The sequence below is a fragment of the Luteipulveratus mongoliensis genome (assembly GCF_001190945.1).
Classification (GTDB): Bacteria; Actinomycetota; Actinomycetes; order Actinomycetales; family Dermatophilaceae; genus Luteipulveratus; species Luteipulveratus mongoliensis.
On the sequence record NZ_CP011112.1, the window covers coordinates 1,808,105 to 1,864,660 of the forward strand.

The following is a 56,556-nucleotide window of genomic DNA, read 5'->3' on the forward strand; positions in this document are numbered from 1 at the left end:
AGACGAGGTCGGGGAACGCCTGCCGGGCGGCAACGTCCACGGCGCGTGGCGCGTCGGCGACACGGTCCGGCGTACGACGGGGCCGTGGTCTCCCGCCGTCCACGCCCTGCTGAAGCACCTGGAGCAGTCAGGGCTGCCGTGCGTGCCCCGCTTCCTCGGGCATGACGGTCTCGGGCGCGAGGTGTTGACGTATCTGCCGGGTCGAGTGGTGGACCTCGACACCGAGGAGCTGTCGGACGGGCAGCTGATCGAGGTCGTCGCGTGGACCCGTGGGCTGCATGCGGCCCTGCAGGACTTCGACCATCCCGGACCGTGGCGGTTCCCGGGACCTGAAGGCCCAATCATGTTGGGGCACAACGATATTGCGCCCTACAACGTGTGCTTCGACGGCGACCGGCTGGCGGGGGTCTTCGACTGGGACCTCGCGGGGCCGACCACGCCCCTGCTTGAGCTGGGCCACATCGCCTGGACCGGCGTACCCCTGTTCCGGGAGACGCCCGATGACGTGGTCCTGGATCGACTGCGACTGATCGCTGCCGCGTACGGCGGCGTACGCCCGCGGCAGGTGCTGGAGGCCTGCCTGGAGCGGACGCAGCTGGCGATCGACGGCATCGAGGCTGCTGTCGCCGCCGGGGACGCCGGCATGATCAACCTGGCTGAGACGACGGGCGAGCCGGAACCGACTCGACTGAGGCGGGCTGCGCTGCTGCGTCGGGTGCCCCATCTGCTCGCGCTGCTGGACGCGGGCGTCTGAGAGGATCGCCGCGTGGACACATGGTTGGTGATCGGGCTGGGCAACCCGGGGACGACGTACGCAGGCAATCGCCACAACGTCGGCGCGATGGTCGTCGATGAGCTCGTACGCCGGTCAGGCGCCAACCTGCGCGCCCACAAGTCCCGGGCCCGCGCGGCGGAGATCCGGCTCGGCACTCTCCCCGGCGGCGTACCTGGCCCGAAGGCCGTGGTCGCCGTGCCGTCCACCTACATGAACGAGTCCGGTGGTCCGGTGGCCGGGCTGATGCAGTTCTTCAAGGTCCCGGCGGAGCGGCTCATCGTGGTGCACGACGAGCTCGACATCGACTTCGCCCAGCTGCGGCTCAAGCGTGGTGGCGGCGAGGGCGGTCACAACGGCCTCCGCTCGATCACCCGCTCGACCGGGACCAAGGACTATCTGCGGGTGCGCGTCGGGATCGGCCGGCCGCCCGGTCGCATGGATCCCGCGGCGTACGTCCTCAAGGACTTCTCCTCCAGCGAGCGTCCCGAGCTGGACTTCCTGCTGCCTGATGCCGCGGATGCGGTGGAGCAGCTGGTGCACGTCGGCCTGACCGCGGCACAAAATGTCATTCACGCTCGATGAGTGACTTTACATTTTCTTGACTGAAACTTGGCTAAGCACTTACCAAACGGTGGCGCCGGGCGTACTCTTACGGCCAGTGGAGGGGGCGGATCTGGACGTCGCGTTCATGGGGACGTCGTCGGAGGGGGCGACGGGACGCGGCCCAGGTCCGGCTACAAGAGCGAGCGAGTTGCCGCCCTGTTCTGCACGTTTTACAGCTCGACCCCATCCATCCACGGCGTCGAAGATCGTTCGTCCGCGATCCGCCAACCCTCCATTGTTTGCCCGGCGGACCAGAGGTGCAAAGAAGCCAACGTTGCGGCCCTCGCCGCCATATCGTGGCTAGTACTTGACTAAAACTTTACTCTCGTCGTTGATCATGCGCCGACGCGATGGTCAGGGCGTTCTGAGGGGGGACTGAGGGAAGCGCTGCGTGCGGTTCGCCACTGAGTCGTCCAGTCCCGCCGTTGACGTTCCCCTCCCGCGGCGGGGCTGGGCCCCAGGTCTGGGGCAGTAGCGGTGAATCGTGACCGGATCGTCACCGGATGGTTCACCTGTGAAAGGCCAGTAGCGGCAGTGAGACATCGCCCCCGCTGCTGCCGCGGGACGTACGAAGTCGGCGATCCGCCTTCAGTACGTGGCTACACTCACTGCTCGGAGGGGAGCCGTCCAGACCCTTGGAGTCTCCTTACATGTCACACACAACCCCAAAGCCCGCCCGTAGACGCGTCGTTGTCAAGGCCGGGGCCCTTGTCGCAGGAGCAGCGGCTGTGCCGCTGTTCGCGGCCTGTGTCCCGTTCGCCGGCGGCTCGTCGATCGGAGCAGCGGACTCGGCGGGCCAGTTGTCGACACAGAGCGCCACGGCAACATCGTCGCAGCACATCAAGCCCAACCCCCGTCAGTACCCGAAGTCCACCCCGACCATTCGGTCAACCACTCACAAGCCTGGGACGGGGCACCACCGACCCTCGAGGCATCGCTCATCGACGGCCACGGCGACGAGCCCGGCGCCGAGCTCGAGCAGCTCGGCACCCTCGCCGACCGCGACTGCTACCTCGAAGCCCGCCCCGGGCGGCTGGCCCGGAGAGTCGAACACCGGAGTTCCGGCGGGCACCTCGCTCAGCGCCTACTCGGGTCCGCTGACGATCACCACGCCTGGCACGACCATCGTCGGCAAGCTCGTCAAGGGTGACCTCGAGATCAAGGCGAAGAACGTCACGATCGTCCGGTCCCAGGTCGAGGGCGGCATCATGACTGTCGACGGCTCTGGCGCCTCCGTCACGCTGACGGACTCAGAGGTCCACGTCGGCCCTCGCGAGGTGAAGGCCGTACAGGGCAACAACTTCACGATCACCCGGACTGAGCTGTCCGGTGGCAACAGTGGTGGCCTGTGCAGCACCTGCACGGTGACCGACTCGTGGATGCACGGCCAGGAGATCCCGTCCAACCAGCCGTGGCACGCCTCGGGATTCCGGGCCGACCAGTACACCACCCTGCGGCACAACACGATCGCGTGTGACGCGCGGGACACGTCCGTGGGTGGTGGATGCTCCGCCGGCCTCACGATGTACGGCGACTGGCAGCCGGTCGCGCACGTCACGATCGACAACAACCTGTTTGTCGCGACGGTCGACGGATCCTTCTGCACCTACGGCGGATCCTCCGGTGGCAAGCCCTACAGCGGTGGCGCGAACAACATCGTGTTCACCAACAACGTGTTCCAGCGTGGCGCGAACGGCGACTGTGGCAAGTACGGCCCGGTCGGCGACTTCGACCCGAAGGCTCCAGGGAACGTGTGGAGCGGCAACCACTGGGACGACGGATCGGTCTTCAACTAAAGACCGTCCGCTAAGGCCGCGGAGCCGCCACGGTTGAAGCCGCCGTGGCGGCTACCGTCGCGAGGAGACTCGCGGCAAAGGCCAGCTCGTTCTCTGCGGGCTGGACCGACCCCTCAAGGAGCGACTCGAGCCAGCTGTCGCGGACCACGTGCTGTCCGCGCAGCGGCTCGAGGAGCTCCGGGTGCTGCCGCCACTGCTCGAGCACCTTGTCGCTCAGCACCGATCCGCCCGCGGGCGGCAGCGTGCGGCCGCCCGCGCGTTGCCGCACCTTGGCGACTCCCTTGCGTACCGTCGTTGCGACGTGCCTGACCCGCTGCCCGCCGCTCGGTGACACCGAGGCTGCCGGTGGTGGTCGACCCTCCAGCGGGATGCGACCCAGCTCGGGGTCGAGCTCACAGACGAGCGAGGACAGGAAACGGGCGTTGCTCTTGGCCCGCGGTGGGAGAGCGTTCGCGATGTCGATGAAGCCCGGGTCCAGCATCGGGTTGACGACGGCCCGGTCCAGGCACACCGCGCTGTCCGTGACGCCCGCCCAGCGCTGCATCCGCTCGTACAGATAGAAGTGGTCGGTCGCCGGGAACCACGCCGCGTCGGTCGAACGAAGGCTGCGGTGCACCGCGTTGCGGGCATGATCACGCGCCCACCGGCCGAAGTCCGCGTCCAGCACCGAGTCGGAGACCGACTGGTTGGCGAACATGCGCCATGAGGTGAGCAGACGAGTCTGCATCGGAGTGACGGGCAAGGGGATCTGCGGCCCGAAGTAGTAGAAGCCGCGGGCGACCTCGCCACCCAGCCCCGAGATCCGGTGGCCCTGAGGCATCGTCGCCTCCGTCATGCTGAGCGCCGCGTGCGCCACCGGATCGGCCATGCCGTCGACGCGACTGCCCGCCCACATCACCAGGTCGTGCGCGTCGGAGGGCGCGAGTGCGGTCAAGGACTCCAGGTTGTGGATCAGGTGCTCCATCGAGTCACGGGCGGCGAGCTCGCCGGCGATCACGACGTCGGGATCGTCGGGCGCGGTCGCCAGGGTGAGGACCCGCAGGCCGCGTCGCTGCGCCGGCTCGATCGCCGCGAGCAGGATGCGTGAGTCGAGGCCACCGGTGAGCTGGAGCACCGCGTCGGGGTGCTCCTCCAGATAGGCCGTGAGGTACGACCGAAGCAGCTTGGCGGCTCGCGGCACCGCTTCGGACAGGTCGACCGTTTCGGGAGCGCGGTCCTCCGGCAGGTAGGTGCCCACCTCGACCTGCCCGGACTGCAGCGTGACCCGGCCTCCCGCCGCGAGCTTGGTGACGTCGCGGGTCAGTGTGCTGTTGCCGAGCTGCCAACCCAGCATCGCCTGGACAGCCACTGCCTCGTGATCGAGCTCGGACGGAGCCAGCGCCCCCAGCACGTACGCCGAGGTCGAGAGGGCCGACCAGCCGCGACCTTGGCGGTGGTAGAGGTGCCGGAAGCCGAGGGCATCGGTCACGCCGTAGGCGGTGGTCTCGGTCAGCTGAAGAGCCCCGAAGGCCGGCATCATGCCGCGGACCGCCGCGGTGGACTCGGTCGAGGTCAGGTCGAGAGCGTCCGGGGCGACGTCGTGGAGGCTGTCGCGCGCGATGGCGCTGAGGAAGATCGGCAGGCTGCCGACCGATGGCATCGTGATCGCGCCCCAGACCGCGACATGGAAGTCGCCGAGACGTCGTACGGACGCCCCGGGCACCTGACATCGGGCCAGTGCGGCGAAGACATCCGGGGCAGAGGCGTCACGAGCCCGGGCCGAGACGACGAGGATCCCGCTCAGAGGAAACGGTGCCTGGCCCACTCGCGCATCGTGTCACGGGCGATACCGCGGCGATCCGTCTTTGCCGCGACCTGCTGCCGAACAGCAACCTGGTGATTAGGCTGCCGACAGGCGGACCGTCGGCAGGTCGGTCGGGTCGGGGGAGACCAGTGGATGTCAGCGTGATCGTTCCGGTCTACAACGGCCTTCCCGAGCTCCAGGACCAGCTCGAGGCGCTGTCTCGCCAGACCTTCGATGGTGAGTGGGAGCTCCTCCTCGTCGACAACGCGAGCACGGACGGCACGTTCGACGCGGCGCAGGAGTGGGTCGGAAGGCTCCCGCTGCGCTGCTTGCGCGCGACCGACAGGCAGGGACCGTCGTACGCCCGCAACGTCGGGGCGCGTCACGCCCAGGGTGAGTGGCTCGCCTTCTGCGACGCCGACGATGTCGCGGACCCGGCTTGGCTCGAGCGTCTGTACGCCGCGCGCGAGGGCGCGGACATGGTGTCCGGGGCGATGGGAGTCGCCGAGCTCAACCCACCGTGGACGGTGCTGGCTCGCGGACCGTCGGCGGTGTGGGACGAGCTGCCGGAGGGACCGTGCGACTACCTCCCGTTCGCGCGGTCCTGCAATGTGCTCGTGCGGCGCTCGGCGTTTGAGGCGCTGGATGGATTCGACGAGAGCCTGCCGTTCCTCGAGGACGTCGATCTGTCATGGCGCGGCCAGCTGGCGGGCTGGACACTCGCGGTCGCGCCCACAGCCCTCATCCACTACCGCTACCGCCCGACGCCGATGGGTGTCTACCGGCAGATGGCCAACTACGAAGGCGCGGAAGTCCTTCTGTACCAACGCTTTCGGAGCCAGGGTGCCCAACGCCGGCCCGCGGCAGTCGTCGCTCGCAAGGTCGGGTGGCTTGTGGTCCGAGCGCCCTATCCGCTGCTCGGTCCGCGTCGTCGATACGTCTGGTTCACGATGCTCGGCGGCATGGTCGGGCGTGCGCGGGGGAGTGTCCGCTATCGCACGCTCTATCTGTGACGACGTGGTGTCTCGACCAGGGTGAACGGCGCGCTCGACGAACGGCGGGTCGCCGCCAGCCCGGCTGCCGCCATGAGGTGCTCGACGGTCAGCTGATCGGGATCACAGCTGACCGCCAGATCCCGGCGGGCCAGCTCGTCAGCGATCATCTGCTGATGGTCATCGACATGCTCGTCGTACGCCTGACGCCGGGTCAGGAGCACGGGCACGCGACCGGCGTCGAGCGCCGTCAGCGCCGAACCCACGCCGGCGTGCGCGATGACGAGATCGGCCTCCCGGACCGCGGCGCGCAGCTCCTCGGCGGGCATGCTCTGACGACCGTCGATCGGGAGATCTGACACGTCGGTGTAGCCGACCTGCCACAGCACGTCCGCATTGTCGGCAACGATCTCCGGCAGGAGACGCAGCACCGCCTCCGCAGCCCGGCGGAAGCCGTACGTGCGCATGGTCCCGAAGGTGACGACCACCTTCTTGATGTTGCCTGCGGCCACTCCGGGTGCCGGCACGCTGGTGTAGTCGTCGAAGACGCTGCCTTGGAAGTTCCAGCGACCGGTCGCCCACGAGGGGTACTGGGCGTAGAGCTGCATGCCGGGGAGGCGGGAGGCGAGGCGCCCCGTGAGGCTCGGCCCGGTGGCGCGGGCGGAGCTCTCGATCCAGTGGCACGGGATCCGTCGAGCGCTCGCGGGCAGGAGGACGGACAGCGCCATGGCGGCGCCTGTGGTGACGACCCGTGCGTAGCCTCCGCGACGCAGCAGCCGGTCGGCCGGTGGGACGTTGGCGAGCATGACTTCGCCGTGGCGCGGCGCGACGTAGCGGAGGAAGTGCACGGTCTCGCCCTCGAGGAGGGACCGTGACTGCGGGTCGTCGGCCGTCACCCACTCGACCTCGTCAGCGAGCGGGCGCAGCCGATGGCGCAGCCGCATCAGCTGTTCGAGATGGCCCCCCGTGGAGGCGACCAGCAGTGTCGGGCCGCTCGCCCCATTCGCCCCCGACATATACGTCCCCCGCCGCCCAAGTGATGCCAGGCTCGCCGTGGCTCCATACCAGATACATCGGCTTCCTGGGGTGTTAGCCTATGCGCGCCGTCGCGGCTTCGGATGTCGTTCCGAGATGTTCGTGGCGATAGGGGGAGCTGTCGTGCAGTGCAGGCAACGTCGATGAATGAGCTCGCCGAGCAGGTGCTCGCGGTGCCGCGATCCGATGTGCTGATCGCTGATCGTTCTGGGGGTCTGTCGCTCGCGGAGGCCCGTCAGGATGCGTCCGATCTGGTGACCGAGATCCGAGCCGCGAGCTCCGTCGTACGCCCGACCGTGGCGGTCCGCCTCCCGCTCGGTTCTCGTGCCGCACTCTGCCTGACCACGGCGATCCTGCACGACCTCACGGTGGTGTTCCTCGATCCGGCTTGGCCGGACGAGCGGACCAAGGCCGTACTCACTGCCGTACGCCCGCACGTCGTCATCGATCAGGAAGGCGTCCGAGCCGGTGACAGCGACGGGGCGGCGACGGAGCTGGTGTCCGGCTACCTGGCCATGACCAGCGGGTCGACCGGCGCCGCTCCGAAGGGCGTCCTGGCGCCCTGGGCCAGCGTGTCCCGCTTCGTTGCGGCCGGTGCTGCTGAGCTCGAGCTGGACGCAGCGGCGGTGTGGGCCGAGCCAACGCCGTTGTCATACGACATGGCGATCACCAACGTCCTGCTCGCCCTCGCCTCCGGTGCGCAGCTGCAGCTCGGCTCCACGGCCGACGGCCTTCGGCCCCTGCGTTTTGCCACGCGCGTGGGCGCAACGCACGTCCGGCTCGCGCCGCGAAGCGTGGAACTCGCTGTGGCAGAACGCCGTTCGGCTCCACCATCCCTTCGCGTCTGGGGCAGCGGCGGCGACAGGTTGCGTACGTCGCACGTGCGCGCTGTGCATGAGCTCGGCATCCCAGCCGTGGTCAACACCTACGGCACGAGCGAGACGATCGGCTTCGCGAGCGCGGCTCGACTGCTCACCGGGGCGGACGTACCTGAGCACGAGGGAGTCGTCACGGTCGGCGACGGCCGAGTCGGCGACTGGTCGGTGCAGCTGGACTCCGATCAGCTGCTCGCCATCCACAGCGAGTGGGCGCCCGGGGGCTATCGATTCGGCGGTCAGGACGGTGACGGGTATCCGCGCTGGTCCAGCACGGGTGGTGTCGTCACCGGTGACATCGGTGTGCACGACGGAACGAACTTCTTCTGCCTCGGCCGCTCCGGGCGTCGCGTGAAACGGCACGGGATCTTCATCGACCTCGACTACGTGGACGACCTGCTCGAGCGTGCGCACGGCGTCGCGTCGTTCACGTTCCAGGACCCGTCAGGACGGTTGCTGACGATCGCCGAGATCGACGCCGACCGGGTCACGAACGTCCGGAAGGCGCTCGCCGAGGTGGTCACCTCCGAGCAGCTGCCCGAGTCCTTGATCCCCGTGGCCCGCGTGCCGCGTCTGGCCAACGGCAAGGTGGACCAGCGTCAGGCCCGGGAGCTCGGAGCCAGCGAGGCGTGAGCCTCAGGGGCGGTGCGAGTCGACGTACGCCGTCAGGCTGCCGACCGTCTCGAAGACATCGCCGGTGATGTCCTCGTCGTCGACCTCGAAGCCGAACTGGTTCTCGATCTCCGTGGCGACCTGCACGATGGCGAGCGAGTCGAGCTCCGGCATGCTGCCGAACAGCTCGGTCGACGCCGTGATGCTGTCCCCTTGGATGCCCAGTGTCTCCACGAGCAGGTCGCGCACCTGCGCGAGTGTGTCGGTGGCTGGCGCCGTCGGGCTTTCGTTCATACCAAGACCTCCACGGGAGTCGGGTGACTGAGGAATGCGGTGGGGCTGGCGGTCAGACCGTAGGCGCCGGCCTGGAAGACCACCACGAGGTCGCCGACCTCGGCGTCGGGCAGGGGAACGCGGTCCCCGAGCAGGTCCAGCGGCGTACAGAGACAACCGACCACGTTGGTCTCGACGTCGCCCGCCGACAGGTCGGTCCCGATCACGAGCGGGTAGTTGCGACGGATCACCTGGCCGAAGTTGCCGGATGCGGCGAGCTGGTGGTGCATCCCGCCGTCCACGATCAGGAACCGCTGGCCGCGTGACACCTTGCTGTCGACCACGCGCGTGACGTAGACGCCCGCCTCGCCCACGATGTAGCGGCCGAGCTCGAGCAGCACGCGGGCGTCTGGCAGCTGGGGTCGCAGCCGCTCCGCCATGATCCGTCGCAGGCCGTCGCCAACCTGTGCCAGGTCGAGCGGCGCCTCCTTGGCGTAGTACGGAATCCCAAAGCCACCACCGAGATTCACGTATCGCGCAGGCTGGTCCAGGTGCTCCGACAGTCGGAGGACGAGGTCGACGGTGAGCTCCTGTGCGGTGGTCAGAATCTCCGCGCGAAGGTTTTGCGAGCCGGAGAACACGTGGAAGCCCTCGACGTCGAGATCCGTGTCGCGCAGCTGAGCGAGCAGGGCGGGTACGTCCTCCTCGTCGACTCCGAACTGCTGCGGGCCGCCGCCCATCCGCATGCCCGAGCCCTTGACCTCGAAGGACGGGTTGACGCGTACGGCGACCCGAGGTCGTACGCCGACGCGGTCTCCGGCGTCCAGCGCACGTCGCGCCTCGAGCTCGGACTCGAGCTCGATGAGTACGCCTGCCGCGACGGCCTGGGTCAGCTCATCGACCGTCTTGCCCGGCCCGGCAAAGCTGATGTCGCCAGGATCGATGCCCGTGTCGAGCGCTACCCGCAGCTCGCCGCCCGATGCGACGTCGAGGCAGTCCAAGACCGTGCGCGCGTGCTGCACCAGCGCTGGCATCGGGTTGGCCTTCATCGCATAGGACAGCTCGACATCCGAGGGCAGCGCGGCCCGCAGCTCGGCCACGCGCTGGGTGATCTGAGCGCGGTCGTACGCGAAGAAGGGCGTGCTGCCGACGCGCGCGGCAAGCCGGTCGACCGGGATGCCACCGACCGTGAGCGTGCCGTCGGTTGCGCCGAACCGGTCGACCAGGGTGGCCACACCAGGGTGCGGCGAGCTCGGGGCTGTAGTCACCACGGCAGAGCCTCCAGCTCGGTGTAGAGGTAGTCGATGTCATCTGCGGACAGCGTCGCGCTCTTGAACATCTTCGGTCGCGGCCGCTCGAGCATCACCGACGGTCGGGGCCGCGGGCCGATGACCCGCAGCTCCGCGAGCGTGAACGCCACGCGATGGTGCAGCAGCAGGTGGTTCGTGACGCGGTGGAAGTGACGCGCGAGCAGCTGTGGGTCGCTCGCGTGCAGGATCGACGCGAAGACGGGAAGTCCCTTGCGTCGGTCGTGCCGAAAGATCAAGTAGCACACGCGATCTCGGTCGCGGACGATGACGTGACGCGCTGCCGCAGCGTCCAGATGATCGTCGTAGATCCGCAGCTGGACGTCGTCCAGGTGCTCGCGGACGACCGACGGGTCCGAGCTGACCAGGACGCCGCCGGGTCGGCTGGGCCACGGCAGGTTGGGCACCAGGGCGGTCGCCGTGTCCATGACCGAGAACTTCAGCCGCTTGTTGAGCTCAATCACGTTGCCGCTCGGCGACATGTCGGTGAAGTGGTAGTCGCGCTGGGCGAGAAGTGAGGTGAGCAGCCGAACGCCCGCGAACCGATGCTCCTCCAGGACGCACCACGCGCCGAGGTTGCAGAAGCGCTCTGTCGTGCCGCGGACATCTCGCTCCGAGTAGTAGGCGACGTAGGCGCCGACCACCTGGTCCTCCAGCTTCAGCATGAACCCGTGATTCGGGGCGTCGGTCGCCCACGGCATCCGCAAGGCCCGCTCCCATGCAGCGGCCGGCACGTCGCTGTTGAGGTGCTCGTGCATGAACGCGGACACGTCGGAGACGTCGCTGTCAGTGATCGGCATGACGCGCGCGCGCACTTGAGACGTCCTTCCCCAAAACCCCCACGATGCCGACCGACGCCTACAAGCAGGCAGTCGTGTCGCACATCGTCTCTACGGTACGAGACGACGAGAACTCGCGATGCCCAAATACCGCAGGTGGGGTGTTTGCGCATCTCGCGGCCGAGGGTGCCCGATCCACCTATCGTGTGAGAAGGCATCTCCGGCGGGGACGGAGGTGCGGTTGACCGGCCGACGAGGGGGTTGCGTGGTCTCGGTCCTGATTGCTGCACACAACGAGGGGCACACCATCGGGCCGTGCCTCGATCGCCTGCTGGGCGACGGGCGTGACACGCACCTGGACGTGGTCGTGGCGGCCAACGGGTGCAGCGACGACACCGCCGACCAGGCACGCCGCCGCGGGGTCACCGTGGTGGACCTGCCCAGTCCCGGCAAGGCTGCGGCGCTCAATGCCGCGGAGGCGCGAGCGACCGGCTTTCCGAGGGTTTACCTCGATGCGGACATCTCGCTGAGCAGTGCTGACCTCCGTCTTCTCATCGCCCCTCTCGATCGCGTCGGAGCGCACGGCACGGTCGTCCTTGCCGCCGTTCCGAGGCGGGCGATCGACGCGCACGGGGCGACGCGTCCCGTACGGATGTACTTCGACATCAACGCCCGTCACCCCGCCTACCGGGACGGGCTGTTCGGCCGCGGTGCGATCGCGATCTCGGAGAAGGGCCGCCGTCGGTTCACCGAGTTCCCGCTGCTCGTCGCCGATGACCTGTTCCTGGACTCGCAGTTCTCGGCGGCGGAGAAGGTCGAGGTCGCGCAGGTCGAGAGCGTGGTTGAGACCCCGCGCACGGTCCCTGACCTCCTCCGGCGCCTGGCGCGGGTGCGCCGCGGCAACAGCGAGCTGCGGTCCGCCGAGTCCGAGGGGGACGTACGGCCTCGGTCGTCCCTCAGCTGGCTGTCCGCCGAGGTCCGCCGGCAACCCGGCCTGGCCCCGAGCGCAATGGTGTACGTCGGGCTCACGTTGGCCGCCCAGGTCCAGGCCCGCCTGGCCCGGCCAGGCTGGGGTACGACCCGTACGGCACCTGACTCGGTCGTACCGACATGACCTCGCAGACGCTGCCGCCGGGACGTGAGGTGCAGGTGTGCTTCCACGGGATCGGTCGGCCGGGACGGACCTTGGAGCCGGACGAGGACTGGTACTGGGTGTCGGCAGACCAGTTCCAGCGGCTGCTCGATGAGATCTGCGACTGGCCGCTCACCCGGCTCAGCTTCGACGACGGCAACAGCTCGGACATTGAGCTGGCGCTGCCGGCGCTGGTCGAGCGTGGTCTGCACGCTTCCTTCTTCGTGCTCGCAGGACGCCTCGACCAGCCGGGCAGCCTGGGCAGGGACGACGTCAAGGCGCTGGTCGACGCGGGCATGGAGGTCGGCAACCACGGCTGGACCCACACACCCTGGCCCGACGTGGCGCCGGCCGACCTCGGCCTGGAGATCGATGACGCACGGGTCGCGTTGTCCGAGGCGGCAGGGACGCCGGTACGGAACGCAGCGCTCCCGCTCGGCAGGTACAACCGTCGGGTGCTCGGTCGGGTTCGGGCCAGCGACTATCGCTCGTTGTCGACCAGTGACTGTCGAGTGGCCCGGCCGTCGGCCTGGTTGGTGCCACGGTTCAGCGTTCGAAGCAGTGACACACCTGACGTGCTGCGGGACCGCGTCGAAGCGGCGGCGCGCAATCCCAGACGAACAGCGTTGGCAGCCAACGGGATTCGCAAGCGGTGGCTCTGACGCGTCACACGCGCAATGAGTGCGGGCCGGCGGGCTCACGCATACGACGCCGGCTGAGCAGCATGCGCAGCGCAGCCCGACTCGTGGGGTGGCCGAGCGCTGAACGCGTCGCCTCACGACCCACGACGAAGGCGTAGAACATCGAGGACGACACGGGTCCGTGCCGGCGCCGGTAGAGCAGCACCTTGTTGCGAGACAGCAACGCCCACATGCCCGGGTTGGAGTCCGAGCCGCCCTCAAGGTGGACGGCATGAGCGGTCGGTACGTAGCGGGTGACGAACCCTGCGTCGCGCGCGCGGAGGCCGTACTCCGTCTCCTCGGAGTACAGGAAGAACGACTCGTCCCACGGGCCGCACGCGGCCCAGCACTCAGCGCTGATGAGCTGCGTCGAGCCCTCCGCCCAGTCGGTGATGGCCTCGTTGTCGTAGCGCGTCTCGTCGTAGACGAACTCGCCGACGTCCCACAGGCGGCCGAGCCGGCGCGCGCCGACCGCGGTCTCCGCCAGGGTGCGCAGCGCGCCCGGCTCGCGGCGCATGGAGTGGTTGAGCTCGCCGTGGCGGTTGGTCAGCCGGGGCACCGCGATGCCGGTGCCCGGGACCTCGAGACCCCGAAGCAGCTCGCGTACGCACCCCTCACCGAGCCGTACGTCGGCGTTGAGAATGAGCACGGCGTCCGCGGTGCCGAGCGCTGCTACGCCGGCATTGATCCCGGCCGCGTAGCCCCCATTACGTCCGGTCTCGACGACCTTCGCTGAGGGCAGGAGCCGAGCGGCGGCCTCGGCTGATCCATCGTGAGAGTCGTTGTCCACGAACACGATTCGCGCCTCGACACCCTCGAGGCCAGCGGGGAAGGACGCGACGAGGTCGGGCAAGAGGTCGGCGCTGTTGTAGGTGACGACGACGACCGTCACCTCCGGGCGACTGGTCATGCGTCTCCTCCTGAGCCGGTCGCGCCCTCGCGACGGTAGGTCGATGTTCGCGCTGCGTCGGTGCTGAGCGCGGCGGCCCGCCACGCCACGTAACGGTTGCTCCAGTCGTGCTGCAATCGCCACTGCCACAGCGAGGCTTGGTCGGCAGGCGGCATCTGTGCGGCAGCGAGGATCGCGGCGGCCTGCGGGGCGCCTGGCTCGACCAGCACCATCCGATCGGTGACGCCGCGGATCGACGGCAGGTCGGTGGCGACGATCGGCGTCCCGACCGCGGCGTACTCGTAGAGCTTGAGGGGGCTCATGGCGACGGTCATCTCGGTGCGTCGATGGGGCACCAGGCACACCGACGCGGCCGCGGCCATGGCGAGCACCTCAGCGCGGGGCACTCGCTCATGGATGTGCACGTTGGGGACAGCCGCCAGCTGGTCGAACGGCCGAGGGTCGACCATCGGTCCGACCAGACAGAAGTCCCAGTCGGGCAGATCGCGGGCGGCAGCAGCGATGGCATCGGTGTCCACCCGTTGCTGGAGTGACCCGGAGTAGAAAGCGACGGGTCGGCGCAGCTGGTCGAACCATGCAGGCGGGGCGGGCAGGTCGCGGACCTCCGACACGTCGACACCGTTGGGGATGACGGTGCTGCGCTCGGACCCGATGCGGTCGATGATCGCCGGCGTCACGCCGATGACGTTGGTCCGCTGCGCAGCCATCCTGCTGTAGGCCCAGGCCGTCACCGGACGCCACTGCGTCATGAGCGGGTAGGACAGCCAGTCGTCCCAGGCGTAGTAGACGACGTCGCGCCAGACCGACCGGTCGGCGACGGCTGCATGGACCGGATGACAGGTGACGAGCACCGGAGCCGCCGACCGGCGTCGCCCGAGCGTCGCCAGCCGCCGATCGAGACTGCGGTAGTGGCGTACGACGCGCTCCTGACCCAGCGGGTCTCGGCGGGCCCATCGCAACGGATGGACGATGCGGCGGTCCGGGCCGTGCGGAAAGCCTTCGGCACGTGGTTGACGCCAGTTCTTGGCCCGTCCGAGCCGGCTGCGAAACGCGTCCACAACAGTCACGTCTGCGATGTCGGGATCCTCAAGCAGTGCCCGAGCCATGCGGTCGGGCGAGAAGCCGAAGTCGCGCCGGCGCGCGTCGCCCCACGTGCTGAACCCGAGGGCCATGACGACCTCGCTCGGAGGTCCGTCCACGACGTCAGACGGTTGCATGTGCTCGCCTCGGGCGACCGATCGACCGCCGACGTGCGGTCGGCTTCGGTACGGACCGCTCACCCGAGCTCTCGACCGCCGAGCTCCAGAGGGCGCCGGCGCACCCGACCAGCAGGAAGAGGACGAAGGCGCACTGGAGGAAGCTGAACTCATCGAACGTCAGCGCACTGATGGCCAGACAGGAGATCGCCGCGGCGATGGCCTGCCCGAGGTCGCGCGCAGGGCGGTCCTCCAGGCGCTTTCGGGCCCCTCGGGCGACCCCGCCACCCACGACGAAAATCGCGAGCAGCGCTGCGACGGCAAAGAATCCGCCGTTGAGCAGGCTCATGAGGAACTGGTTGTCCAGATAGAAGTACGCCGCCGGCTGGAAGGTGCCGAATCCTCGACCGAACCACCAGTGCCCGTGCATCAGGGCCGGGATATGGCCGTAGTCCTCGGTGCGTCCCGTGATGCTGTCATCGGAGGAACCCGCCAGGAAGAAGCTCTTCAGCGTGCCGAGCAGACCGGGCACGGCCGCTCGGAACATCCCGAGGCCGAGGACGCCGAGGACGGCCAGGTTGATCCTGGCGCGGGGAGTGAGGGCGACGCAGTAGACCCCCAGCGCGACGAGCAGCCCGACAATGCCTGACCGCGAGACCGGCAACGGGATCGCGGCGAGGATGGCGGCGAGCATGAACCAGAACCGCCGGCGCTCCTTGGGATTGCGAGCGTTGAGCGCGAAGTGCAGCGCGAGTGGCGCCGCAGCCGCGAGGACGACGGAGAACTCGATGGGGTGCGCGGCCGCCCCCTCGACACGGGCGAATCCGCCGCGCTCGCCTGACGTGATCTCGGTGTTCGCGGTCAGCCCGGGTAGGTGCGCCAGCTGGTGGTAGTCGAGACCCGCGGAGTACTCCAGGATGCCGATCGTGGCCTGGACAGCGACCAGGGCGACAAGGCGTCGCAGCACCGTCGTCACCCGTTCGACCGTTTCGAGCCCGTCGACGGCGAGCATCGCGATCCCGACCATGGCCAGGAAAGGGAAGATCGAGCGTACGACCGACCCGCTCTCGTCTGAGGTGAGGTATCGCGTCGTCGCGGTGACGTACGCCGTCACACCGGTCACCAGGTAGAACCACACCACCCAGCGGATCGGGTGGGCCTGCTTGCCGCGGATCGTTCCCATCAGTCGGGCCGCCACCCAGAGCACCAGGCAGAAGAGCCCGAGCATGAGCGACGGGTTGCCCACCGACTTCAGCGGGCCCTTGATGACGTAGTTCTCCGGAACGAGGAACAGCAGCGCCAGCATGACCGTGAGGATGCCGCCCGCGTCACGTTCGGACATCGCGACACCTGCGCCGGCGGCGGCGGCCAGGAGGATGATGGCCAGCAGGATGGGGACGCGCGGATCATCGCTCAGCGCGGCGTAGGCCGCTGCCACCACCGCTCCCGCGGCACAGGCGATGACCAGGCGTAGGGACCACCGCCACCGTCTCGGTCGCTCCGCAAGAGTGCTCACGGCCGGCGGCTTCGTCGTCCCATCAGCAGCTCGTCGTACATGTCGGGGGCGTCATCGTCCGACGTGTCGTCGGATGCTCCGATCACAGGGGCCCCGTTGGCACGCGGTGCGGCCTTCTTTTCTTTCTCTTTGTCTCGTTCTTTGGGCAGTCGCACGCGCGCGGGTGCGAACTTGTCCTCCGGACGCCCGGCCATGGTCTCGTCATTGTCGCTGGCGACAGCAGGCTTGTCGTCGCGGCGACTGCTGACCAGGGTCTGATCGTCCTGGTCCTCAGCGGCCGGCTCGTCCCGCTTGCGACGCGGAGCTCTCGGCACCTTCGGCATCTCCAGGCGACGAGCGACCAGCCGGTCGACGAGCAGCGACAGCGCGGCGCCGGCGATGATGCCGACAGCCATCACCGCGAGGAAGAGCTTGACCTTGGACTGTGGGGGCAGCTCCGTGGCCTGAGGCGGCGAGGTGACGAAGGTCGTGTAGCGCGAACGCTCCGGCGCTCCGGCGCGGGTCTGGATCTGCTCGGCGCGCTTGGGTGCGTTGGCGAGGACGGACTTCACGACCTTCAGGACCTCGGCCTGGCTCTTTCCCCAGGTCTGGACGACGTACGACGCGGTCTGCGGCGGCAGGGTGATCGCGTAGTGGCTGCCGTTGGCCGCCTGTCCGGGCGCGGCGCCTGAGTTCGTGCCGCCCAACGTCGTCTGCGTGGTGACAGAGGTGAGGTCGGCGAGGACTGCCTCGCCCAGCAGCGTCGAGTCGCTGCCGAGCGGGTTGGATGTACGTGGATCCGGCGCGTCGGCCTTGATCTGATCGCTGTGCGGGTAGACAAAGGCATAGCTGCCGAAGCCGGTGTACGTCGGCTCGAGCTGCCTGGCCATCCCCGCCCAGATCCCCCCGGCGAGGATGAGAACTGGCAACATGACGTACCAGCGCCGAAGGCACACCCTCATCACGTCAAGGCTGTCCACAGCCGCCCCCTCATTTTTTTGCCCCCGGGTAAACCTGACAAAGGATATCCCGCGCCGATCCGGGCGGGACAGCGTTCTCCAAAAACGGCGGGCCCTAATATCCCGGACGGGCGGCGGCGTGGTGTATGCGGCGGTACCGTTCGAACGGCTGCGGTGAATGCGTAGCCGTGGGATCAACCGGGGGTGGGGTTATGCGCGTGCTGGTCACTGGCGACCGCGGATATATCGGGGCGGTGCTCGTACCGTTCTTTCAGGCAGCCGGACACGACGTCGTCGGTCTCGATGCCGGGTGGTACGACGGCTGCGACTTCGGCGCGCCGCCGACCGACTACGAGCAGCGGACCGGCGACGTGCGCGACGCGCGGCCGGAGGATCTCGAAGGTTTCGACGCGGTCGTCCACCTCGCCGCCGTCTCGAACGACCCGATCGGCGACCTCATCGCCTCGGCGACGTACTCCGTCAACGCTGACGGCGCCGTACACATGGCGCAGGTGGCCAAGCAGGCCGGCGTCCCTCGCTTCCTGTTCTCCTCCTCGTGCTCTCTCTACGGTGCGGCCGGCGACGGCCCGGTCGCGGAGGACGCGGACTTCCATCCGGTCACCCCTTACGGCGAGAGCAAGGTTCGGGCCGAGGCCGGCATCTCAGCCCTCGCGGACGACACGTTCAGCCCGGTCTACCTGCGCAACGCGACGGCATACGGCTCCTCGCCGCGGCTGCGCGCGGACATCGTGGTCAACAACCTGACCGGCGCCGCGGTGACTCGGGGCGAGGTGCGGCTGCAGAGCGACGGCAGCCCGTGGCGCCCGCTGGTGCACATCGAGGACATCTCGCGTGCGTTCCTGGCCGCGCTCACCGCTGACCGGGACAAGATCCACAACCAGGCGTTCAACGTGGGCTGCGATGCGGACGTCGTGCAGATCCGGACGATCGCCGAGCGGGTCGCAGAGGTGACGAGCTGTCCCGTGACCTTCGCCGAGGGGGCCGGGCCGGACAAGCGTGACTACCAGGTCGACTTCAGCAAGATCACCGCTGTCCTGCCGGACTTCGCGCCGCAGTGGTCGGTCCCGCGCGGCATCGACGAGCTGTACGCCGACATGACCGAACGCGGTCTGTCCTCAGACGAGTTCGAGCGTCGTTTCGTACGCCTGGCCCAGGTCCGCGAGCTGATGGACTCCGGGCGGCTGGACGAACAGCTGCACATGACCGCCGCGCCCGACGTGGTCGCGACGCCATGAGTACGCCCCTCTGCCGCCTCTGCGGCACCGAGCTCGAGGTCACGTTTGTCGACCTCGGGATGTCGCCGCCGTGCGAGAGCTTCCTGGCCGCCGACGAGCTGGACCAGGGCGAGACGTTCTATCCACTGCACGTCCGGATCTGCAGCGAGTGCCTGCTGGTGCAGCTGCCCGCCTACATCCCGGCCGAGGAGATCTTCAGCGACTACGCGTACTTCTCGAGCTATTCCGACTCGTGGGTGGCGCACGCTGGCCGGTTCGTCGAGGACGCGATTGCCCGACGTGGTCTCGATGACTCGTCGTTCGTGGTCGAGGTCGCGAGCAACGACGGTTATCTGTTGCAGCACACCATCGCCAAGGGCATCCGGTCGCTCGGGATCGAGCCGGCGGCCAACATCGCGCAGGTCGCGAACGACAAGGGCATACCGACGGTCTCCAGGTTCTTGGGCGAGGCCGTCGGTAAGACCGTGGCCCAGGAGCACGGGCCGGCCGATCTCGTGGTGGCCAACAACGTGTTCGCGCACGTCCCGGACATCGTCGACTTCGCCAAGGGCCTGCGCGCCCTGGTCGCTGACGACGGCGTCGTCTCGATCGAGATCCCGCACCTGCAGCGGCTGATCGAAGGTCGCCTCTACGACACGATCTACCACGAGCACTTCAGCTATCTGTCCCTGCTCACGACGCAACGAGTGCTGGCCGCGGCTGGCCTCACCGTCGTCGATGTGCAGGAGCTGACGACGCATGGTGGATCGCTGCGCACCTGGTCCGTTCCGACCGAGCGCGCCACCGCGCCGTCCGACGATGTGGCGCGGGTCCTGGCAGCCGAGGAGCGAGCCGGGCTGCACACCGTCGAGGGCCACCAGGGTTTCGCCGACGTGGTCGCGGCGGTGCGTGATGACCTGATCGAGTTCCTCATCGACTGCCGGCGCAAGGGTGCCGTCGTCGCGGGTTACGGAGCGCCGGGCAAGGGCAACACTCTGCTCAACCACTGCGGCATCCGCAGCGATCTGCTCTCGTTCACCGTCGACCGCAACCCGCACAAGCACGGCCATTTCCTGCCGGGCACCCACATCCCGATCCGACCGCCTGAGGCGCTGGACGAGGAACGGCCGGACTACGTGCTGATCCTGCCGTGGAATCTGCGCGAGGAGATCGCGGCGCAGCTGGCTCCGCTGAAGGCGAGCGGTACGCAGCTGGTCGTTCCGCTTCCGGCGCTGGAGGTTCTGCCATGAAGGTCGTGCTGTTCTGCGGTGGCCTGGGCTTGCGGATGCGAGTCGGCGACGACCCGCGGCCCAAGCCGATGATGAGCATCGGTGACCGCCCTGTGCTGTGGCACATCATGCGTTACTACGCGCACTTCGGGCACACCGAGTTCATCCTCTGCCTCGGCTATGGAGCCGAGGTCGTCAAGGACTACTTCCTGCACTACGACGAGACGGCGTCCAACGACTTCGTGCTCAGTGACGGTGGGCGCTCGATCGAGCTGATGAGCACCGACATCAGTGACTGGCGGATCACCTTCGTCGACACCGGCCTGACGACCGAGATCGGTGAGCGGCTGCGTCGAGTCCGCCCGCACCTCGGCGCGGACGACACCTTCCTCGCCCACTACGGTGACGTGCTGACCGACGCTCCGCTCAATGAGTTCATCGACACGTTCGAGCGACACGACGCCGCGGGTTCGCTGATGGCCGTCCCGCCGCCGGGGTCGTTCCACCTCGTGCGCACCGGCGATGACGACCTCCACGTGGCGGGGTTCCAGTCGGCGCGGGATCTGCCCATGCGCATCAACGGTGGCTTCTTCATCCTGCGGCAGGAGATCTTCGACTTCCTCGAAGAAGGCGAGGACCTGGTCACCGACGCCTGCGCCAAGGCGGCCCGCGCGGGACGGATGCTGGCGTTGCCGTACGACGGTTTCTGGGCTCCGATGGACACGCTCAAGGAACGGGCGACTCTGGAGGACCTCTACCGCAGCGGGGAAAGCCCATGGACGCTGTGGCGGTCGGGCACCGAGAGCATCGAGAGCAGGGTGCCAGGCGCGACGGTCGGGCCATGATCGGGCTCGACCTGCCCGCAGGTCCGCTCTCTGTCGTCTGCCTCGCTGCGCACCCCGATGACATCGAAATCGGTTGCGGCGGAACGATTCTCGCGCTTTCCGAACGACGTTCGGTGGCCGCGCACCACCTGGTTCTGACCGGCGGCGAGGCACGCCAGGCGGAGGCCCGCGTCGCCGCCGACCTGTTCTGGGGCGCTTCCGGCCCGGCCTCCGTGGAGACCCTCGGTCTGCGCGACGGCTACCTCCCTGCCCAGTGGGCCGAGACGAAGGACGCGCTCGAGGCCTTCGCCTCGCGGGTGCAGCCAGACGTCCTGCTCGCGCCGCGGCTGGACGACAGCCACCAGGACCACCGCCTCGTCGCCTCCCTGGTGGCGACCGCGTGGCGCGACACGCTCGTACTGAACTATGAGATCCCGAAGTGGGATGGGGACCTGAGACCCGTCACGCACTACGTGCCGCTCACCACCGAGCAGGCCCACCGCAAGGTGGAGCTGCTCGACAAGGCGTTTCCTTCGCAGAGCGACCGCGACTGGTGGGACCCGGAGACCTTCCTCGGGCTGATGCGGCTGCGCGGCATCGAGTGCCGATCGCGCTATGCCGAGGGCTTCGTCACGGCCAAGGCTGTGCTGAGCGTGTGACCATGTCCGACGAGACGACGGGCGCACCGGAGGTCGACGAGGGCCGCCACGTCACGAGCGCCGTCGTCGCGCGGGGCGCGAAGCACACGGCGGCCTCGCAGATCGTCACCCAGACCGTTCGGTTCGGGACCAACATCGTGCTCGCGCGGCTGCTCACCCCGAACGATTTCGGTGTCGTGGCCATCGCGCTCGTCGTGACGGCGCTGCTCGACCAGCTCAAGGACATGGGCACCGGGTCGGCGCTCATCCAGCGGCCCAAGGTCGACGACACGCTGCTCAACGCTGTCTTCTACCTCAACGTCGTGCTCGGACTCGCGCTCGCAGTCGGCCTGTTCGCCGGTGCTGAGCCGCTCGCCGCCACGCTCGGCAACTCCGCCGCGGCCCCCGCGATGCGCGGGTTCGCTTTCGTCACGCTGGTGACGTCGCTCGGGCAGATCCACCACTCCCTCCTGCGACGTGACCTGCGGTTCTTCGAGATCGCCGTCGTGACCTGCGTCGGAGCCGTCGCCACCGCGGCGGTCGCGGTGACGAGCGCTCTTGCGGGACTGACGTTCTGGGCCCTCGTGCTCGGAGCTGCGGCCGGAGCGGTGGTGAGCACGGGCATGGTGTGGCGCTACGACCGGTGGCGCCCGTCGCTCAACGTCGATGTGAGAAGCCTGCGTTCGATCTGGGGCTACAGCTTCAACCTGTTCCTGTCCAACTTGGTCTTCTTCTTCTTCACCCAGGCGGACAAGGTCATCGTGAGCAGCGCGTTCGGCGCCGCTCCACTCGGGGCGTACTCGATGGCGCAGCGGACGATCGCCTCGCCCATGCAGTCCGTGAGCTCGGTGGTCGATGAGGTCACGTTCCCGGCCTTCTCCCGCAGACAGGACGACAATGAGTCGCTGCGCTCGGGGTTCATCCGCTCGTCCCGGGTCATCGCGTTCGCGACCTTCCCGCTGATGGGAGGTCTGGCGGCACTCGCCACCCCGACCGTCCACGTCGTCTTCGGCGCCAAGTGGGACCAGCTGATCCCGCTGATCTGGGTCCTCGGCCCGATCTGTGCGGTGCTGTCGGTGACCTCGACCTCGAGTCAGCTGCTGCTGGCCAAGGGACGCAGCGACTGGTCCTTCCGCTGGGGTCTGGTCTACAGCGTGCTGCTCGTCGGCGCCGAGCTCATCGGTGTCCACTGGGGTCTGGTCGGTGTCGCCGCCGCGTACGCCATCGGCAACATCGTGCTCATCCCGTTCGGCCTGATCATGACGTTCCACCTCATCGGGCTCCGGCTGCGGGACTACCTGCTGGCCCTCGTCTCGCAGCTGTTGATCACGCTGGGCATGGTGGCGTGTGTGCTGGCGGCCGCGTTCGTGATGCGGCGCCTCGGCAGCCCCGAGTGGCTCGAGCTCATCGTCGGGCTGCTGGTCGGAGTCGGCGCCTATGCCGGGCTGGTGCTGTGGCGTAAGCCCCCCGCATGGCGCGAGCTCCGGGTCATCCTCCGCGAGCGTGCGGCGTGACCGCGGTGCCCAAGGTCTCCGTCGGGCTGCCGGTCTACAACGGCGGCCGCTACCTCGAGGAGGCGTTGTCCTCTGTCCTCGCCCAGACCCACCAGGACCTCGAGGTCGTCATCAGCGACAACGGATCCACCGACTACACGCAGAGCATCTGCGAGCGGTTCGCCGCCCTCGACAACCGCGTCCGCTACATCCGTCACGAGACCAACAAGGGAGCAGCGTTCAACCACAACTTCGTGGTGACCGCGGCCAAGGGCCAGTACTTCCGTTGGTACGCCTACGACGACCGGCTCGAGCCGACCTGTCTCGAGAAGTGCGTACGCGTGCTCGACGCTGATCCGACGGTCGTGCTGGCCTGGCCGCAGACCATCGTCATCGACGGCGCGGGTGACGTGGTCGGGCCCTACCGCTCGGACCTGCCTTGGGACAACGCGACGGCGGTCAGCCGGTTGCGCTCGCTCCTCGGCAGGCCGACGGAGGAGACGCTGCTGCACATGTGCTACCCGGTCTACGGGCTCATCCGCCGAGAGGTGATGCTCGGCACGGGGCTGCTAGGCGCGTACAACGGGGCCGACACGGTGCTGCTCACGGAGCTGGCGCTGCGCGGCCGCTGGCAGCAGATTCCTGAGCCGTTGTTCTACAACCGCCGGCACGCCGGGTCCTCCGCGGTGGACAAGTCGCCAGAGACGGTCGCGGCGTGGTTCGACCCGGCGCGGGCCGAGGTCTTTCCGATGCCGTGGAGCCGGCAGTTCGAGGGCTACGTGCGCGCGGTGCGTGCCGCGCCGTTGTCCGCGCGCGAGCGGGCCGCCTGTACGTCCGTCCTGGCTCACTGGTTCGCTCATGACCGCCGGTGGCGAGTCATCGCGGGGGAGCTGCGGATTCGCGCTCGCCAGCGCCGCGTCGGAGTGCGCGGCAGCTAGCCCGGTCGCTGTCCTCGACTACCCCGCCGTTCCTGACACTGGTCCCGGGGAAATGACTCGTCACGTCACCGGGGGCAGTGCACGTTTCGGCGGGGTAGTCGGGGCGGGGGCGTACGGCGCCGGCCAGGTTCTAGGTCAGGTCGACGCCGAGCGCCATGACGTCAGCAGCGATCTCAAGGCTGGCCAGATCCTGGCGGATCTCATCGAGGTAGACCGGGTTCATCACGACGACCAGCTGCGGCGGCTGGGCTGCGAGCGAGCCAGGCGACACGATCGGGTGTCCCGATCCGAGCATGAACCGGCCCTGCTTGTGCGGGTTGACGTCGACGACCCGACTGACGGCATCGGCGTCGGCGCCGATCACGGTGAGGAACGCCGTCGACTTCGACCCGCTGCCCCACAGGACGATGTCGGCGCCAGCCGCCGACCGACGGCGCAGCTCGGCCTGCCAGCTGGCGATCTCCCCGGTCACGGAGGACGCGAATTCGCGTGCCTGGCGCGCCAGTCCGAGGGGCACAGGAACGGCTCCGCCGAGCTCGGCCCGCGGCTCGGCGTGTGCGCTCAGCAGCAGATACTGCTCGTCGAACCCTCGATCGATGGAGTCCACCACGAAGCCGCACGAGGCGAACAGGGTCACCGCGGACTGCTCGACGAAGTAGCCGCAGTGCTCGTAGTAGACGTCCCAGAACGCCGACTCCTCAAGCACCCGCTTGGTGTCCGGCACCTCGACGAGGACAGGCACGTCGGGACGCCCGGCGAGGGCGGCGTACAGATCCCGCAGGAGCGTGCGTGGCTCCGCAACGTGCTCCAGAACGTGACGGAACACCACGGCGTCGCACGGCGGCAGACCGGTCGACGCGTCGAACCGCTCGGCGCGCAGGACGATGCGTCCGTCCATGGTGTCGCCGACCCGCTCGGGCTTGATCGTCGGATCGATGGCGATGACGCTCCCGGCTCCCGCCTCGAGGAGCATCCGGCTGAAATCGCCTCTGCCCGCGCCGATCTCGACGACGGTACGACCGGCGAGGTCATGCTCTTCGACCCAGGTCTTCGCCAGCCCACGGCCGTACTCCGCGAAGGTCCCGGAGAACGCCTGCGAGTCCTCGTAACGCTCGTCGTAGCCCGTCAGGCGCTCATCGAACAAGGCGTTGAACAGGTAGCCGCACTGATGACACAGCATCAGGTCGAGCTCGCCGCGCGGCAGGTTGCGTGCTTCGTCCGCCGTGTCCACGAGCAGGCAGCTGTTGGTCGGCACCGACGGCACGGAGTAGACCGACTCGCAGCGAGTGGACCCGCAGGCTGGGCACGGGGCGGATGGCTCGCTCATGGCGTCCCGACGGCCGGGGCGCCCACCCGCCGTAGCCAGATCTCGCGGAAGAACGTGTAGTCCTGCCGCGGACAGAGCTTGTGGAAGTCGCCGACGCAGACCGCGCCGTCCAGAATGATGCTCACGGTCTTCGGCTCCAGCATCTCGCCGGTCTTCTCGTCCAGCAGCCGCTCGACGCGCTTGAGCACCCGGAACTGACGACCGCAGTACTTCACCATCTCGCGATCAAACCAGAGGTTGCGGTTGCGCTGGTTGACGCTGAGCGTCGCCCTGATCTCCTCGAGGCTCTTGACCTCGACGAGCTCGCCCGGCATCAGGTCGAGCAGCTCGGTCGGAGTCTTCTTGAGCGTTCCGCGTACGTCGGGCAGCTCCTCGCCGCCGCGGATGCGTGCCCAAGCCGGCAGCCGGCCGCGCGAGATCGCTTGGTATCGGTCGAAGGCCGCGTTGCGGAGTCCGCGCCGGAGCACCGGCAGCGGCACGTTGCGTCGGCTGATGTCCTTCACGAAGTGGCCGATGCCTTCCATGGGCCGCGACGCCTCGGGCACCTGGGTGGCCTGGCAGCGATACGTCGTGGGACCGCTCATCGTGTGCGACTCCAGGGTGGCGAGCGCCGCCTCCTGGTCATCCTGTACGCCGGTGTGGGGCTCCCGTTCGTTCTCGCCGTTCGCCGACTCGAGCCACTCCTCCTTGAAGAAGAAGAGGCAGCCGGCGTCGCAGCCGCCGTGGGCCGAGCCGTCACACCGAGCCTCGACGAGGTGCACCGTGTCATCCATCTCGCGGCTGCAGCCGGTGAGGTTGATCGTGTCGCAGGTCTTGTCCGCGCGTGCTGCGACCTCGAACGTCTGACCGCACATCGGCAGCATCTCCGGCATGAACGGCAGTCCACCGTTGTCGCCGTCAGCGTCGAGTGTGGCGAGGACGTCGCCGATCGGCCGTACGCGTACGCGGTCGCCCCGGCGCAAGGACCGCGAGCCTGCGGCCTTCACTGGCTGGGTCTGAGTCATCGGGAAACCCTCATCCTGTTGCATGTGTACGAATTCCATCTGCCCACGCCGCCCTGCTCACGCAGCTCGGCGCACGGTGGCGACCACGGCTCTGTGGTCGGCACCGCTGACCCGCACGGTGTGCAGGTTGGTGATCGCGAGTGCGCGCGAGGCGAGCACGTGGTCGAGCGTGACCAACGGCGGGACCGGGATCCCGAAGGTCCGTCGCTTCGAGCCCGCGGGCCAGGTCGGCTGGTACCAGGCGTTGGTGTCCGCCGCACCGTCGCGGTAGCCGATCCCGACGATGCGGCGGAAGGGTGTGTTGTCGGACGAGGCGTTGAAGTCGCCTGCAATCACGACAGGGCTGCGCGGGTTCGTACCGAACGTCCGACGCAGGTAGGTGCCGATCTCGGCGTAGTCGTCATGCCAGGCCTGTGTCTCGTAGACGGGGTACGGGTGGACGGCCACCACGGACGTCGGCCCCGTCGGCCCACTCACCTTGACGGTCAGTGATCGGCCCGACGTGCTGGACCAGGTTGTGGACAGCGGATAGCGGCTCATGACGATCGTCCCGCCGGTCCCTTCCTCGGTGACCCCCGCGGAGTAGGGGTAGGCCCGAGCGAGCGCCGGCGTGGCACGAATGCTGGCGAGCTGATCAGGTCCGATGTCGCTGAGGCACAAGACATCCACGTCGAGGCGACCGGCAACCTCCTGGACGTGGCTGACGTCGCCGTACTCCAGGTTCTGCGCCATGACGACCATCGCGGGCCCCGTGCCGCTCGGTGACGAAGCCACGTACAAAGGCGCGAGCCACCAGCCATGCAGGCACGTGAGCAAGGCACCGGCTACGACGATCGCGAGACCGGCCCGCCCGAACGAAGGTCGGAGGGCCAGAGCGACCGCGATCACGCCGACGAGTGCCAGCGGCAGCCCCACCGGAGCGAAAGCGGCAAGCTCAGCCAGGCGCGTCGTACCCGGATCCGTGGATCGCAACAAGGCGAGTACGGCCGACCCGACCAGCGCCATGACACCACCGACGATCACGCCAGTGCGCAGCACCGACGTGATCACCTGTGTCGGACCCTCGGTCGACACCTCTGTACGCACCGCCTCCTCAGTAGGCACCGGCACCACGCACGACTGCCCGGGCAGTCCGCCAGAGGATGTGCAGGTCGAGCATCATCGACCAGTTGTCGACGTAGCGCAGGTCGAGACGGACCGACTCGTCCCACGACAGGTTGCTGCGACCGCTCACCTGCCAGAGGCCGGTCAGTCCTGGGCGAACGCGGAGTCGGCGGATCACGTCGCGCTCGTAGCCGTCGACCTCGCTCTGCAGCGGCGGCCGGGGTCCGATGAGCGACATGTCTCCGCGGAGCACGTTGAGCAGCTGTGGCAGCTCGTCGATCGAGTACCGGCGGATGAACTTGCCGACGCGGGTGACCCGCGGGTCCTCGCGCAGCTTGAACAGCGTGCCGTTGCCGTCGTCCTGCACTGCCAGGAGGTGGGCCTTCTGCTGCTCCGCATCCTGGCTCATCGAGCGGAACTTCAGAATCCGGAAGGTGCGACCTTCGATGCCAACCCTGTTCTGAATGAAGAAGATCGGGCCCTTCGACTCAAGGCGGATCGCGATCGCGACCAGGACGAAGACGGGCAGCGCGAGGAACAGCATGAGAGAGGCGATCGTCTTGTCGAAGGCGTACTTGCCGAGCGCCGTCGCTCCACCGAGCCGCGGCCGCTCGACGTGCATGAGGGACAGGTTCGCTGCCGGCCGGATCGACAAGCGCGGCCCGGCGACCTCCATGATGCCCGGCGAGACGATCAGGTCGACGGACCGCTTCTCCAGAGCCCAGGACAGGCGACGCAGGTCCGGAGCGCTCAGCTCCGAAGGACTCGCGACGATCACCACGTCCGCAGATGCCTCGTCGATGACCTCGATCACGTGGTCGAGACCGCTCAGCTCGACGTCGATGCCACCGACCGTGGTCACCTTCGGGTGGGGCTCGCAGGCGGCGACCGCCCTGAGTCCGTGCGTCGGCTCGCGATGCAGATCGCTGATCAGCGCGGCCGTGGCGTGGCTCTCGCCGACCACGACGGCCCGACTGAGCGACAGCCCCTGGTGCCGACGGTGATACAGCACCCGGCGGACGGCGTACCGCAGCGCGAGCGCGCTGACGATGAGGAGCGGGAAGAAGGTCACCACCACGATGCGGGACAGGTACGGACGCTCGTCGTACAGACCGAACGAGATCAGTGCTGTCGCCGCCACGAGGCGGATCGCGGCCCGGGGGATGGCGCGGTACTCCTCGGTCCCCACACCGAGGAAGCGGCGCTCATAACCATGGCTGATCGCGACGGTCCCGATCCACAGAAGTGGCCCGAGAGCGCAGATCCAGAGGTAGCCGGTCGGCACGCCGTCGGAGAGCGGAACCCGGTCTGTCGCAACGACTCCCACGATCTCGGAGAAGATCGCCGCGACCAGATCCGCGATGAGAACGGCTATGAGGTAGGGCCGCGTCCAGTCGTTCGCGCGAGTCGTCGCCTCGCTCTCGGGCATCGTCTCGCGGTCCACCGCGATATCGGGCAGAGCCGACGCCACCGGGACAAGCGCAACGGGTGGGTCGAAGCGAGCTGCGTCGGCTGTATGCGACAGCACACCGCCCGTCGACAACTCCGCTACCATCGCCTCTCGGACGTACTGATCGGTCCGTAAAGGTGCGGCATCGTCTAGCTCCGTCATCCGTGTTCCCCTAATGCGCCGTTCCCCACCGCGCCCCCAGGCGCCTCTGCGCTGAGGTTATGTGCAGGTCAAGGTTTGGCAACGGGATTCCACAGAGTTTAAAAATTTCGTAAAGAATGTATCCGCTGTGCAATGCCCCGCATGAGCCGGGCGGCCGCGGGCGAGAGGGGCGGCGAACCTTCTCCGTAGGCCCACCTGTGAGCGGGATCACGTCGCGTCGCGGGCTGCGGCGGAGCGCTGTCAGTGGCCTCTGGCACCATGGAGGTGCGCCCCCGGTCGAATCCTCGACAGGGGTTATTTGCGTTGCGTTCTGTGCTGCCCGAAGGAGCCCCAAGACCCATGGCGAGCCTCACCCCGCTGCTCGACGTCCTGGTCGCCGATCCAGCCGTACGCCGGGTGCTCGACCTGGTTGGGACGGCGTCCGTGGTGGACGTGGCGGCCTCTTCGGGCATCCGCGGCCCTTTGCTCGCGGCGATCACTGACCGAGCCGACCGCCGTACGCCGGTGCTCGCCATCACCGCGACCGGCCGCGAGTCCCAGGACCTCGCCGCGTCGTTGCGGTGCTTCCTGCCCGCCGAGGCCGTCGTGGAGTTCCCCAGCTGGGAGACGCTTCCGCACGAGCGGCTCAGTCCGCGCAGCGACACGGTCGGCCGCCGGCTCGCGGTTCTGCGCCGGCTGGCGCACCCGGATGCCGACGACGCGGCGTACGGCGAGATCCGAGTGGTCGTCGCCTCCGTCCGCGCGCTGATCCAGCCGATCGCCAAGGGTCTGGGTGAGCTCGTGCCGGTGTCGCTCCGCGTGGGTGACGAGCGGCCGCTCGAGGACATCGTGGAGGCGCTGGCCGCCGCGGCCTACACCCGGACCGACATGGTCGAGCGACGCGGTGAATTCGCGGTTCGCGGAGGGATCCTCGACGTCTTCCCTCCCACGGAGGAGCACCCGTTGCGGATCGAGCTCTGGGGCGACACGGTCGAAGAGGTCCGCTGGTTCAAGGTCGCCGACCAGCGGTCGCTCGAGAACGCCGAGCACGGGCTGTGGGCGCCACCGTGCCGTGAGGTGCTGCTCACCGACACCGTGCGCGCACGTGCGGCCGAGCTGGCCGAAGAGCTTCCCGGCGTCGCCGACCTGCTGCACAAGGTTGCCGAGGGCATCGCGGTCGAGGGCATGGAGTCGCTCGGCCCGGCGCTGCTCGACGACGGCATGGAGACCTTGATCGACGCGCTGCCCAAGGGCACGCACGTCGTGCTGAGTGATCCCGAGCGCGTGCGCACGCGAGCCCACGACCTGGTCGCGACGAGCGCCGAGTTCCTCGAGGCGTCCTGGGCCAATGCCGCTGCAGGCAATGCGATTCCGATCGATCTGCAGGGCACGCTGGGCACGGCGTCCTACTGGTCGCTCGCCGACATCCGCGAGCAGAGCATCGAGCTCGGACACCCGTGGTGGTCGCTGTCGTCCTTCGCTTCTGACGAGGACCTCGCCGAGTTCGTGGACGACGAGCTGCCGGGGGAGCGGGTGACGATTCCCACCGACGAGGTGCCGGCGTACCGCTCCAACACTGACGCTGCGGTCGAGGACCTGCAGAAGTGGGTGCACGACGGCGTGTGCGTCCTCGTGGTGACCGAGGGCCATGGTCTGGCGCAGCGCGTCACAGAGGTGCTGCACGAGCACGACGTGTCCGCCCACAGCCTCGATGCCCTCACGCCGGGAGCCGTCGAGATCACGACCGGTTCGCTGGGGCGCGGATTCGCCCTGCCCTCAAGCAATCTCGTGGTTCTCACCGAGTCCGACCTCACCGGCACCGCCGGCCAGGGCAGCACCAAGGACATGCGCAAGATGCCGTCGCGGCGGCGCAAGGTCGTCGACCCGCTGCAGCTGAGGCCCGGCGACTTCGTGGTCCACGAGCAGCACGGCGTCGGCAAGTTCGTGGAGATGATGCAGCGCACGGTCGCGGGTGCGACGCGCGAATACCTCGTGCTCGAGTACGCCCCATCCAAGCGGGGGCAGCCGGGCGACCGCCTGTTCGTGCCGACCGATCAGCTCGACCAGGTGACTCGTTATGTCGGCGGCGAGATGCCGTCCCTCAACAAGATGGGCGGATCCGACTGGCAGACAACGAAGTCCAGGGCGCGCCGTCACGTCCGGCAGATCGCCGGTGAGCTGATCCAGCTCTACTCCGCACGGATGGCCACGCCGGGCCACGCGTTCGCGAAGGACACCCCGTGGCAGCGCGAGCTCGAGGACGCGTTCGCCTACATCGAGACGCCCGACCAGCTCTCCTCCATCGAGGAGGTCAAGGCCGACATGGAGAAGACCGTCCCGATGGACCGGTTGATCTGTGGCGACGTGGGTTACGGCAAGACCGAGATCGCGGTGCGGGCGGCGTTCAAGGCAATCCAGGACGGCAAGCAGGTCGCGGTGCTCGTGCCGACGACGCTGCTCGTCAAGCAGCACCAGCAGACCTTCTCCGAGCGCTACGCCGGGTTCCCCGTGGTCGTACGCTCCCTGTCCCGTTTTCAGAGCGACCGCGAGGCCCGGGAGGTCGTCGAGGGTCTGGCCGACGGCACCGTGGACCTGGTCATCGGCACCCATCGGCTGCTCTCGAAAGAGGTGAAGTTCAAGGACCTCGGCCTCGTCGTGGTGGACGAGGAGCAGCGCTTCGGCGTGGAGCACAAGGAGCAGCTCAAGCAGCTGCGCACCGCGGTCGACGTGCTCGCGATGTCGGCGACCCCGATCCCGCGCACGCTCGAGATGGCGGTCACAGGGATCCGTGAGATGTCTACTCTCGCAACGCCTCCCGAGGAGCGGCACCCGGTCCTGACGTTCGTCGGTGGCTACGAGGAGAAGCAGATCACGGCCGCGATCAGACGCGAGCTGATGCGCGACGGGCAGGTCTTCTTCATCCACAACAAGGTCCAGAGCATCGAGAAGACGGCCACTCGGCTGCGCGAGCTCGTGCCCGAGGCGCGCATTGTGACGGCCCACGGCAAGATGAGCGAGACGCGCCTCGAGGACGTCGTCGTCGACTTCTGGGAGCGGCGGGCGGATGTGCTCGTCTGCACCACGATCGTGGAGACCGGGCTCGACATCGCCAACGCCAACACCCTGATCGTCGAGCGCTCCGACGTGCTCGGCCTCTCTCAGCTGCACCAGCTGCGTGGCCGAGTCGGCCGTGGCCGGGAGCGCGCGTACGCCTACTTCCTCTTCCCGCCCGAGAAGCCGCTCACCGAGACCGCGCACGACCGGCTCGAGACCATCGCCAGCAACACCGACCTCGGTGCCGGCATGCAGATCGCGATGAAGGACCTCGAGATCCGAGGAGCCGGCAACATGCTCGGCGGTGAGCAGTCCGGCCACATCGCGGGCGTCGGTTTCGACCTCTACGTCCGGATGGTCGGCGAGGCCGTCGCTGACTTCCGGGGCGATGAGTCCGTCGACCAGATGGCCAAAGAGGTCAAGATCGAGCTGCCGGTCGACGCCCACCTGCCCCACGACTACGTGCCGGGGGAGCGGCTGCGGCTGGAGGCGTACAAAAAGCTGGCGACCGTGCAGGACGAGGCCGGGCTGCAGGAGATCATCGACGAGCTCATCGACCGCTACGGGCAGCCGCCGGAGCCGGTGCTGCACCTCATCGAGGTGGCTCGGCTGCGGACCATCGCCCGTCAGGCGGGGGTCTCCGACATCGCGGTGCAGGGCAAGTTCGTCCGGTTCGGTCCGGTCGACCTGCGCGAGAGTCAGACCATGCGGATCCAGCGGATCTACAAGGGCACGCTGGTCAAGGACAACCTGCATCAGGTCCTTGTGCCGGTCCCGATGACGGCACCGGTCGGCGGCAAACCGCTGCGCAACACCGACGTGCTGCAGTGGGCCGGCCAGCTGGTGCGCGCCGTCCTCCTGGACGACGTCGCCTCCGCCGCAGCCGCCGCCACATCCTGACGATCGGGCGGTCATTTCGTGCCCTGTAGGGCACGAAATGACCGGTTGATCCGCTCGATCGATCGGCCGGATCGATCTCGCCAGGTGCGCGGTGGCATCATGTCTCGCGCAGGCTCAAAGGGAGAGGACCCCACGTGTTGCCCACCACTCGGCGTACGCCGCGTCTGGCCGGTCTCGCACTCGTCGCTGTCACCGCTATGGCCGTGACCGGTTGCGGGGTGCTTGAGGACGGCAGTACGGCTGCGACCTACAACGGCAACCGGGTCACCACCGACCAGGTCCAGGACGCCGTCAAGGACATCGCCAAGGCCGAGCCGAATGCGAACTTCGACGCGCAGACCGCCGCGATCTTCCTCGCGCTGCGACCGCGGCTCAACCAGATGGCGACGTCGTACGGCGTGGGCGTCTCGCGGGACCAGGCGGCCCGGACCCTCGGCCTCAGCGGGGCCACCGGGGCCGGCATCGACACCGTGCAGGCCAACCTCGCGTTCGGTGCGCTGAACGAGAATGCCGGCGGCAAGGTCGCCCTCGCCAAGCTGCTGCAGACCGCGGACATCGATCTGAACCCGCGTTATGGCGCCTGGAAGAAGGGCGGTCAGCCCGGTCCGGCCGCCAACAACTGGTTGAAGAAGCCCGCGGCCCCGGCTGCCGCGCCGCCCGCATCCTGATCGTGCGCGCGTGACCGCTCGTCTCACGCTGCTGATCAGCAGCCCCCGGGTGGCGGCCGGACTGCTCACCCGTGACGCCTGGCAGGTGCTGGAGTCAGCCAAGGCCGTGCTCGCGGCCGACGTCGAGGACCCCGCGACCGATGCGGTTGCGACCTCGGGCATCACGGTCACTCCGCTGCCTGACCAAGGCGCCCCTCTCGTACGCCGGCTGGTCGCCGCCACCGCCGACGGTGACGTGGTCTGGATCGGCTCTCCGGACGGAGACCCTGGCTTGACCGATGCCCTCGCCACGGAGCTCTCCCGGCTCGAGGAACCACCCGAGGTCGAGGTCCTGGTCGGCTCCTGGGACGTCCAGGGCGCTCGCCTGCTGGACGCCGTCGCGGTCATGGACCAGCTGCGTGGGCCCGACGGCTGTCCGTGGGATGCCGAGCAGACTCACACGAGCCTGGCGCCCTACCTCATCGAGGAGGCCTACGAGACGGTTGAGGCCATCGAGAGCGGCGACCTGAGCCACCTCGAGGAAGAGCTCGGCGACGTGCTGTTCCAGGTGCTCTTCCATGCGCGTGCGGCGCAGGAGCACGAGCAGGAGCCGTTCGACATCGATGACGTCGCGGCCGGTCTGGTCGACAAGCTCATCCGTCGCCACCCGCACGTCTTCGGCGACGGCGGGGCGTCCACAGCAGGTGAGGTCGAGGCCGAGTGGGAGCGGATCAAGGCGCAGGAGAAGCCCGACCGCGCCGATGACGACCTGCTGGCCGGCATCCCGGCCAACCTCCCGAGCCTGCTCGTCGCACACAAGGTCCTCGCCCGTGCCGAGCGTCGCGACGTCTCCCTGTCGTACGCCGATCGCACCGATCTCGGTGCGCGTCTCCTCGCGTTGGTGGCCGAGGCGCGTGACGCGGGTGAGTCCGCAGATGCGTTGCTACGCCACGAGATTCGACGACTGGCTGCTCCGTCCAACGACTGACGCGGGCAGCTGGGAGATATCGCTAGCGAAGCGCGTTCAGCTCGTCGAGGGCGCGATGGCCGCGCTCGACCACCCCTGGAACGGCATCGTGGTGCTCGTGACGGATGGGGATCTCGAGCAGGTGGAGGACCTGTGACGCTGCGAGCACCGCCGCCGACTCCCAGCCGATCAGGTCGAGGACTCTCGTCCACAGCCGCCCTCGGACACCGTCCAGCAGCGGGTCCCGGAAGGTGTACATCACGAGGGTCGTGAGGTCGGTCGCCCGCGTGCCGCTGCCTGCGTTCCCGATATCCACGACCGCCACCACCGCTCCGTCACGGACCAGGACATTGCCGGGGGTTGAGAGATCGGCATGGACCATGTCAGGTGCCTCTCGTGGTGGCGGGACGTCGGCACACACGAGCCGCAGGCGCTCGACCAAGGCCGAGACCGCGGGGGAGTACCCCGAGAGCCTGGCCACGGACTGCCGGAGATGCGACTGCTCCGGCGTCTCGTTGACGTCCGGCCCGGAGACAGCTGATTCCTGACCTGTGGCGACCCGCCAGGCGTACGACCAGTGGTCGTAGGGCTCGGAGGCTTGGCCAGCCTGGAGCTCGATGATCTCCATCAGCTGCTCAATGACGGACGTGGTCAGCGCAGGCGCGGGAGCCGCGTCAACGAGGTCCGTCAGATGCCATACATGAGTGGCTGTGGCTCCTACTCCGAGCCAGGCCGGGGTGGGATAGCCGCGCCCACGCATGTGCTCGACCACTCTCTGGGCTCGCAACGTCTCGTCCAGGTGGTTGGGGTGTGCCAGGGGCACTGCTTTGAGCACTGCATCTGCCCTTCCGGCCAGCTGGACGCGCATGGCACCCCCATTGACGCCGCCGGGTAGGCGACTGAGAAGAGTGACCTCTGTCCCGACCACGCCGGCCGCGTCGTCCAGGACCTCGGCCGGCAGCTCTTCGGGATGGGTGCCCTGGTTCACGCTCGGCCTACTCGATCCCGCTGATCTGGGTGCAGACCCAGTCGACCAGGGGTGTGAGCAGCCGCCAGTCCTTGGCGACCTTCGCGGTCAGGCCGGCGGTGTGGACCGCCGAGTCGAAGCCGTACGTCTTTCCCAGCGTCAGCGACTTGTGCTTCAGCAGCTCGATCCGCGGGTGATCCGCGTCGTAGCCGCGCGGCGCCGTCTTGAGGACGTCGCCGCCGAGCGTCCAGCCGCTGCGCTTGAGCCGGGTGAGCAGCTTGTCGAGCTCGATGCTCGCCGGGCTGTCGATGGCATGGCGAATCGCCTTGAGCCGCAACGGTGTCGCGTCGTAGAACCCGCCACCGACTCGGAACCCGGCTGCCGAGAGCTCGGCGTACCAGCCCGTTGCCGGCGCCGCCGCGACGTACGCCCCCTGGTGGATCTTGTAGGGCGTCTTGTCCTTGGAGAAGCGCACGTCGCGGTAGGGCCGGAACAGCTTGGCCTCACCGAACTCGGGCTCAAGCTCCTCGAGCAACGCCACCATCGGCGTCTTGACCGACTTCTCGTAGACCGTCTTGTGCGCGTCCCAGAAGGTCTTGGAGTTGTCCATCTCGAGGTCTTCGTAGAAGTCGAAGGCAGCCTCGGGGAATCCAGCAAAAGTCACGCTTGAAGCCTATGGCTGCCGTCCTTCGGGTCGCGATCGACTGTGCATTTCGTCGAGGGGGAACACCTTGCACCAGCCCTGCGAGTGGAGTGCGCGTCCGGCGCGGTCCACTGAGTCGTCATCAGGACTCAGAACGGCTCGCTCATCTAGCCCCATCACGGACGACCCCGTCGACCACCGATGACCGCCTCGATCTGACGCAGGGCGGCGTTGGGCGGATAGAGCGTGAAGGACGACTTCCTTCGGTAGTAGGCAGCCCAGTAGCTGGCGGCGCGTGCATGAGTGAGCTCGATGTACCGAGGATTCCAGATCCAGAAATCCCTGTAGGACGCGATGATCTGGTCGGGCTGCCGAGCAAGGCAGGTGGCGAATTCCTGTACCAGCGCGCCGATCTCGACGACGTACTCGCCACACAGCTGGACGACGAACGGGACGTGCCACGGAGCAGGCGTGGCTAAGAGCGTCGTCAGAGCGTGCTCGCGGACGCGGCCGTCGTGCGATCTCGTCAGCCATGCCTGGCGGACGTGTTCTGCCTGAAGGTCCTCTAGGCATGCGCCGGGTGCTTGGTAGTGCCGATAGGGAATCGCGAGGGTCTCGCCGCCCAGCAGAAGTGAGCCCCAGCTGTGCTGGTAGCTCTCGTGGATCAGGCTGCTCGAGGTCGGATGGTCCTCTGGGCCAAGACCGACCGCTGCCATGCGAACGGATGTCTCCAGCGCCCCTGGGAACGCCTCCAGCATCCGTTGTGTCATGGACAAAGTTTTCCACCCGGTGTCCGTGCTGGCATGGGGTCGCCTCACTCCTCCCGAGCGTAGGTGACTGTCCAGTAGCGGGTCGGTCCGCAGACCCGTGGCGCCCAAGGGCTACGCTCGGCGAGGACGCCCCAGGCGTCCGTGACCGCCCTTTTCACGCACGCAGGAGAACATCTGTGGCCACCATCGAAGCAATCGGCGCTCGCGAGATCCTGGACTCTCGCGGCAACCCCACCGTTGAGGTGGAGGTGGCCCTCGACGACGGCACGGTCGGTCGTGCGGCAGTGCCGAGCGGCGCGTCCACCGGTCAGTTCGAGGCGGTCGAGCGCCGGGACGGCGACAAGAAGCGCTACGGCGGCAAGGGCGTCGAGGACGCCGTCGACGCCGTCATGGAGCAGATCGCCCCTCACCTGCTCGGCTACGAGGCCAGCGAGCAGCGCCTCATCGACGCCGAGATGAACAACATCGACGGCACGGACAACAAGGGCACGCTCGGTGCGAACGCCATCCTCGGCGTCTCGCTCGCCGTCGCCAAGGCAGCCGCGGACTCCGCTGACCTGCCGCTGTTCCGCTACGTCGGCGGACCCAACGCGCATGTGCTCCCGGTGCCGATGCTCAACATCCTCAATGGTGGGGCGCACGCCGACTCCAACGTCGACATCCAGGAGTTCATGATCGCGCCGATCGGCGCGGAGAGCTTCCGTGAGGCGCTGCGCTGGGGCGCTGAGGTCTACCACGCGCTCAAGGGCGTGCTCAAGGAGAAGGGCCTGTCGACCGGCCTTGGCGACGAGGGTGGTTTCGCGCCCAACCTCGAGTCCAACCGCGCGGCGCTCGACCTGATCCTCGAGGCCATCACGAAGGCCGGCTTCACGCCCGGCAAGGATGTCGCGCTCGCGCTCGACGTCGCGGCCAGCGAGTTCCACGACAAGGGCAAATACACCTTCGAGGGCAAGGACATCTCCTCCAAGGAGCTCATTGCCTACTACGCCGACCTCGTCGCGTCCTACCCGCTGGTGTCCATCGAGGACCCGCTGGACGAGGAGGACTGGGACGGCTGGAAGGCCCTGACGGCCGAGCTCGGTGACAAGGTGCAGATCGTCGGCGACGACCTGTTCGTCACCAACCCGACGCGACTGCAGCGCGGCATCGACAACGACACGGCCAACTCGCTGCTGGTCAAGGTCAACCAGATCGGCACGCTGTCCGAGACGCTCGACGCGGTCTCGCTGGCCGCCCGCAACGGCTACACCAGCATGATGTCCCACCGCTCCGGCGAGACCGAGGACACCACGATCGCCGACCTGGCAGTGGCCACCAACTGCGGTCAGATCAAGACCGGCGCACCGGCTCGTTCGGACCGTGTCGCCAAGTACAACCAGCTCCTGCGCATCGAGGAGGAGCTGGATGACGCCGCGGTCTATGCCGGCTCCGGCGCCTTCCCGAGGTTCAAGGCCTGACCATGGCACGCGACCGGCGTCCGGCGAAGGCGACCAAGCCACGTCCCGCTGCGGGGTCCCGCCCCGCAGTGCGAACCGGCCGCGGTCGTACGACGTCGGCGCCGGCCCGGGGGACGTCACGACCATCGGTGCGGTCCGCGTCGGCGGTCCCGCCCAAGCCCGCTGGTCGGCGTCGGCCTCGGTCCATGCGCCGCATGGTGACGCTCGGTTTGATGTTCGTGTTCCTGGCGGTGCTGATCATTCCGACGCTGCGCAACTACCTGCACCAGCGTTCGCAGATCAACGCGCTCAACGACAAGGTCACCGCGCAGCAGCAGTCCGTGACCGGCCTCCAGCGCGACCGTGACCGTTGGGCCAACCCGACCTACGTCCAGCAGCAGGCTCGCCAGCGGCTCGGCTTCGCCAAGCCCGGTGAGCGCGCGTACATCCTGATCGACGACAAGGGCACCGCGCACGAGGCGCCCGCGCAGACCACCGGCGTACCTCATGACAAGGCGCACGACGACCGCCCCTGGTACGGCCAGGTGTGGGAGTCGGTCAAGCGTTCAGGCGGGACAGCTCAGACCAAGTGAACGACCCAACCATCGCGCGCACCGACCTCGACTGGATCGAGCACCAGCTCGGCCGACCCCCACGCGGCATCGTCGCCATCGCCCACCGCTGCGCGTGCGGCTGCCCCACCGTCGTACGCACCCTGCCGCGGCTGCCCGACGGCACGCCGTTCCCGACCTCCTTCTACGCGACCTGCCCTCGGCTCACGGGCGCCATCAGCACACTCGAAGCCTCCGGCATGATGAAGGAGATGTCCGAGCGACTGCAGGCGGATCCCGTTCTGGCAGAAGCTTATCGGGCCGCGCACGAGGACTATCTGAGGCGACGCGGGGAGCTCGGTGAGCCCGTGCCCGAGATCGATGGCATCTCCGCAGGTGGCATGCCGACCCGCGTGAAGTGCCTGCACGTCCTGGTCGCGCACTCGCTCGCGGTCGGCCCCGGCATCAACCCGCTGGGCGACGAGGCTCTGGCGGCGCTTCCGGAGTGGTGGCAGGGAGGGTGCTGCGGCGCTCCCGAGAAGGACGATGCATGAGAGTCGGCGCAATCGACTGCGGTACCAACTCGATTCGGCTGCTGATCGCCGACCGTGAGGACGGCGCCCTGACGGACATCGTCCGCCGGATGGAGATCGTCCGGCTCGGGCAAGGCGTCGACGTCACCGGCCGCATCGCACCGGAAGCCATGGACCGTACGCTCCGGGTCGCCGCCGAGTACGCCGCCCAGTGTCATGAGCACGGCGCCGAGAGGGTCCGTTTCGTGGCGACATCGGCGTCGCGCGACGCGTCCAACGCGGCGGAGTTCGTCGACGGAATCCGTTCTGCCTTCGGCGATCTCGACGTGACGCCCCAGGTCGTGTCGGGTGACGAGGAGGCCTCGCTGAGCTTCACCGGCGCGACCGGTGACCTGCTCGCCTCAGGCGTGCGAGCGCCGTACCTCGTGGTCGATCTCGGTGGCGGTTCGACCGAGCTGGTGCGCGGCACAACGGCTGTTGAGCAGGCGCGGTCGGTTGACATCGGCTGCGTGCGGATGACCGAGCGGCACCTGCGGTCCGACCCGCCGACCTGCACCGAGATCGCCGCTGCACTGGCGGACATCCACGCGGCGCTGGACCTCGCCGAACGGACCGTCGACCTGAGTGGAATCGGCACGCTCGTCGGGCTCGCGGGCTCCGTCACCACGATCACGGCTCACGCGTTGGGTCTGCGCCGCTACGACTCGGCGGCCATTCACGGGACCTCGCTGCCGGTCGATGTCGTGCTCGGCGCCTGCACCGATCTGCTCGAGATGACCCGTGAGCAGCGGGCGTCACTGGGCTTCATGCACGAGGGGCGAGTCGATGTGATCGGTGCGGGCGCCCTGGTCTGGCGCACCGTGATCGAGCGCATGATCGACCGCTCGGCCATCACTGAGGTGACCGCCAGCGAGCACGACATCCTCGACGGCATCGCCCTCTCCGTCCCCTCGCTGGTCGAGTAGCCCGGAGCTCCCGCGGCGTTGGTCGAGTAGCCCGGACCGCTAGCGGAGGGCGTATCGAGACCAGGCGAGATCGAGGGAGACTCGGCATCCGCGGTGTCGGTGGTCTCGATACGGCTCGCCCTACGGGGCTCGCCTACTCGACCGGCGAATAGCGGCCGGTCAGCCTTTGACGGCGCCTTCGAGTCCGCCGCGGAGGAAGAACCGCTGGAACACCAGGAAGAACACGATCGGCACCGCCGCCGAGATCAGCAGCGCGGCCAAGAACACGTCCAGCTCGGTGACCGGCGCGAGGTTGGGCAGCCGCACCGACAACGGCTGCTTGTCCGGCTCGGGCAGCACGATCAGCGGCCAGAGGAAGTCCTTCCACGCGGCCAGCACCGCGAAGACCGAGACCACTCCGAGCACAGGCCGCGACATCGGCAGCACCACGCTCCAGAACAGCCGGAAGTCCCCGGCCCCGTCCACGCGAGCGGCCTCGATGATCTCGCGCGGCAGGTTGTCGAAGAACCGCTTCACCACCGCGACGTTGAACGCACTGGCACCAGCCGGCAGGAAGACGCCCCAGAACGAGTTCACCAGCGACACGTGCACCACCGGCACGTCGAGCACGGTCAGGTAGAGCGGCACGAGCAGCACCACCGTCGGCACGAACATCGTGGCCAGCACTAGCGCATAGATCACCCGCCCGAATCGCGGCCGCAGGATCGACAGTGAGTAGCCCGCAGTGGTGGCGACGATCATCTGAATCGCCCACGAACCGAGAGCAATGACAACGGTGTTCATGAAGTAGCGCCGCAAGTCGAGGTCCACCCACGCGGTCCGCAGGTTCGCGAAGTCGGCCCCGTGCGGGAACAGCGCCATCGGGTCACGCAGCGTGTCCTGCGTAGGCGTGATCGCTGACTTGGCCAGCCACAGGATCGGTCCGAGCGCGCCGACGACCAGCCCGATGAGCACCAGGGTGTTGAGCGCCCGACGCAAGATCCCGACGAGCGGCTGTCGTCGTTCGTACGCCGAGGTGAGCCCTCGCGACTCGTCGTCGAGAGGAGCCGGTCGCCGAGAATGATTGGAAGGCAACGGTTCTCGATCCTCGACCGCTCGGCGTACGTCGTCCGGCAGCTGAGTCGTCGTCATCACGAGCTCCAGGACCGGGTGAGGCGGAAGTAGATCGCCGACAGGATCGCGAGGACGGCGGCCAGCATCAGGCTCAGTGCAGTCGCCTCGCCGTACGCACCGCCAGTCGTGTTGCCGAACGCGTAGTTGTAGACCATCAGCAGCACCGTGAGGGTGGCGTTGTCCGGCCCGCCGTCGGTGAACAGGTACGGCTCCAAGAAGACCTGCGCCGTCCCAATCACCTGCAGTATCAACGTGATCAGCATGATGCTGCGCAGGTGGGGGAGCGTGACGTGCCAGATCTTGCGCCAGACGCCGGCGCCGTCGACCTCGGCGGCGTCGTACAGCTCGGGCGGCACACTGACGAGCGCGGCGAGGTAGATGATGACCGTCCCGCCCGCGGCGGCCCACGTCGCTTCGAGCACCAGAGCCGGCATGACCAGCGACGTCGACTCCAGCCAGTGGAACGGCCCGAGCCCGATCCAGCCGAGGATCGTGTTGAACACCCCGGTCGAGCCGGCGTCGTAGAAGAACCGCCACAGCAGCACGGCGACGGCCGGCGGGATGACGACCGGCAGGTACGCCAGCACTGTGTAGAGCCCGCGCGCCCGCCGCAGGTCGTTCATCACAACCGCGAGAAACAGCGGCATCGGGTAGCCGAAGATCAGCGCCAGCAACGCGAAGTAGCCGGTGTTCTGGACCGCGGTCGGCAGGTCCGGATCGGCGAGGACGGTGCGGAAGTTGTCCAGCCCGACCCACCGCGCCGGCTCGACCAGGTTGGTGGCCTGAAAGCTCATGACGACCGACTTGATGATCGGCCACCACGAGAACATCCCAAACACCAGGAGCATCGGCAGCAGGAACACCACCCCGCCGAGCCCGCGGGGCGCGCGGACCCGGCGCCGGCGTACCGGCGAAGGCTTGGTAGCCGCAGTCATGGCGACCCTTTCTACGGAGTGGGGGCGGCCCGGCGAGCGGGCCGCCCTCCGCGGCTACTTCAGGAGCGTGGTGGCCTTCTGGTTGGCGGACTTCAGGAGGGCGGGGATGTCGGCGTTCTTGTCGCTGAGCACCTTTTGCACCACGGAGTCGAGGACGCCGTAGGTCTCCTGCGTCTTGCTCGACGGCTCGGAAATCAGCTGCTGCTTGAAGACGCCGTCGGTGAACGACGTCATGTGGTTCAGCGGCACGTTGACGTACGGCTTGATCCAGCTCTGCGTACGGTCCCAGGTCGCCTTGTCGAAGATCGGCAGCGTCGGCGTCCCGATCGGCTGCTTGGTCGCGGCGAGCGTCTTGGCGTCCGCGACCGCGGCGGACTGGTCGACCATCTTGCGGATCCGGTAGAAGTCGGTCCACGCGATCGCCGCCTTGCGCTGCGCCGGCGTCGCCTTCGCGCTGACTGCGGACACGGAGCCACCACCGAGGATGCCCGCGCCAGGGTTGCTCGTCATGGGCAGCACCGCGAGGCCGTATTGCTCGGGCTTGATCTGGTTGGTGGTGGTGAGCGCGTTGTAGACGTCGGACCCGGACATGTACATCCCGACCTTGCCCGCGGCGAACGCCTGGTTGATGGAGTCCCAGTCGTAACTGGTGTTGCTACCCATCGAATTGTCTTGCCAGCGCATGGTTTTCAGCAGCTCGAGGGCCGCCTGTGTGCCGGGGTTGTCGAGGGTCGCCTTGACGTCCGTGCCGGTGCCGGTCTGGATGCGGCCGCCCTGCGCATACGTCAGCGTGGTGAGCATCCAGCCGCCGGTGTTGTTCTTGCTCATCTGGACGTAGCCCGGCTGCTTGGTCTTCTGCGAGATCGTGTGGGCGTACGACTGCACCTGCTCCCAGGTCGTCGGCGGCTTGTCGGGGTCGAGCCCCGCCTGCTGGAACAGCGTGCGGTTGTAGTGCAGACCGACGCCGTAGACATCGCTCGGCAGTCCGTAGATCTTGCCGTCCGCGCCCTTGATGGCCTCGAGCACACTCGGGTTGAGCTGCTTGGCGTACGGCAGCGCGTTGACGAGGTCCGTGACGTCGGCGATCTGGTGCCGCTCCGCCAGACCCTTGGTATCGGTGAACGGCACCCGGAAGGTCGTCGGGAGGGTGTTGCCAGCGAGCTGCGCGGAGAACGTCTCCGCGCTCCACTGCCACTCCTTGGGGACGACGGTGATCCCGGGGTGGGTCTTGTTGAAGTCGGCAGCCTGCTTCTTGACCGTGTCGATGGTCGCCTTCTCATCGCCAGGACGCCAGCCCTCGACGGTGATGGTGACCTTGCCGCCCGTGTCCTTCGCGTCCTCACCGCCGCTCGCGGAGTCGGAGCAGGCAGACAGTGCGCTCGCGCAGGCGATCGCGATCAGGGCCGCAACGCTGCGGGTCCGGGTGGTGCTCATGACGGGTGCTCCTTGTTCGGGTTCGCAAGAGTTCGCAAGGGTGAGAGGTGGCGCTCAGGAGCGCAGACGAAGCCAGACCGTTGCATCGGAGGGCAGCTGACCCCCCTCCAGCGGTTGGCTGGCGAGCCACACCTGCAGGTGGGCGGGGAGGTCGACCGGATGGTCGGTGACGTTGGTCAGCGACGCGAAGTCCGCACCGCGACCGAAGGCGATGACCCCGGGATCCGACGGGAGCCAGCGCATCGGCCCGTCGCCGAGGTCGGGATGGTTGCGCCGGATGAGCAGCGCCATCCGGTGCAACGACAACATGGAGGCCGGGTCCGTCGACTGTGCAGCGACGGTGAGTGCGCCCCACTGGTCGGGCTGTGGCAGCCAGGTGTCGACCGGCTCGGGACTGAAGCCGTACGGCGGCTCGTCGCCTGACCAGGGCAGTGGCACCCGGCAGCCGTCTCGCCCAGGATCGATGCCGCGCGAGCGCGCGTACATCGGGTCCTGGAGCTGCTCGACCGGGATGTTCTCGGCCTCGGGCAGGCCCAGCTCATCACCTTGGTAGAGGTAGTACGCACCCGGGAGCGCCATGGCGAGCAGGGCCGCCGCTCGTGCCCGGCGAGTGCCGAGCGCGAGGTCGGTGGGCGTCCCAAATCGCTTGGTATCAAAGGAGAATCCGGTCTTGTCCCGCCCATATCGCGTGACTGGCCGGGTCACGTCGTGGTTGGACAGCACCCACGTGGCGGGGGCGCCGACGCGGTCGTGCGCCGAGAGCGTACGAGTGATCGAGGACCGCAGCCGGTCGGCGTCCCACGGTGCCGACATGAAGTCGAAGTTGAAGGCCGTGTGCAGCACGTCCGGACGCAGGTAACGGGTGAAGCGTTCGACGTCGGGCAGCCAGATCTCCCCGATCAGCGCCCGATCCGGGCCGTAGGTCTCGGCCACCCGACGCCAGGCGCGGTAGATCTCCTGCAGCTCGTCACGATCGATGTACGGGTGGGTGCCCGGCTCGGGCGACTCGGTCACCTCGGGCAGCCGCGGGTCCTTCGCCAGCAGCGCCGCGGAGTCGATCCGGATGCCGGCGACGCCACGGTCGAGCCAGAAACCCAGCACGTCCTCGTGCTCCCGCTGGACGTCGGGGTGCGCCCAGTTGAGGTCGGGCTGCGCGGAGGAGAAGAGGTGGAGGTACCACTGCTCCGGCCGGCCGTCGGCATCGGTGATGCGCGTCCACGTGCCGCCACCGAACTCCGAGGTCCAGTCCGTCGGCGGGAGCGACTCATCCGGGCCGCGGCCATCGCGGAACCAGAACCGTTGGCGCTCAGGGGAATTCGGCCCGGCGGCTACGGCGGCCTGGAACCACGCGTGCTGGTCCGACACGTGGTTGGGGACGATGTCGATGATCGTGCGGATGCCGTGGCCGAGCGCGGTGGCGATCAGCTCCTCAGCGGACGCCAGGTCGCCGAAGACCGGGTCGATCGCGCGGTAGTCCGCGACGTCGTACCCGCCGTCGGCCAACGGAGAGGGGTACCACGGCGTGAACCAGATGGCGTCGATGCCGAGCCCGGCCAGATAGGGCAGACGAGCGCGTACGCCGGCCAGGTCACCCGTGCCGTCGCCGTCGCCGTCGGCGAAGCTGCGCGGGTAGACCTGGTAGATCGCCGCTCCACGCCACCAGTCGTCGGAGCCGTCGGGGAGAAGGCGAGCGCGCGCGCTGGTGGCCCGGGGCTGGGATCCGGAGACCTGGGTCGTACTCATGCGGGATCTGCTCCTCGCCGTGCGGAGTCCCCGACGCCGTCGTCGGGGTGTCTCGGACACTAAGGCGGGTGATCAGAATCACGCAAGAAGTCGACAGATGAAAGTTCTTTTCGCGACTTTCATCGTCTGCGGTGCGGCCCGGTCGACCTCCGGACGACCAGCTCGGGCTCGAACAGCAGCTCGTCGACCAGCGCCGGGTCGCCACCGATCTGGGCTGTGAGGGCGGTGACTGCAGCCCGACCCATACCCTCGATCGGCTGGCGGACCGTGGTCAGTGGAGGGTCGACCGAACCCATGAACGCGGAGTCGTCATAGCCGATGACGGAGACATCACCCGGCACGTCCAGGCGGGCGCGGTGGGCTGCCCGGATTGCGCCCAGCGCGAGCGGGTCGCTGGCACAGATCAGGGCCGTCGCACCGTCGCGCAGCAGTCGGGTGGCGGCGGCCTGCCCGCTCTCCTGGGAGAACTCGCAGTGGGCGACCAGCTTGTCCGGGAATGACCGTCCGGTCCGCGCCGCCACCGCCTGCGCCGCCTCCAGCTTGCGCAGCGACGGCAGGTGATCGGCCTGACCGAGGACCAGGCCGACGCGCTCGTGGCCCAAGGAGTACGCGTGCTCCAGCGCCAGCTCCATGGCCGCTGCGTCGTCACACACCACTCGCGCGAACGGCAGACCCTCGATGGAGGCGTTGATCGTGACGACCGGCATCCGGTGGCGGATCAGTCGGTCATAGTGCGTGTGGTCCGCGCGCCCCTGGCTGTAGAGCCCGCCGGCGAACACGATGCCGGCCACCTGCTGCTCGAGCAGCAGGTCCACGTAGCCGGCCTCGGACGCGCCGCCGCTGGTCTGCGTGCACAGCACCGGCGTCAGCCCGCGCTGGGCGAGGTGCGACCCGAGGACGTCCGCGAGCGCCGGGAAGATCGGGTTCTGCAGCTCGGGCAGCACGAGCCCGACAAGGCGGGGCCGCTCTCCGCGCAGCTTGGTAGGGCGCTCGTAGCCGAGCACGTCGAGCGCGGTGAGGACCGCCGAGCGGGTCGCGTCCGAGACGCCCGGTTTGCCGTTGAGGACCCGGCTCACGGTCGCTTCGCTGACGCCGGTGCGGGCGGCGACCTCGGCCAGGCGACGAGTCATGGGAGGCACTCTAGGCGCAAGACCTCGCCAGAGTCACGCAAGTTCCACGCAAGAACTCGACAGCAATGGCCGGTCGCCTCGCCTACTCGACCTGCGGGTGGAGCAAGGTGGGCGTGTCGTCTCACTGAGGGCAATGGGTGTCGTGGAGATGTACAACCTCGTTGTAGGTGTCCGCAACAAAGTTGTACGTCTCCACAGACCCCCTAGCGACCAGCCCGCAACACGCCCGACCTCCCCGCTGGTCGAGTAGCCGGAGCGCTAGCGGAGGCGTATCGAGACCTCGGGACCGCGAGGGAGGCTCGCCTCAGTCGTACTCCCAGCTGAGCCCACTGATCCCGGGAGTGGACGGCTCGGTCACCAGATGGACCCGGTTGCCGTGATAGATCGGCACCGGGCGACGACGGGCGTCCGGGTCCTCAAGCCGGCGTCGGTGGAACTCCTCGACCCGCACGGGCAGGGCCTCAGGGTGGAAGGTGAGCTCGACGACGTGGATCCCACCGCCCTCGAGGTGCATCCGGTAGTGCTCGTGGGTCGGCACCTTGTTGTCGTCCTTGATGACGTACTGGAACACGTGCGACTCATGCCGGTGGACGGTCCGGTCGAAGAGCAGCTCCGCCACGACGAGCGCGGTCGGCTCGTGATGGCGTACCCGTCCGATCCGGCAGCCGCTGACGGGCAGCAACGCGAGAAGTGTGACGTCGCAACCCAATTCGCCCTGATAGGTGATGACCTGCCGGTCGACGTCCTCGCTCGCCCGGACGACCTGGTGGACGTGCTTGGTCTCTAATGAGCGCTCGCGACCAATCGAGACTCCTTCGATCGTGCTGAGGTTGGCGGCCAGTCCCATGGACGTGCTGCCCATCTCGCGGATGAGCTCGTCGACCGTGTCGGCGTACGACGTGATGCCGGCGAGCTTGCCGCGGCGCGGTTCTCGATCGGCCTCCGTGGGGACCAACGACGTGAGCGTCCCCGGCGACAGCTCGAGCACCTGCTCCAGGGCCTCGATGACCGGCAGCGAACGGGTCGTGGGCTGGCGCTCGCCGTTCTGCCAGTACGACAGCGTGCTCACCCCGATCTGCTGGCCGCGGGCGATCAGGTGCTCACGGACCCGGCTGAGGGCTAGTCCACGCGCGGTGATGCCGTCCCGCAGCACCTCCTCGAAGCGCCGGCGGCCAAGGGGAGTGGGGACGGCGGCTTGCCGAGTCGTCCGGTCCATGTCACCTCATCTCGTCCGGCATCGCGCGCCGCAGTGAACATTCACCACCCCGCCGATCGACGGCCGCGACGTTGCGGTGTCGGGTCGGTGGAACGTTCACAGGTCCATGAGCGCCTCTGGCGCGGTGTGGGGATATCGCACCACCTTTGGTGCACCCCAGAGAGGAATCGCGACCATGAATCGAATGTCCCCCACCTTCAGGCGTACCGGCCTTGCCCTCGTCCTCACCGCAGCTGTCGTCGGCACGGCGGCCCCAGCTCACGCAGACGGCAACCTCGACATCAACGGCCAGGCACAGGAGCAGTCGAACTGGTGCTGGGCCGCCACCGGCAACTCGATCGCTGACTTCCACGGGCAGTCGGTCTCGCAGAACACCTTCTGCAACCTGGCGTTCAACCGGAGCACGAGCACCACGTGCCCCAACGACCAGGCGACGCTCGGCAACGACCAGAACGCGTTCGACGCGCTGGGTATCGAGGCGGGCAGCTACGTCTCGTACGCCGTGAGCCTCTCGACCATCTCGAACGACATCGACGCGGGTCGTCCGCTCAACACACGCATCGAGTGGTCGTCCGGTGGTGGTCACATGATGGCGATCTACGGCTACGACGGCTCTTCGATCAGCTGGTACAACCCCTGGCCCGACGACAGCCGCTACAACTACGGCTCCTACGACTGGTACCGCAGCAACGGCTCGTTCACCTGGACTCACTCGCTCTACGGGATCGGAGCCTGACATGCCTTCCAGCACCCTGCGCCTCGGCACGCTCGGTCTCGCCGCGGCGACGCTGATCCTCATGCCGGCGACCGCGACCGCGACCGCGTCCGCCACCGCGGCCTCCGCCTCCGACCAGCCGGTCCGCCCCGTGGCGGCGGGCTATGCGGCGAACGCCGACGCCGCAGCCTCCCGAGCGGTGGCGGGCGGACTGCTCAACCGCTACGCGTCCTCGAAGGCCAAGGCCACCGGAGTCGCACCCGTGTCGGTCGGCGCGGTCCGGCGTACGGCATCGGCCGTCCCGGTCTACGAGCTCAGTCCAGCGTTCGTCCGCTCGGGCAGCGGCCCGGTGGGTCAGGCTCGGTACGCCGTCACGACCTACGCGCTCGGCGGCGAGTCGGCGTCTGTCGCCTCCGCTCCGCAGCCGAACGGCTCGTGGCAGGCGGTCAACGTCGCGTCCGGCGACACCGAGTCGCGGATGAGCGCGCTCGCGAAGGGCAGCCCGCTGCTGCACGAGCCACAGGTCGATGCCTGGTACGCCGTACGCGGCGACCGGGTCGTCGCTCTCGACGGCGATGCTCGCCGGGCGATCGGCGGTGGCTCGGTCTCGGTGGCGGCGTACGCCGGTCTCGTCCATGCGAAGTACGCGGACAAGCTGCCGGGCAGCGCCTACGACACCGCGGGCTACGCCGGTGGGTACGCCGCGCAGTCACCGAAGAGCAGCTCGTCCAAGACCTGGCTGACGGTCGCCGCCGGTGGTGTGGTCGGTGCTGAGCTGATCGCGTGGTTCGCGCTGCGCCGGCGCCGGAGCGCCGTCACAACGATCTGACCGACGTCACTCCCAGGTCCACGCAAGCCCGGAGACCCCGGGCACCAGCTGCTCGGTGACCAGGTGCACCAGGTTGCCGTCGTGCAGCTCGACCGGCCGCCGGCGTACATCGGGCTCCTCGAGCCGCCGCCGATAGAACTCCTCGACGTGCGCGGGCAGGCGGTCCGGGTGGAACTCGATCTCGGCGACATGGATCCCACCGTGCTGGATGTGCAGCCGGTAGTGCTCGTTCATCGTGAGCGCGTTGGCGTCCTTGATGAGGTACTGCAGCACGTGCGACTCGTGTCGCCGCAGCTGGCGGTTGAGCAGGATCTCAGAGACGAGCAGGCCCGCGTCCTTGTCGGTGCGTGACCGGCCGAGCCGGCACCCACTGACGGGTACGACGGTCAGCAGCTCCGCGTCGCAGCCCGCCTCCCCCTGGTAGGTCACGAGGAGCCGGTCGACGTCGTCGAGAGCACGCACGACCTGGTGCACGGTCTTGGACTCCATCGCGCCGTTGCGCCCGATCGACAGCCGCTCGATGACGCTCAGGTTGATGGTGTGACCGGGGCCGGAGGTGCCCATCTCGCGGACCAGCCGCTCGACGGTCTCCGCGTAGTCGGTGGCCGCCATGAACCGGCTCTGCCGGTCGGTGCGGTCGACCTCGGCCGGGAGCAGGGTCGTCAGCGTGCCGACCGGGATGCCGAGGACCTCCTCCAGCGCCTGGATCACCGGCAGCGAGCGCGTCGTGGGGTGACGCTCACCGTTCTGCCAGTAAGACAAGGTGCTGACGCCGACGTGCTGACCGCGAGCGGCCAGGTGGTCACGCAACCTGTTGAGCGCGAGCCCTCGCGCAGAGATGGCCTCGTGCAGGACCCGCGCGAAGGTCGCACCGGTCGGATCGCGCGACGGGTCGGTGGGGAGAGACTCGTCGTCCCTCATGTGTTCCATGATCACGTCGTTCCTTGTGGTCCGTGTGACCCCTGGTGCGGCCACGACGTCATCGCACCACCTTTGGGCTGACCTCGCTCCACGAATGGGCAGAAGCGGGCCGGACGAAGTAACCCGACGCCTGCGGACTCGTACGCTTGCTCTGCCCTCGTAGCCCAACTGGCAGAGGCAGGCGACTTAAAATCGCTCCAGGTGCGGGTTCGATTCCCGTCGAGGGCACTAAAGAATCGTCCAGAATGCCTCACTACAGCCAGCCGTTGTGCTCGGCGATCTGTCGCGCTGAAGCACGATTCGTGACCTGGAGCTTTTGAATTGCGGAGGACAGATAGTTCCGTGCAGTGCTATGCGCCAGGTGCAGGTGCAGCGCGATCTCGTCGATGGTGTGGTCGTCGGCGCTCGCGCGGAGCACGTCGATCTCTCTTGAGCTGAGCGGGTTCGGTGGTAGTCGCAACGCCGCGACCGCCAGGTCAGGCGGGATCACGACCTCGCCGGCGGCGACACGTCTGATGGCGTCCGCGAGCTCTCCGATGGGCTGGTCCTTGATGAGGAAGCCCGCCGCCCCGTGGTCCATCGCGCGCCGGACATAGCCGGGGCGGGAGAACGTCGTGATGATGATGCAACGCGTCGGCAGCTGCTCCGCGCTCACGACTTCGACGAGGTCGAGACCGGTCGGTGGCGGCACATGGATGTCCAGCAACGCGATGTCGTACGCCCTCGACCGCAGCTCGGGTAGCGCCTCGGGGCCGGTGCCGACCGCGGTGATGTCGAAGTCTTCCTCCAGCGTGAGCAGGATCTCGAGGGAGGAGCGCATGAGGCCCTGGTCCTCCACGAGCAGGATCGTGGTCATGACCGCGGCACCTGCAGCGTGACGTCGACCCGCAGGCCGTGGGGCTGGACCGCGGTGATGCTCAGGGCGCCGCCGACCCGATCGAGGCGATTGCGCACGCTGACCAGGCCCGAGCGGGCTCTGGCCGCGGCAGTGGCATCGGCGTCCCCGTCGTCCTCGACACGACAGCGGACGGTCTCGCGGTCACGCTCGATCGTGATGCAGCAGTGGTGGGCGTTGCTGTGGCGGATCACGTTGGTGGTCATCTCACGGACGATGAGGGCTAGCTCTGCGTCGGCTGCCGGTGGGAGTCCCGGAATGGTCTCCGGGGTGCTCAGGTCGATCCCGCTGCTGCGCAAGGCATGGTCTGCGCCGCGGAGCTCTTCGGCCAGCGTATGGGTGCGATAGCTGTCGACGGCGGCTCTGACCTCGCCGAGTGCGCGCCGGCCCACCGTCTCGATCTGCTCGCCGGCGTCGACCGCCACGTCAGGTGTGGTGGTGACCGCACGCTGTACGACCTGGGCCGCGACGACGATGACCGAGAGGCTGTGGCCGAGCAGGTCATGCAGGTCGTCGGAGAAGCGATCGCGTTCTTGCTGGACGGCCGCAGCGGCCAGCTGGCTTCGGGTCTCGCGCAGGTCGGCGATCGTGTCGGTCAGCCGCTGGCGCAGGCCGGCGATGACCGCGGGGACGATCACGATGACGAGGGTGTTCTCGGTACTGCCGAGGCGGCCCATCTGAGTCGCGGCAACGCCGAGGACCAGCACTGCGGCCATCGCCCTGAGCATCGGTCGCAGGATGACCGCTGCTTGCAACGCTGGCAGGAGCGCAAGGAGAGCCCACGGCTGGCCCGATGCCTGATGCGCGACGTACCCGGCGATGGCAGCCCCGACCAGGCACGCGAGCTGAGCTGGGCGGGACCAGCTGCGTGCTGTCGCGGACAGGATCACGATGTGCTCGACCACGACAAGCAGGCCGAGTGCAACGGCGCTCGCGGCGCCGGCTCCGCTGCCCTTGTCGATGGTGGCGATGACAGGGGCGAGCGCCACGATCCCGGCCACCTGAATCAGGCCGAAGCCGTCGTGCTGCGGCACCAGTGATGTGATCCAGCCAGGTGATCGGCCCATGGTCAGTCGACGCGAATCGCCCGAACGTATGCGGCGACTGCCACGGCTGCCAGGACGATGGACCACAAGGTCAGTTTGCCGACATCCGCGGCGTCCAGGTGTCTCACGCCGGCCAACCCTCGGCCCAATCCCGCATAGGCCGAGGTGGGGGTCCAGGAGCTGATGCGCTCGAGCGCGGACGGGAAGTTGTTCGCCGGAATCCACAGGCCACCGACAAGGGCGAGCCCGAGGTTGGAAAGCATCGACAGCTGTTGAGCCAGCTGCGTGGACCTGATGACATATCCGAAACAGATTCCCAGCAACGAGAAGGGCGTCGCTCCCACAAGAAGGCCGGCGGCGCTGGCCGCCCAATGCAACGCGGTCAGTTGCACGTGGTTGACGACCGCGCCGACGAGCAGGACCACCACAATGGGCGGCAGCGCCACGGCGATGCCGAGAATGGCGCGTCCGAGGACCGCACTGGCCGGCGAGAGCGGTGTCAGCCGCAGCTGTTGCAGCCATCCCAGATCCCGTTCCTCCGAGGCGCCGAGACCATTGGCCAGGGCCGCGCCGACGGCTCCGAAGCAGGCCATGGAAATCATCAGGTATTGAGCCACGTCGCTGTCGCCGGCATTCTCGCCGAGGCGGGTGAAGACCAGATACATCACGGTCGGGATGATCACCGCGGGGCCGATGAAGCCGCTGCTGCGCAACAGGCGTACGGCCTCAAATCTGGTGTATGCGGCGCACCGTGAGATCTCGCTCATGCCGACACCTCGCCCGATTGTTCGGTGATCTGCAGAAAGGCCGACTCAAGGTCTCCGCCGACGACCCGAAGGCCGTCCACGAGACCGGCGTCGGCCAGAGCCATGACCAGTCGATCGGAGTCGTGTGTCGTCATGGTCGTGCGGTGTCCCTCGACCCGATGCTGCAGGACGCCGGGCAGCCGGCTCGGATCGTCAAGCGCTTGATCGATCGACACGGTGACGGGCAGTCCGGTCTCAAGCAGCTCGGCCGGTGAGCCCGACGACGCGATCCTGCCGTCGACCAGGATGTAGACCAGGTCAGCGGCGTTGACCTCATCCAGCAGGTGGGTGCAGAACAGCACCGTCATGCCTGCGGCCGCGTGCGCCTGGATCTGCTGCCAAAAGGCGTGGCGCGAGGGCACATCCATGGCCGTGGTCGGCTCGTCCAGGATGACCAGCTCCGGCCGACCGGCCGCGGAGACGGCGAACCGCAGCCGCTGCAGCTCGCCGCCCGATAGCCGATCGACGCGGCGGCCGATCAGATCCTCCAGGTTCGCCAGCCTCGCCAGCTCAGGGACGGGCATGGCATCCGCGTACAACGCCGTCGCCAGGCGCAGCACGTCGCGCACTGTCGCGCGCGGCGGAACCCGAGCGGACTGCAGCATGGCGCCGACCTGCCCTTGCCGCATCGCGGTCCGGGGCTCGACGCCCATCACGTGGATATCGCCGTGATCGGGGCGAAGGAGGCCGAGAATCATGGAGATGGTGGTCGTCTTTCCCGCACCGTTCAAACCGAGAAGCGCCACTATTTGTCCGCGTTCGACACGCAACGACAGCTCATCGATGACGACTCGTTCGCCGAAGCGACGCGTGACGCCGACCAGCTCAATCGCGGGGGACTCCGCTGTTGGTGAGGGCACTCTTAGATCCTGCGGCCCAACTCCGATATGAGGGCAGGCTGCGCCGTACTGCGCTTCGTAGGACGTTCGTCCCATCAACGACAGGTCATTGCAGCCTGATATCCCGATACGGTCGACGGGCAATCTCGTGGCATGACCGCTGGACAAGTTCAGGGACTGATCGTTGCCATCGTCTGCATCGGCGCGTTCGTCATCGTCAAAGTGATTCAACACCGCAGGAAGGACCACAGATGACCGACACCAAACCCCTGGAGCTGCAAGGGGTATTCGGAAGTACCAAGAAGTCCGGCAATTGGGAGGTGCCGGCCAGCATCACCCTGCACCGCCGCATGGGCTCCGCGGAGCTCGACTTCACCCAGGCGACTTTCACCACCAACACCGTGACTATCGACATCAACATGGTCGGCGGGTCGCTCGAGATCCGTGTCCCTGAGAACGCGTCGGTCGACTCCGACGTGGTCACCAAGCTCGGCAGCTATCAGGACCACCGCGACGGCAACCCGCCGTCGCCGGACGTCCGCATCCATCTCCGCGGTACCGCAACGTGGGGCTCCGTCGAGACGCGTGGACCGCGACAAGGCCTCTTCCACCGCAAGTCCTGATCACGCGCCACCCCCTCCGGGAACTCTTGGTGAGCGCGGACGCTTCTACACTGTGAGCAGACGCGCGCATCTGACGCGCACCCCATGACGCCTGGAGGAGCCATGGCTAGCAATCCGGTTTTCAACCGGTTCGAGAAGCAGCTGTCCGAGGGGGGTTACGCCAACTTCGGTCAGGGGCAGTCCCAGCAGGGCAACCCGCAGCAGGGTCAGCCCGGCCGGCCCGGCCGGCCCGGTCCACAGGACATCGGCGGCGCCTGGGGCGCCGGCCAGGACCAGCTGAGCAGTCAGCAGCTGGAGCAGATGTACAACCAGGGCACGGCCACCCCCCAGCAGACCGGCCGCATGACCCTCGACGACGTCGTGATGAAGACGCTGAGCCTGTTTGCGATCGTCTTGGTCGTCGGTGCCGGCGCCTGGATCGCGGCGGCCCACAACCGGTCGCTGGGTCTGGGGCTCCTGGGCGTGGGCATCGTCGGAACCCTGGGCCTCGGCCTGCTGATCGCGTTCAAGAAGACGCTGTCCGTGCCACTCATCGTGCTGTACGCCGTCCTCGAGGGACTCTTCGTGGGCGCCATCAGCCAGGCGTACGAGGGTCAGTACAAGGGCGTGGTCCCGCAGGCCATCGTCGCCACGGCATGCGTGTTCATCGGGATGTTCGCCGGCTGGAAGTTCGGCCTGATCAAGGTCACCGAGCGCTCGCGTCGAATCTTCGGCTTCGCGATCCTCGGCTACTTCCTGTTTGCCATCGCCAACTTCGTACTGACGCTGACCGGGGTGTTCGAGAGTCCCTTCGGTGCTGGTGGGACCGGATGGCTCGGCATCGGCATCTCGGTCTTCGCGATCGGCCTGGCGTCCTACTCACTCGCGATCGACTTCGACACCATCGAGCGCGGCGTCAGCGCGGGCCTGCCGGAGAAGTACTCCTGGCTGATGGCTCACGGTCTGGTCGTCAGTGTCGTCTGGCTCTACCTGGAGATCCTGCGCCTGCTCGCGCGTCTGCGTGACTGATCGCATGGCCTATCGCTCACCGGTCCCGGACGACGTGGCCGTCGAGCTGAAGCGCGCGGTCCAGCGGTGGCATCAGCTGCCGTTGGACCGCGCGCTTGCTCATGCCACGGTGCTGCGCGCGCTGGTCCAGGAGCTCGCCGACGCCGTGGCGACGGCGGACGGCCGCCCGGCCGAAGTCGTACCCGACCTCGGTCCTCGGGCCCTGCCCGACCAGCTCACGGTGATGGCGTACGACGTCTGCCAGCTCGACCTCCAGGGCGACCTTTCCCTCGCGCGGCGACTGGTTGACGTACGCCGTTCGCTGGACTAGCCGCCCGCGACCCGCCTGGGCTGGATAGGCTCCCGCTTCGTGACTGAGTCCTCGCTCGTGGCAGGCAAGTTCGCGGAGTTCTTCTCCACCTGGTCGGTGGCGTTGCCGACGTCCGCGATCGATGAGCGCCGCGACGGGTCGATGTACGCGCGCGGCTGGACCGTGCGGTGGCGGTGGCACGACAGCGGCGCGCTCGAGGTGCGCGCCTCGCACCGGATGACCAATGAGCGCTGGTGGGTGATCAACCCTGACGGCTCGGAGGAGCACCGGCGCGTGCCCACCGAGACGGTGGCCTACATGCCCGGAGACGACCTCGCTCAGATCAAGGCGGAGCACCGGGCGGCCCGGAAGGCGCACGGCGAAGCGGTCACCGCCGCAGGGATGGACTTCGAGGAGCTCGACCCGGCGCTGCTGCAGAAGGCACCCGTCGAGTCGACGATGGTGTGGCGCTGCGACGGCGATCCGTGGCAGGTCACGGAGCTCGCGCCACGACCACTCGCCTGAGGCCGACCTCAGGCCGTCGACGAAGGCGATGCCTCGGGTGATGCCTGCTGCTGTCGACGAAGCAGGACCACAGCAACCACGAGCCATACGAGGCAGATCCGAGCCAGCCACAACCATGCCTGGTTCGTCGTGACGCCGTCTCGCCCGACACCGACGAGCGGCAGCAGGTCGGCGAACGTCGCGCGGCCGCGCTCGCTGCCAGAGTCCGAACCAAGAACGATGCCGACCGCGAGCGGCGTGATGGGCAGGACGACCAGCGCGATGAGCCTGCCAGCTCGCAGCTCGGCGCCCTGGGCACCGATGCCGAGCAGGTAACCAACCGGGCGCAGCACGATCAGCACGACGATCACCCCAAGCAGCGTCGCGCCGAGCCCGACCAGCAGCACCAGCGCGGCCAGCACGCCGAAGTAGGAGTAGTCCGGATCGCCCTCGCCGAGGCTGAGCGGGAAGGCGAGCACACCGACGATGAGC

General features: G+C 68.2%; 54 protein-coding genes and 1 tRNA gene (2 of these 55 only partly in view). 27 read left to right on the forward strand and 28 right to left on the reverse strand.

Translation table 11 applies throughout. The features are described from left to right. The 3 genes from VV02_RS08645 to VV02_RS08655 form a co-directional block, all read left to right on the forward strand. Positions 1–754: the 3' portion of a phosphotransferase enzyme family protein gene (locus VV02_RS08645; RefSeq protein ID WP_245633028.1), read on the forward strand. Its footprint begins 17 nt before the window's first position; 754 of the gene's 771 nt are visible here — the last part of the coding sequence; the start codon falls outside the window, past its left edge; it ends in the stop codon at positions 752–754. A 12-nt stretch (positions 755–766) separates the two neighbouring features. Further along, positions 767–1,357 carry an aminoacyl-tRNA hydrolase gene (gene pth / locus VV02_RS08650; protein WP_052590995.1) on the forward strand — a complete coding sequence of 197 codons (591 nt, stop codon included), beginning with the start codon at positions 767–769 and terminating at the stop codon, positions 1,355–1,357. Between the two features lie 749 nt (positions 1,358–2,106). After that, positions 2,107–3,174 carry a hypothetical protein gene (locus VV02_RS08655; protein ID WP_052590996.1) on the forward strand — a complete coding sequence of 356 codons (1,068 nt, stop codon included), beginning with the start codon at positions 2,107–2,109 and terminating at the stop codon, positions 3,172–3,174. Between the two features lie 10 nt (positions 3,175–3,184). Here VV02_RS08655 and VV02_RS08660 read toward each other — a convergent pair whose 3' ends face one another. Continuing rightward, a complete protein-coding gene (locus tag VV02_RS08660; protein WP_052590997.1) occupies positions 3,185–4,978 on the reverse strand; it encodes an asparagine synthetase B family protein in 1,794 nt (597 codons plus the stop codon). A gap of 128 nt (positions 4,979–5,106) precedes the next feature. Between VV02_RS08660 and VV02_RS08665 the strand changes: the two genes are divergently transcribed. Next, complete coding sequence (locus VV02_RS08665) at positions 5,107–5,970, forward strand: glycosyltransferase family 2 protein (protein ID WP_052590998.1); 864 nt, start codon at positions 5,107–5,109, stop codon at positions 5,968–5,970. On the opposite strand, the gene VV02_RS08670 is transcribed toward VV02_RS08665, so the two are convergent. Further along, a complete protein-coding gene (locus VV02_RS08670; RefSeq protein ID WP_052590999.1) occupies positions 5,961–6,965 on the reverse strand; it encodes a glycosyltransferase in 1,005 nt (334 codons plus the stop codon). The two genes, VV02_RS08665 and VV02_RS08670, sit on opposite strands and share 10 nt — an antisense overlap. 162 nt (positions 6,966–7,127) lie before the next feature. Here VV02_RS08670 and VV02_RS08675 point away from each other — a divergent pair, with 162 nt between their 5' ends. Next, complete coding sequence (locus VV02_RS08675) at positions 7,128–8,492, forward strand: AMP-binding protein (protein ID WP_169787664.1); 1,365 nt, start codon at positions 7,128–7,130, stop codon at positions 8,490–8,492. A gap of 3 nt (positions 8,493–8,495) precedes the next feature. On the opposite strand, the gene VV02_RS08680 is transcribed toward VV02_RS08675, so the two are convergent. Genes VV02_RS08680 through VV02_RS08690 form a run of 3 tightly spaced genes read right to left on the reverse strand, consistent with a single transcriptional unit; the run spans position 8,496 to position 10,866 of the window. Beyond that, positions 8,496–8,765, reverse strand: a complete 270-nt coding sequence (locus tag VV02_RS08680; RefSeq protein ID WP_052591001.1) for an acyl carrier protein — start codon at positions 8,763–8,765, stop codon at positions 8,496–8,498. Further along, positions 8,762–10,012 (reverse strand): pyridoxal-dependent decarboxylase, exosortase A system-associated, encoded by a 1,251-nt coding sequence (locus VV02_RS08685; protein WP_245633029.1) that lies wholly within the window; start codon positions 10,010–10,012, stop codon positions 8,762–8,764. The genes VV02_RS08680 and VV02_RS08685 overlap by 4 nt, the downstream gene beginning before the upstream one ends. Continuing rightward, positions 10,009–10,866 (reverse strand): hypothetical protein, encoded by an 858-nt coding sequence (locus VV02_RS08690; protein ID WP_218917387.1) that lies wholly within the window; start codon positions 10,864–10,866, stop codon positions 10,009–10,011. The genes VV02_RS08685 and VV02_RS08690 overlap by 4 nt, the downstream gene beginning before the upstream one ends. Before the next feature lie 229 nt (positions 10,867–11,095). Between VV02_RS08690 and VV02_RS08695 the strand changes: the two genes are divergently transcribed. Continuing rightward, positions 11,096–11,944 carry a glycosyltransferase family 2 protein gene (locus tag VV02_RS08695; RefSeq protein ID WP_052591002.1) on the forward strand — a complete coding sequence of 283 codons (849 nt, stop codon included), beginning with the start codon at positions 11,096–11,098 and terminating at the stop codon, positions 11,942–11,944. After that, a complete protein-coding gene (locus VV02_RS08700; RefSeq protein ID WP_052591003.1) occupies positions 11,941–12,624 on the forward strand; it encodes a polysaccharide deacetylase family protein in 684 nt (227 codons plus the stop codon). The genes VV02_RS08695 and VV02_RS08700 overlap by 4 nt, the downstream gene beginning before the upstream one ends. A gap of 4 nt (positions 12,625–12,628) precedes the next feature. Here VV02_RS08700 and VV02_RS08705 read toward each other — a convergent pair whose 3' ends face one another. Genes VV02_RS08705 through VV02_RS08720 form a run of 4 tightly spaced genes read right to left on the reverse strand, consistent with a single transcriptional unit; the run spans position 12,629 to position 17,175 of the window. Next, on the reverse strand, positions 12,629–13,552 hold the full coding sequence (locus VV02_RS08705; RefSeq protein ID WP_052591004.1) for a glycosyltransferase family 2 protein: 924 nt from the start codon (positions 13,550–13,552) through the stop codon (positions 12,629–12,631). Continuing rightward, positions 13,549–14,769, reverse strand: a complete 1,221-nt coding sequence (locus VV02_RS08710) for a glycosyltransferase (protein ID WP_169787665.1) — start codon at positions 14,767–14,769, stop codon at positions 13,549–13,551. The genes VV02_RS08705 and VV02_RS08710 overlap by 4 nt, the downstream gene beginning before the upstream one ends. Beyond that, the gene (locus tag VV02_RS26655; protein ID WP_169787666.1) at positions 14,756–16,264 is read right to left on the reverse strand and encodes an O-antigen ligase family protein; all 1,509 of its coding nucleotides are present in this window, start codon (positions 16,262–16,264) and stop codon (positions 14,756–14,758) included. The genes VV02_RS08710 and VV02_RS26655 overlap by 14 nt, the downstream gene beginning before the upstream one ends. Then, positions 16,261–17,175 carry a hypothetical protein gene (locus VV02_RS08720; protein WP_052591007.1) on the reverse strand — a complete coding sequence of 305 codons (915 nt, stop codon included), beginning with the start codon at positions 17,173–17,175 and terminating at the stop codon, positions 16,261–16,263. Before VV02_RS08720 ends, VV02_RS26655 begins: the two co-directional genes overlap by 4 nt. A 239-nt stretch (positions 17,176–17,414) precedes the next feature. Here VV02_RS08720 and VV02_RS08725 point away from each other — a divergent pair, with 239 nt between their 5' ends. The 6 genes from VV02_RS08725 to VV02_RS08750 are packed head-to-tail and all read left to right on the forward strand — an operon-like array spanning position 17,415 to position 23,559. Further along, entirely contained in the window at positions 17,415–18,458 is a 1,044-nt protein-coding gene (locus tag VV02_RS08725) for an NAD-dependent epimerase/dehydratase family protein (RefSeq protein ID WP_052591008.1), read from the forward strand. After that, on the forward strand, positions 18,455–19,687 hold the full coding sequence (locus tag VV02_RS08730) for a class I SAM-dependent methyltransferase (protein ID WP_052591009.1): 1,233 nt from the start codon (positions 18,455–18,457) through the stop codon (positions 19,685–19,687). The genes VV02_RS08725 and VV02_RS08730 overlap by 4 nt, the downstream gene beginning before the upstream one ends. After that, the gene (locus tag VV02_RS08735) at positions 19,684–20,511 is read left to right on the forward strand and encodes a glycosyltransferase family protein (protein ID WP_052591010.1); all 828 of its coding nucleotides are present in this window, start codon (positions 19,684–19,686) and stop codon (positions 20,509–20,511) included. The genes VV02_RS08730 and VV02_RS08735 overlap by 4 nt, the downstream gene beginning before the upstream one ends. Next, a complete protein-coding gene (locus VV02_RS08740) occupies positions 20,508–21,149 on the forward strand; it encodes a PIG-L deacetylase family protein (protein WP_052591011.1) in 642 nt (213 codons plus the stop codon). Before VV02_RS08735 ends, VV02_RS08740 begins: the two co-directional genes overlap by 4 nt. Positions 21,150–21,151: 2 nt before the next feature. After that, positions 21,152–22,642 carry a lipopolysaccharide biosynthesis protein gene (locus tag VV02_RS08745; RefSeq protein WP_052591012.1) on the forward strand — a complete coding sequence of 497 codons (1,491 nt, stop codon included), beginning with the start codon at positions 21,152–21,154 and terminating at the stop codon, positions 22,640–22,642. Beyond that, positions 22,639–23,559: a glycosyltransferase family 2 protein gene (locus VV02_RS08750; RefSeq protein WP_052591013.1), complete on the forward strand. Its 921-nt coding sequence runs from the start codon at positions 22,639–22,641 to the stop codon at positions 23,557–23,559. Before VV02_RS08745 ends, VV02_RS08750 begins: the two co-directional genes overlap by 4 nt. Positions 23,560–23,689: 130 nt before the next feature. Here the strand turns inward: VV02_RS08750 and VV02_RS08755 are convergent, their stop codons facing one another. Genes VV02_RS08755 through VV02_RS08770 form a run of 4 tightly spaced genes read right to left on the reverse strand, consistent with a single transcriptional unit; the run spans position 23,690 to position 28,465 of the window. Next, the gene (locus tag VV02_RS08755; RefSeq protein ID WP_083450026.1) at positions 23,690–24,886 is read right to left on the reverse strand and encodes a class I SAM-dependent methyltransferase; all 1,197 of its coding nucleotides are present in this window, start codon (positions 24,884–24,886) and stop codon (positions 23,690–23,692) included. Further along, entirely contained in the window at positions 24,883–25,890 is a 1,008-nt protein-coding gene (locus tag VV02_RS08760; RefSeq protein WP_052591015.1) for a hypothetical protein, read from the reverse strand. The genes VV02_RS08755 and VV02_RS08760 overlap by 4 nt, the downstream gene beginning before the upstream one ends. A gap of 57 nt (positions 25,891–25,947) precedes the next feature. Next, positions 25,948–26,994, reverse strand: a complete 1,047-nt coding sequence (locus VV02_RS08765) for an endonuclease/exonuclease/phosphatase family protein (protein WP_157063336.1) — start codon at positions 26,992–26,994, stop codon at positions 25,948–25,950. Beyond that, entirely contained in the window at positions 26,984–28,465 is a 1,482-nt protein-coding gene (locus VV02_RS08770; RefSeq protein ID WP_169787667.1) for a sugar transferase, read from the reverse strand. Before VV02_RS08770 ends, VV02_RS08765 begins: the two co-directional genes overlap by 11 nt. Before the next feature lie 480 nt (positions 28,466–28,945). Here VV02_RS08770 and mfd point away from each other — a divergent pair, with 480 nt between their 5' ends. The 3 genes from mfd to VV02_RS08785 all read left to right on the forward strand — a co-directional run bounded on the left by mfd (position 28,946) and on the right by VV02_RS08785 (position 34,174). Then, positions 28,946–32,539: a transcription-repair coupling factor gene (gene mfd / locus VV02_RS08775; protein ID WP_052591018.1), complete on the forward strand. Its 3,594-nt coding sequence runs from the start codon at positions 28,946–28,948 to the stop codon at positions 32,537–32,539. A 134-nt stretch (positions 32,540–32,673) separates the two neighbouring features. Next, positions 32,674–33,207 carry a hypothetical protein gene (locus VV02_RS08780; RefSeq protein ID WP_052591019.1) on the forward strand — a complete coding sequence of 178 codons (534 nt, stop codon included), beginning with the start codon at positions 32,674–32,676 and terminating at the stop codon, positions 33,205–33,207. A gap of 10 nt (positions 33,208–33,217) precedes the next feature. Then, entirely contained in the window at positions 33,218–34,174 is a 957-nt protein-coding gene (locus VV02_RS08785) for a nucleoside triphosphate pyrophosphohydrolase (RefSeq protein ID WP_052591020.1), read from the forward strand. Between the two features lie 22 nt (positions 34,175–34,196). Here the strand turns inward: VV02_RS08785 and VV02_RS08790 are convergent, their stop codons facing one another. From VV02_RS08790 to VV02_RS08800, 3 genes are all read right to left on the reverse strand, one after another. Next, entirely contained in the window at positions 34,197–35,141 is a 945-nt protein-coding gene (locus VV02_RS08790) for a phosphotransferase (protein ID WP_052591021.1), read from the reverse strand. A gap of 7 nt (positions 35,142–35,148) precedes the next feature. Continuing rightward, a complete protein-coding gene (locus tag VV02_RS08795; RefSeq protein WP_052591022.1) occupies positions 35,149–35,784 on the reverse strand; it encodes a DUF2461 domain-containing protein in 636 nt (211 codons plus the stop codon). 155 nt (positions 35,785–35,939) lie between these two features. Then, a complete protein-coding gene (locus VV02_RS08800) occupies positions 35,940–36,533 on the reverse strand; it encodes a hypothetical protein (RefSeq protein ID WP_157063337.1) in 594 nt (197 codons plus the stop codon). 176 nt (positions 36,534–36,709) lie between these two features. Here VV02_RS08800 and eno point away from each other — a divergent pair, with 176 nt between their 5' ends. From eno to VV02_RS08820, 4 genes are all read left to right on the forward strand, one after another. Beyond that, complete coding sequence (gene eno / locus VV02_RS08805; protein ID WP_052591024.1) at positions 36,710–37,990, forward strand: phosphopyruvate hydratase; 1,281 nt, start codon at positions 36,710–36,712, stop codon at positions 37,988–37,990. A gap of 185 nt (positions 37,991–38,175) precedes the next feature. Beyond that, the gene (locus tag VV02_RS08810) at positions 38,176–38,562 is read left to right on the forward strand and encodes an FtsB family cell division protein (protein ID WP_169787668.1); all 387 of its coding nucleotides are present in this window, start codon (positions 38,176–38,178) and stop codon (positions 38,560–38,562) included. After that, the gene (locus tag VV02_RS08815) at positions 38,559–39,074 is read left to right on the forward strand and encodes a DUF501 domain-containing protein (protein ID WP_052591026.1); all 516 of its coding nucleotides are present in this window, start codon (positions 38,559–38,561) and stop codon (positions 39,072–39,074) included. Before VV02_RS08810 ends, VV02_RS08815 begins: the two co-directional genes overlap by 4 nt. Further along, the gene (locus VV02_RS08820; protein WP_052591027.1) at positions 39,071–40,018 is read left to right on the forward strand and encodes a Ppx/GppA phosphatase family protein; all 948 of its coding nucleotides are present in this window, start codon (positions 39,071–39,073) and stop codon (positions 40,016–40,018) included. Before VV02_RS08815 ends, VV02_RS08820 begins: the two co-directional genes overlap by 4 nt. A 159-nt stretch (positions 40,019–40,177) precedes the next feature. On the opposite strand, the gene VV02_RS08825 is transcribed toward VV02_RS08820, so the two are convergent. From VV02_RS08825 to VV02_RS08850, 6 genes are all read right to left on the reverse strand, one after another. Next, positions 40,178–41,149 carry a carbohydrate ABC transporter permease gene (locus tag VV02_RS08825; RefSeq protein ID WP_083450030.1) on the reverse strand — a complete coding sequence of 324 codons (972 nt, stop codon included), beginning with the start codon at positions 41,147–41,149 and terminating at the stop codon, positions 40,178–40,180. Next, the gene (locus VV02_RS08830) at positions 41,149–42,066 is read right to left on the reverse strand and encodes a carbohydrate ABC transporter permease (protein ID WP_052591028.1); all 918 of its coding nucleotides are present in this window, start codon (positions 42,064–42,066) and stop codon (positions 41,149–41,151) included. Before VV02_RS08830 ends, VV02_RS08825 begins: the two co-directional genes overlap by 1 nt. Before the next feature lie 54 nt (positions 42,067–42,120). Continuing rightward, complete coding sequence (locus VV02_RS08835) at positions 42,121–43,500, reverse strand: ABC transporter substrate-binding protein (protein ID WP_052591029.1); 1,380 nt, start codon at positions 43,498–43,500, stop codon at positions 42,121–42,123. A 54-nt stretch (positions 43,501–43,554) separates the two neighbouring features. After that, positions 43,555–45,243, reverse strand: a complete 1,689-nt coding sequence (locus VV02_RS08840) for a glycoside hydrolase family 13 protein (RefSeq protein ID WP_083450031.1) — start codon at positions 45,241–45,243, stop codon at positions 43,555–43,557. Positions 45,244–45,362: 119 nt separating this feature from the next. Next, positions 45,363–46,373: a LacI family DNA-binding transcriptional regulator gene (locus VV02_RS08845; RefSeq protein ID WP_052591030.1), complete on the reverse strand. Its 1,011-nt coding sequence runs from the start codon at positions 46,371–46,373 to the stop codon at positions 45,363–45,365. A gap of 304 nt (positions 46,374–46,677) precedes the next feature. Further along, a complete protein-coding gene (locus VV02_RS08850; RefSeq protein ID WP_052591031.1) occupies positions 46,678–47,589 on the reverse strand; it encodes a hypothetical protein in 912 nt (303 codons plus the stop codon). A 184-nt stretch (positions 47,590–47,773) separates the two neighbouring features. On the opposite strand from VV02_RS08850, the gene VV02_RS08855 reads away from it, so the two are divergent. Both VV02_RS08855 and VV02_RS08860 read left to right on the forward strand, forming a co-directional pair. After that, positions 47,774–48,325 carry a papain-like cysteine protease family protein gene (locus VV02_RS08855; RefSeq protein ID WP_052591032.1) on the forward strand — a complete coding sequence of 184 codons (552 nt, stop codon included), beginning with the start codon at positions 47,774–47,776 and terminating at the stop codon, positions 48,323–48,325. 1 nt (position 48,326) lies between these two features. After that, entirely contained in the window at positions 48,327–49,133 is an 807-nt protein-coding gene (locus VV02_RS08860; RefSeq protein WP_052591033.1) for a hypothetical protein, read from the forward strand. 6 nt (positions 49,134–49,139) lie between these two features. On the opposite strand, the gene VV02_RS08865 is transcribed toward VV02_RS08860, so the two are convergent. Next, the gene (locus tag VV02_RS08865; protein WP_052591034.1) at positions 49,140–50,063 is read right to left on the reverse strand and encodes a helix-turn-helix transcriptional regulator; all 924 of its coding nucleotides are present in this window, start codon (positions 50,061–50,063) and stop codon (positions 49,140–49,142) included. Positions 50,064–50,207: 144 nt separating this feature from the next. Between VV02_RS08865 and VV02_RS08870 the strand changes: the two genes are divergently transcribed. Beyond that, positions 50,208–50,282: transfer RNA gene (locus VV02_RS08870), tRNA-Leu, on the forward strand. A gap of 25 nt (positions 50,283–50,307) precedes the next feature. Here VV02_RS08870 and VV02_RS08875 read toward each other — a convergent pair. Genes VV02_RS08875 through VV02_RS08890 form a run of 4 tightly spaced genes read right to left on the reverse strand, consistent with a single transcriptional unit; the run spans position 50,308 to position 53,661 of the window. Then, positions 50,308–50,910, reverse strand: coding sequence for a response regulator transcription factor (locus tag VV02_RS08875; RefSeq protein ID WP_052591035.1), 603 nt, complete (start codon positions 50,908–50,910; stop codon positions 50,308–50,310). Further along, positions 50,907–52,016: a sensor histidine kinase gene (locus VV02_RS08880; protein WP_052591036.1), complete on the reverse strand. Its 1,110-nt coding sequence runs from the start codon at positions 52,014–52,016 to the stop codon at positions 50,907–50,909. Before VV02_RS08880 ends, VV02_RS08875 begins: the two co-directional genes overlap by 4 nt. A gap of 2 nt (positions 52,017–52,018) precedes the next feature. Further along, on the reverse strand, positions 52,019–52,762 hold the full coding sequence (locus VV02_RS08885; protein ID WP_052591037.1) for an ABC transporter permease: 744 nt from the start codon (positions 52,760–52,762) through the stop codon (positions 52,019–52,021). Further along, positions 52,759–53,661: an ABC transporter ATP-binding protein gene (locus VV02_RS08890; protein WP_052591038.1), complete on the reverse strand. Its 903-nt coding sequence runs from the start codon at positions 53,659–53,661 to the stop codon at positions 52,759–52,761. The genes VV02_RS08885 and VV02_RS08890 overlap by 4 nt, the downstream gene beginning before the upstream one ends. A gap of 230 nt (positions 53,662–53,891) precedes the next feature. Between VV02_RS08890 and VV02_RS08895 the strand changes: the two genes are divergently transcribed. The 4 genes from VV02_RS08895 to VV02_RS08910 all read left to right on the forward strand — a co-directional run bounded on the left by VV02_RS08895 (position 53,892) and on the right by VV02_RS08910 (position 56,085). Next, the gene (locus VV02_RS08895) at positions 53,892–54,263 is read left to right on the forward strand and encodes a LiaF domain-containing protein (RefSeq protein ID WP_052591039.1); all 372 of its coding nucleotides are present in this window, start codon (positions 53,892–53,894) and stop codon (positions 54,261–54,263) included. Between the two features lie 102 nt (positions 54,264–54,365). After that, positions 54,366–55,271 carry a Bax inhibitor-1/YccA family protein gene (locus VV02_RS08900; RefSeq protein ID WP_052591040.1) on the forward strand — a complete coding sequence of 302 codons (906 nt, stop codon included), beginning with the start codon at positions 54,366–54,368 and terminating at the stop codon, positions 55,269–55,271. A 4-nt stretch (positions 55,272–55,275) separates the two neighbouring features. Further along, a complete protein-coding gene (locus VV02_RS08905) occupies positions 55,276–55,581 on the forward strand; it encodes a hypothetical protein (protein ID WP_052591041.1) in 306 nt (101 codons plus the stop codon). Positions 55,582–55,620: 39 nt separating this feature from the next. Further along, positions 55,621–56,085, forward strand: coding sequence for a hypothetical protein (locus tag VV02_RS08910; protein WP_052591042.1), 465 nt, complete (start codon positions 55,621–55,623; stop codon positions 56,083–56,085). Positions 56,086–56,093: 8 nt separating this feature from the next. Here the strand turns inward: VV02_RS08910 and VV02_RS08915 are convergent, their stop codons facing one another. Next, on the reverse strand, positions 56,094–56,556 hold the 3' portion of the coding sequence (locus VV02_RS08915; RefSeq protein WP_052591043.1) for a hypothetical protein. It continues 329 nt past the right edge of the window; the window shows 463 of its 792 coding nt (coding positions 330–792); the start codon falls outside the window, past its right edge — the gene reads right to left on this strand; its stop codon occupies positions 56,094–56,096.

Excerpts from the sequence above, each read along its gene's own strand:
- VV02_RS08745 (WP_052591012.1), top strand. The coding sequence starts at position 21,152 with ATGTCCGACGAGACGACGGGCGCACCGGAGGTCGACGAGGGCCGCCAC.
- VV02_RS08730 (WP_052591009.1), top strand. The coding sequence starts at position 18,455 with ATGAGTACGCCCCTCTGCCGCCTCTGCGGCACCGAGCTCGAGGTCACG.
- VV02_RS08725 (WP_052591008.1), top strand. The coding sequence starts at position 17,415 with ATGCGCGTGCTGGTCACTGGCGACCGCGGATATATCGGGGCGGTGCTC.
- VV02_RS08875 (WP_052591035.1), bottom strand. The coding sequence starts at position 50,910 with ATGACCACGATCCTGCTCGTGGAGGACCAGGGCCTCATGCGCTCCTCC.
- VV02_RS08840 (WP_083450031.1), bottom strand. The coding sequence starts at position 45,243 with ATGAGTACGACCCAGGTCTCCGGATCCCAGCCCCGGGCCACCAGCGCG.
- mfd (WP_052591018.1), top strand. The coding sequence starts at position 28,946 with ATGGCGAGCCTCACCCCGCTGCTCGACGTCCTGGTCGCCGATCCAGCC.
- VV02_RS08835 (WP_052591029.1), bottom strand. The coding sequence starts at position 43,500 with ATGAGCACCACCCGGACCCGCAGCGTTGCGGCCCTGATCGCGATCGCC.
- VV02_RS08735 (WP_052591010.1), top strand. The coding sequence starts at position 19,684 with ATGAAGGTCGTGCTGTTCTGCGGTGGCCTGGGCTTGCGGATGCGAGTC.
- VV02_RS08675 (WP_169787664.1), top strand. The coding sequence starts at position 7,128 with ATGAATGAGCTCGCCGAGCAGGTGCTCGCGGTGCCGCGATCCGATGTG.
- VV02_RS08825 (WP_083450030.1), bottom strand. The coding sequence starts at position 41,149 with ATGACGACGACTCAGCTGCCGGACGACGTACGCCGAGCGGTCGAGGAT.
- VV02_RS08865 (WP_052591034.1), bottom strand. The coding sequence starts at position 50,063 with ATGGAACACATGAGGGACGACGAGTCTCTCCCCACCGACCCGTCGCGC.
- VV02_RS08710 (WP_169787665.1), bottom strand. The coding sequence starts at position 14,769 with ATGCAACCGTCTGACGTCGTGGACGGACCTCCGAGCGAGGTCGTCATG.
- VV02_RS08760 (WP_052591015.1), bottom strand. The coding sequence starts at position 25,890 with ATGACTCAGACCCAGCCAGTGAAGGCCGCAGGCTCGCGGTCCTTGCGC.
- VV02_RS08755 (WP_083450026.1), bottom strand. The coding sequence starts at position 24,886 with ATGAGCGAGCCATCCGCCCCGTGCCCAGCCTGCGGGTCCACTCGCTGC.
- VV02_RS08860 (WP_052591033.1), top strand. The coding sequence starts at position 48,327 with ATGCCTTCCAGCACCCTGCGCCTCGGCACGCTCGGTCTCGCCGCGGCG.
- VV02_RS08855 (WP_052591032.1), top strand. The coding sequence starts at position 47,774 with ATGTCCCCCACCTTCAGGCGTACCGGCCTTGCCCTCGTCCTCACCGCA.
- VV02_RS08800 (WP_157063337.1), bottom strand. The coding sequence starts at position 36,533 with ATGACACAACGGATGCTGGAGGCGTTCCCAGGGGCGCTGGAGACATCC.
- VV02_RS08740 (WP_052591011.1), top strand. The coding sequence starts at position 20,508 with ATGATCGGGCTCGACCTGCCCGCAGGTCCGCTCTCTGTCGTCTGCCTC.
- VV02_RS08880 (WP_052591036.1), bottom strand. The coding sequence starts at position 52,016 with ATGGGCCGATCACCTGGCTGGATCACATCACTGGTGCCGCAGCACGAC.
- VV02_RS08900 (WP_052591040.1), top strand. The coding sequence starts at position 54,366 with ATGGCTAGCAATCCGGTTTTCAACCGGTTCGAGAAGCAGCTGTCCGAG.
- VV02_RS08850 (WP_052591031.1), bottom strand. The coding sequence starts at position 47,589 with ATGGACCGGACGACTCGGCAAGCCGCCGTCCCCACTCCCCTTGGCCGC.
- VV02_RS08895 (WP_052591039.1), top strand. The coding sequence starts at position 53,892 with ATGACCGACACCAAACCCCTGGAGCTGCAAGGGGTATTCGGAAGTACC.
- VV02_RS08670 (WP_052590999.1), bottom strand. The coding sequence starts at position 6,965 with ATGTCGGGGGCGAATGGGGCGAGCGGCCCGACACTGCTGGTCGCCTCC.
- VV02_RS08705 (WP_052591004.1), bottom strand. The coding sequence starts at position 13,552 with ATGACCAGTCGCCCGGAGGTGACGGTCGTCGTCGTCACCTACAACAGC.
- VV02_RS08680 (WP_052591001.1), bottom strand. The coding sequence starts at position 8,765 with ATGAACGAAAGCCCGACGGCGCCAGCCACCGACACACTCGCGCAGGTG.
- VV02_RS08885 (WP_052591037.1), bottom strand. The coding sequence starts at position 52,762 with ATGAGCGAGATCTCACGGTGCGCCGCATACACCAGATTTGAGGCCGTA.
- VV02_RS08810 (WP_169787668.1), top strand. The coding sequence starts at position 38,176 with ATGCGCCGCATGGTGACGCTCGGTTTGATGTTCGTGTTCCTGGCGGTG.
- VV02_RS08700 (WP_052591003.1), top strand. The coding sequence starts at position 11,941 with ATGACCTCGCAGACGCTGCCGCCGGGACGTGAGGTGCAGGTGTGCTTC.
- VV02_RS08720 (WP_052591007.1), bottom strand. The coding sequence starts at position 17,175 with ATGTTGCCAGTTCTCATCCTCGCCGGGGGGATCTGGGCGGGGATGGCC.
- VV02_RS08830 (WP_052591028.1), bottom strand. The coding sequence starts at position 42,066 with ATGACTGCGGCTACCAAGCCTTCGCCGGTACGCCGGCGCCGGGTCCGC.
- VV02_RS08845 (WP_052591030.1), bottom strand. The coding sequence starts at position 46,373 with ATGACTCGTCGCCTGGCCGAGGTCGCCGCCCGCACCGGCGTCAGCGAA.
- VV02_RS08905 (WP_052591041.1), top strand. The coding sequence starts at position 55,276 with ATGGCCTATCGCTCACCGGTCCCGGACGACGTGGCCGTCGAGCTGAAG.
- VV02_RS08820 (WP_052591027.1), top strand. The coding sequence starts at position 39,071 with ATGAGAGTCGGCGCAATCGACTGCGGTACCAACTCGATTCGGCTGCTG.